The organism is Amycolatopsis sp. NPDC024027 (assembly GCF_040638975.1).
Lineage (GTDB): Bacteria > Actinomycetota > Actinomycetes > Mycobacteriales > Pseudonocardiaceae > Amycolatopsis.
In genome coordinates, this window is the sequence record NZ_JBEZYY010000015.1 from 170,892 (window position 1) to 225,973 (window position 55,082).

57 protein-coding genes (2 of these 57 cut by a window edge) are annotated in these 55,082 nt (G+C 71.7%); 31 read left to right on the top strand and 26 right to left on the bottom strand.

Annotated elements, in window-relative coordinates:
- Window positions 1-389 carry the 3' portion of a hypothetical protein gene (locus AB0F52_RS32110; RefSeq protein ID WP_360179225.1) on the top strand. It extends 88 nt beyond the left edge of the window, so the window shows 389 of its 477 coding nt (coding positions 89-477); the start codon falls outside the window, past its left edge; its stop codon occupies window positions 387-389.
- Window positions 390-396: 7 nt separating this feature from the next.
- Here AB0F52_RS32110 and AB0F52_RS32115 read toward each other — a convergent pair whose 3' ends face one another.
- The 3 genes from AB0F52_RS32115 to AB0F52_RS32125 all read right to left on the bottom strand — a co-directional run bounded on the left by AB0F52_RS32115 (window position 397) and on the right by AB0F52_RS32125 (window position 2,177).
- Window positions 397-1,134 carry a dihydrofolate reductase family protein gene (locus AB0F52_RS32115; protein WP_360179405.1) on the bottom strand — a complete coding sequence of 246 codons (738 nt, stop codon included), beginning with the start codon at window positions 1,132-1,134 and terminating at the stop codon, window positions 397-399.
- Window positions 1,131-1,700, bottom strand: coding sequence for a dihydropteroate synthase (locus AB0F52_RS32120; protein ID WP_360179227.1), 570 nt, complete (start codon window positions 1,698-1,700; stop codon window positions 1,131-1,133). The genes AB0F52_RS32115 and AB0F52_RS32120 overlap by 4 nt, the downstream gene beginning before the upstream one ends.
- A 177-nt stretch (window positions 1,701-1,877) precedes the next feature.
- The gene (locus AB0F52_RS32125; RefSeq protein ID WP_034284548.1) at window positions 1,878-2,177 is read right to left on the bottom strand and encodes a hypothetical protein; all 300 of its coding nucleotides are present in this window, start codon (window positions 2,175-2,177) and stop codon (window positions 1,878-1,880) included.
- Between the two features lie 211 nt (window positions 2,178-2,388).
- Here AB0F52_RS32125 and AB0F52_RS32130 point away from each other — a divergent pair, with 211 nt between their 5' ends.
- From AB0F52_RS32130 to AB0F52_RS32150, 5 genes are read left to right on the top strand one after another with little or no spacing between them, the layout of a single operon-like run.
- Window positions 2,389-3,297: a hypothetical protein gene (locus tag AB0F52_RS32130; protein WP_360179229.1), complete on the top strand. Its 909-nt coding sequence runs from the start codon at window positions 2,389-2,391 to the stop codon at window positions 3,295-3,297.
- Between the two features lie 33 nt (window positions 3,298-3,330).
- Window positions 3,331-4,512, top strand: coding sequence for a histidinol-phosphate transaminase (locus AB0F52_RS32135; RefSeq protein ID WP_360179231.1), 1,182 nt, complete (start codon window positions 3,331-3,333; stop codon window positions 4,510-4,512).
- A gap of 11 nt (window positions 4,513-4,523) precedes the next feature.
- Entirely contained in the window at window positions 4,524-5,450 is a 927-nt protein-coding gene (locus AB0F52_RS32140) for a phosphotransferase (protein ID WP_360179233.1), read from the top strand.
- Window positions 5,451-5,479: 29 nt separating this feature from the next.
- The gene (locus tag AB0F52_RS32145; RefSeq protein ID WP_360179235.1) at window positions 5,480-6,169 is read left to right on the top strand and encodes a TetR/AcrR family transcriptional regulator; all 690 of its coding nucleotides are present in this window, start codon (window positions 5,480-5,482) and stop codon (window positions 6,167-6,169) included.
- Window positions 6,170-6,214: 45 nt separating this feature from the next.
- Window positions 6,215-7,063, top strand: coding sequence for an LLM class F420-dependent oxidoreductase (locus AB0F52_RS32150; RefSeq protein ID WP_360179237.1), 849 nt, complete (start codon window positions 6,215-6,217; stop codon window positions 7,061-7,063).
- A gap of 40 nt (window positions 7,064-7,103) precedes the next feature.
- Here AB0F52_RS32150 and AB0F52_RS32155 read toward each other — a convergent pair whose 3' ends face one another.
- A complete protein-coding gene (locus AB0F52_RS32155) occupies window positions 7,104-7,952 on the bottom strand; it encodes a hypothetical protein (RefSeq protein WP_360179407.1) in 849 nt (282 codons plus the stop codon).
- Window positions 7,953-8,012: 60 nt separating this feature from the next.
- On the opposite strand from AB0F52_RS32155, the gene AB0F52_RS32160 reads away from it, so the two are divergent.
- Window positions 8,013-9,536 carry an AMP-binding protein gene (locus AB0F52_RS32160; RefSeq protein ID WP_360179239.1) on the top strand — a complete coding sequence of 508 codons (1,524 nt, stop codon included), beginning with the start codon at window positions 8,013-8,015 and terminating at the stop codon, window positions 9,534-9,536.
- Here AB0F52_RS32160 and AB0F52_RS32165 read toward each other — a convergent pair.
- From AB0F52_RS32165 to AB0F52_RS32195, 7 genes are all read right to left on the bottom strand, one after another.
- Window positions 9,533-10,639, bottom strand: a complete 1,107-nt coding sequence (locus AB0F52_RS32165; RefSeq protein WP_360179241.1) for an epoxide hydrolase family protein — start codon at window positions 10,637-10,639, stop codon at window positions 9,533-9,535. The two genes, AB0F52_RS32160 and AB0F52_RS32165, sit on opposite strands and share 4 nt — an antisense overlap.
- Window positions 10,640-10,646: 7 nt before the next feature.
- Complete coding sequence (locus AB0F52_RS32170) at window positions 10,647-12,977, bottom strand: molybdopterin-dependent oxidoreductase (RefSeq protein WP_360179243.1); 2,331 nt, start codon at window positions 12,975-12,977, stop codon at window positions 10,647-10,649.
- 11 nt (window positions 12,978-12,988) lie between these two features.
- Window positions 12,989-14,014, bottom strand: a complete 1,026-nt coding sequence (locus AB0F52_RS32175) for an LLM class flavin-dependent oxidoreductase (RefSeq protein WP_360179245.1) — start codon at window positions 14,012-14,014, stop codon at window positions 12,989-12,991.
- Complete coding sequence (locus tag AB0F52_RS32180) at window positions 14,011-14,502, bottom strand: SRPBCC family protein (protein ID WP_360179247.1); 492 nt, start codon at window positions 14,500-14,502, stop codon at window positions 14,011-14,013. The genes AB0F52_RS32175 and AB0F52_RS32180 overlap by 4 nt, the downstream gene beginning before the upstream one ends.
- A gap of 69 nt (window positions 14,503-14,571) precedes the next feature.
- Window positions 14,572-15,075: a helix-turn-helix domain-containing protein gene (locus AB0F52_RS32185; RefSeq protein WP_360179249.1), complete on the bottom strand. Its 504-nt coding sequence runs from the start codon at window positions 15,073-15,075 to the stop codon at window positions 14,572-14,574.
- 32 nt (window positions 15,076-15,107) lie between these two features.
- Entirely contained in the window at window positions 15,108-15,683 is a 576-nt protein-coding gene (locus AB0F52_RS32190) for a GNAT family N-acetyltransferase (protein ID WP_360179251.1), read from the bottom strand.
- Between the two features lie 10 nt (window positions 15,684-15,693).
- Window positions 15,694-16,083: a cupin domain-containing protein gene (locus tag AB0F52_RS32195; protein WP_360179253.1), complete on the bottom strand. Its 390-nt coding sequence runs from the start codon at window positions 16,081-16,083 to the stop codon at window positions 15,694-15,696.
- Window positions 16,084-16,126: 43 nt separating this feature from the next.
- On the opposite strand from AB0F52_RS32195, the gene AB0F52_RS32200 reads away from it, so the two are divergent.
- Window positions 16,127-17,092, top strand: a complete 966-nt coding sequence (locus AB0F52_RS32200) for a helix-turn-helix domain-containing protein (protein WP_360179255.1) — start codon at window positions 16,127-16,129, stop codon at window positions 17,090-17,092.
- Here AB0F52_RS32200 and AB0F52_RS32205 read toward each other — a convergent pair.
- The gene (locus tag AB0F52_RS32205) at window positions 17,049-17,666 is read right to left on the bottom strand and encodes a TetR/AcrR family transcriptional regulator (RefSeq protein WP_360179257.1); all 618 of its coding nucleotides are present in this window, start codon (window positions 17,664-17,666) and stop codon (window positions 17,049-17,051) included. The two genes, AB0F52_RS32200 and AB0F52_RS32205, sit on opposite strands and share 44 nt — an antisense overlap.
- Before the next feature lie 56 nt (window positions 17,667-17,722).
- Between AB0F52_RS32205 and AB0F52_RS32210 the strand changes: the two genes are divergently transcribed.
- The 7 genes from AB0F52_RS32210 (at window position 17,723) to AB0F52_RS32240 (ending at window position 25,489) form a co-directional block, all read left to right on the top strand.
- Complete coding sequence (locus tag AB0F52_RS32210; RefSeq protein WP_360179259.1) at window positions 17,723-18,190, top strand: GNAT family N-acetyltransferase; 468 nt, start codon at window positions 17,723-17,725, stop codon at window positions 18,188-18,190.
- A 97-nt stretch (window positions 18,191-18,287) separates the two neighbouring features.
- A complete protein-coding gene (locus tag AB0F52_RS32215; protein WP_360179261.1) occupies window positions 18,288-19,184 on the top strand; it encodes a hypothetical protein in 897 nt (298 codons plus the stop codon).
- A 232-nt stretch (window positions 19,185-19,416) separates the two neighbouring features.
- Window positions 19,417-19,746, top strand: a complete 330-nt coding sequence (locus AB0F52_RS32220; RefSeq protein ID WP_360179263.1) for a hypothetical protein — start codon at window positions 19,417-19,419, stop codon at window positions 19,744-19,746.
- 88 nt (window positions 19,747-19,834) lie between these two features.
- On the top strand, window positions 19,835-21,229 hold the full coding sequence (locus AB0F52_RS32225) for an MDR family MFS transporter (RefSeq protein WP_360179265.1): 1,395 nt from the start codon (window positions 19,835-19,837) through the stop codon (window positions 21,227-21,229).
- Window positions 21,230-21,312: 83 nt separating this feature from the next.
- Window positions 21,313-22,800, top strand: coding sequence for an alpha/beta hydrolase (locus AB0F52_RS32230; RefSeq protein ID WP_360179267.1), 1,488 nt, complete (start codon window positions 21,313-21,315; stop codon window positions 22,798-22,800).
- 169 nt (window positions 22,801-22,969) lie between these two features.
- Complete coding sequence (locus AB0F52_RS32235) at window positions 22,970-24,199, top strand: DUF222 domain-containing protein (RefSeq protein WP_360179269.1); 1,230 nt, start codon at window positions 22,970-22,972, stop codon at window positions 24,197-24,199.
- An 849-nt stretch (window positions 24,200-25,048) separates the two neighbouring features.
- A complete protein-coding gene (locus AB0F52_RS32240; RefSeq protein ID WP_360179271.1) occupies window positions 25,049-25,489 on the top strand; it encodes a GNAT family N-acetyltransferase in 441 nt (146 codons plus the stop codon).
- A gap of 2 nt (window positions 25,490-25,491) precedes the next feature.
- On the opposite strand, the gene AB0F52_RS32245 is transcribed toward AB0F52_RS32240, so the two are convergent.
- A complete protein-coding gene (locus AB0F52_RS32245) occupies window positions 25,492-26,187 on the bottom strand; it encodes a hypothetical protein (RefSeq protein ID WP_360179273.1) in 696 nt (231 codons plus the stop codon).
- Window positions 26,188-26,275: 88 nt separating this feature from the next.
- On the bottom strand, window positions 26,276-26,971 hold the full coding sequence (locus AB0F52_RS32250; RefSeq protein ID WP_360179275.1) for an SDR family oxidoreductase: 696 nt from the start codon (window positions 26,969-26,971) through the stop codon (window positions 26,276-26,278).
- Window positions 26,972-27,074: 103 nt separating this feature from the next.
- Between AB0F52_RS32250 and AB0F52_RS32255 the strand changes: the two genes are divergently transcribed.
- The 3 genes from AB0F52_RS32255 (at window position 27,075) to AB0F52_RS32265 (ending at window position 29,626) form a co-directional block, all read left to right on the top strand.
- Entirely contained in the window at window positions 27,075-27,989 is a 915-nt protein-coding gene (locus AB0F52_RS32255) for a LysR family transcriptional regulator (protein WP_360179277.1), read from the top strand.
- A gap of 195 nt (window positions 27,990-28,184) precedes the next feature.
- Window positions 28,185-29,363 (top strand): lytic murein transglycosylase, encoded by a 1,179-nt coding sequence (locus AB0F52_RS32260; protein ID WP_360179279.1) that lies wholly within the window; start codon window positions 28,185-28,187, stop codon window positions 29,361-29,363.
- Between the two features lie 5 nt (window positions 29,364-29,368).
- Entirely contained in the window at window positions 29,369-29,626 is a 258-nt protein-coding gene (locus tag AB0F52_RS32265) for a hypothetical protein (protein ID WP_360179281.1), read from the top strand.
- On the opposite strand, the gene AB0F52_RS32270 is transcribed toward AB0F52_RS32265, so the two are convergent.
- A complete protein-coding gene (locus tag AB0F52_RS32270) occupies window positions 29,623-30,393 on the bottom strand; it encodes a TetR/AcrR family transcriptional regulator C-terminal domain-containing protein (protein WP_360179283.1) in 771 nt (256 codons plus the stop codon). The genes AB0F52_RS32265 and AB0F52_RS32270 overlap by 4 nt on opposite strands.
- Window positions 30,394-30,455: 62 nt before the next feature.
- On the opposite strand from AB0F52_RS32270, the gene AB0F52_RS32275 reads away from it, so the two are divergent.
- A complete protein-coding gene (locus tag AB0F52_RS32275; RefSeq protein WP_360179285.1) occupies window positions 30,456-30,869 on the top strand; it encodes a DUF1992 domain-containing protein in 414 nt (137 codons plus the stop codon).
- Here the strand turns inward: AB0F52_RS32275 and yidC are convergent.
- A complete protein-coding gene (gene yidC, locus AB0F52_RS32280) occupies window positions 30,852-31,496 on the bottom strand; it encodes a membrane protein insertase YidC (protein ID WP_360179287.1) in 645 nt (214 codons plus the stop codon). The genes AB0F52_RS32275 and yidC overlap by 18 nt on opposite strands.
- 77 nt (window positions 31,497-31,573) lie before the next feature.
- On the bottom strand, window positions 31,574-31,840 hold the full coding sequence (locus AB0F52_RS32285; protein ID WP_360179409.1) for a DUF6412 domain-containing protein: 267 nt from the start codon (window positions 31,838-31,840) through the stop codon (window positions 31,574-31,576).
- Window positions 31,841-31,917: 77 nt separating this feature from the next.
- On the opposite strand from AB0F52_RS32285, the gene AB0F52_RS32290 reads away from it, so the two are divergent.
- The 4 genes from AB0F52_RS32290 (at window position 31,918) to AB0F52_RS32305 (ending at window position 35,132) form a co-directional block, all read left to right on the top strand.
- Window positions 31,918-33,036, top strand: a complete 1,119-nt coding sequence (locus tag AB0F52_RS32290; RefSeq protein ID WP_360179289.1) for a metallophosphoesterase — start codon at window positions 31,918-31,920, stop codon at window positions 33,034-33,036.
- Between the two features lie 84 nt (window positions 33,037-33,120).
- Window positions 33,121-33,912 carry an alpha/beta hydrolase gene (locus AB0F52_RS32295; RefSeq protein WP_360179291.1) on the top strand — a complete coding sequence of 264 codons (792 nt, stop codon included), beginning with the start codon at window positions 33,121-33,123 and terminating at the stop codon, window positions 33,910-33,912.
- Between the two features lie 25 nt (window positions 33,913-33,937).
- Window positions 33,938-34,456 (top strand): O-acetyl-ADP-ribose deacetylase, encoded by a 519-nt coding sequence (locus AB0F52_RS32300; protein ID WP_360179293.1) that lies wholly within the window; start codon window positions 33,938-33,940, stop codon window positions 34,454-34,456.
- Window positions 34,457-34,484: 28 nt separating this feature from the next.
- Window positions 34,485-35,132 (top strand): HAD family hydrolase, encoded by a 648-nt coding sequence (locus AB0F52_RS32305; RefSeq protein WP_360179295.1) that lies wholly within the window; start codon window positions 34,485-34,487, stop codon window positions 35,130-35,132.
- Here AB0F52_RS32305 and AB0F52_RS32310 read toward each other — a convergent pair.
- Window positions 35,122-35,589 carry an NUDIX domain-containing protein gene (locus AB0F52_RS32310; protein WP_360179297.1) on the bottom strand — a complete coding sequence of 156 codons (468 nt, stop codon included), beginning with the start codon at window positions 35,587-35,589 and terminating at the stop codon, window positions 35,122-35,124. The genes AB0F52_RS32305 and AB0F52_RS32310 overlap by 11 nt on opposite strands.
- Before the next feature lie 129 nt (window positions 35,590-35,718).
- On the opposite strand from AB0F52_RS32310, the gene AB0F52_RS32315 reads away from it, so the two are divergent.
- Complete coding sequence (locus tag AB0F52_RS32315) at window positions 35,719-36,150, top strand: DoxX family protein (RefSeq protein ID WP_360179299.1); 432 nt, start codon at window positions 35,719-35,721, stop codon at window positions 36,148-36,150.
- 21 nt (window positions 36,151-36,171) lie between these two features.
- Here the strand turns inward: AB0F52_RS32315 and AB0F52_RS32320 are convergent, their stop codons facing one another.
- The 5 genes from AB0F52_RS32320 to AB0F52_RS32340 all read right to left on the bottom strand — a co-directional run bounded on the left by AB0F52_RS32320 (window position 36,172) and on the right by AB0F52_RS32340 (window position 41,352).
- On the bottom strand, window positions 36,172-36,774 hold the full coding sequence (locus AB0F52_RS32320) for an ATP/GTP-binding protein (protein WP_103344348.1): 603 nt from the start codon (window positions 36,772-36,774) through the stop codon (window positions 36,172-36,174).
- The gene (locus tag AB0F52_RS32325; RefSeq protein ID WP_004561733.1) at window positions 36,755-37,126 is read right to left on the bottom strand and encodes a DUF742 domain-containing protein; all 372 of its coding nucleotides are present in this window, start codon (window positions 37,124-37,126) and stop codon (window positions 36,755-36,757) included. Before AB0F52_RS32325 ends, AB0F52_RS32320 begins: the two co-directional genes overlap by 20 nt.
- Window positions 37,123-37,542 carry a roadblock/LC7 domain-containing protein gene (locus AB0F52_RS32330; RefSeq protein ID WP_004561732.1) on the bottom strand — a complete coding sequence of 140 codons (420 nt, stop codon included), beginning with the start codon at window positions 37,540-37,542 and terminating at the stop codon, window positions 37,123-37,125. Before AB0F52_RS32330 ends, AB0F52_RS32325 begins: the two co-directional genes overlap by 4 nt.
- A complete protein-coding gene (locus AB0F52_RS32335; protein ID WP_360179301.1) occupies window positions 37,542-40,097 on the bottom strand; it encodes a nitrate- and nitrite sensing domain-containing protein in 2,556 nt (851 codons plus the stop codon). Before AB0F52_RS32335 ends, AB0F52_RS32330 begins: the two co-directional genes overlap by 1 nt.
- A 598-nt stretch (window positions 40,098-40,695) precedes the next feature.
- Window positions 40,696-41,352, bottom strand: a complete 657-nt coding sequence (locus AB0F52_RS32340; protein WP_360179303.1) for a transcriptional regulator — start codon at window positions 41,350-41,352, stop codon at window positions 40,696-40,698.
- 212 nt (window positions 41,353-41,564) lie between these two features.
- On the opposite strand from AB0F52_RS32340, the gene AB0F52_RS32345 reads away from it, so the two are divergent.
- Window positions 41,565-43,415 (top strand): AMP-binding protein, encoded by a 1,851-nt coding sequence (locus AB0F52_RS32345; RefSeq protein WP_360179305.1) that lies wholly within the window; start codon window positions 41,565-41,567, stop codon window positions 43,413-43,415.
- Here AB0F52_RS32345 and AB0F52_RS32350 read toward each other — a convergent pair.
- The gene (locus AB0F52_RS32350) at window positions 43,412-44,311 is read right to left on the bottom strand and encodes an SDR family oxidoreductase (protein WP_103344343.1); all 900 of its coding nucleotides are present in this window, start codon (window positions 44,309-44,311) and stop codon (window positions 43,412-43,414) included. The genes AB0F52_RS32345 and AB0F52_RS32350 overlap by 4 nt on opposite strands.
- A 335-nt stretch (window positions 44,312-44,646) precedes the next feature.
- Here AB0F52_RS32350 and AB0F52_RS32355 point away from each other — a divergent pair, with 335 nt between their 5' ends.
- The gene (locus AB0F52_RS32355) at window positions 44,647-45,861 is read left to right on the top strand and encodes an MFS transporter (RefSeq protein WP_360179307.1); all 1,215 of its coding nucleotides are present in this window, start codon (window positions 44,647-44,649) and stop codon (window positions 45,859-45,861) included.
- Between the two features lie 283 nt (window positions 45,862-46,144).
- Window positions 46,145-47,587 (top strand): GGDEF domain-containing protein, encoded by a 1,443-nt coding sequence (locus AB0F52_RS32360; protein WP_360179309.1) that lies wholly within the window; start codon window positions 46,145-46,147, stop codon window positions 47,585-47,587.
- On the opposite strand, the gene AB0F52_RS32365 is transcribed toward AB0F52_RS32360, so the two are convergent.
- Window positions 47,565-48,617, bottom strand: coding sequence for a hypothetical protein (locus tag AB0F52_RS32365; protein ID WP_360179311.1), 1,053 nt, complete (start codon window positions 48,615-48,617; stop codon window positions 47,565-47,567). The genes AB0F52_RS32360 and AB0F52_RS32365 overlap by 23 nt on opposite strands.
- A gap of 165 nt (window positions 48,618-48,782) precedes the next feature.
- Here AB0F52_RS32365 and AB0F52_RS32370 point away from each other — a divergent pair, with 165 nt between their 5' ends.
- The 3 genes from AB0F52_RS32370 to AB0F52_RS32380 all read left to right on the top strand — a co-directional run bounded on the left by AB0F52_RS32370 (window position 48,783) and on the right by AB0F52_RS32380 (window position 53,405).
- The gene (locus AB0F52_RS32370; RefSeq protein WP_360179312.1) at window positions 48,783-50,936 is read left to right on the top strand and encodes a phospholipase; all 2,154 of its coding nucleotides are present in this window, start codon (window positions 48,783-48,785) and stop codon (window positions 50,934-50,936) included.
- A gap of 144 nt (window positions 50,937-51,080) precedes the next feature.
- A complete protein-coding gene (locus AB0F52_RS32375; RefSeq protein WP_360179314.1) occupies window positions 51,081-52,754 on the top strand; it encodes an LCP family protein in 1,674 nt (557 codons plus the stop codon).
- 180 nt (window positions 52,755-52,934) lie between these two features.
- On the top strand, window positions 52,935-53,405 hold the full coding sequence (locus AB0F52_RS32380; RefSeq protein WP_360179316.1) for a helix-turn-helix domain-containing protein: 471 nt from the start codon (window positions 52,935-52,937) through the stop codon (window positions 53,403-53,405).
- 73 nt (window positions 53,406-53,478) lie between these two features.
- Here the strand turns inward: AB0F52_RS32380 and AB0F52_RS32385 are convergent, their stop codons facing one another.
- Window positions 53,479-54,936, bottom strand: coding sequence for an NAD(P)/FAD-dependent oxidoreductase (locus tag AB0F52_RS32385; protein WP_360179318.1), 1,458 nt, complete (start codon window positions 54,934-54,936; stop codon window positions 53,479-53,481).
- Window positions 54,937-55,049: 113 nt separating this feature from the next.
- Between AB0F52_RS32385 and AB0F52_RS32390 the strand changes: the two genes are divergently transcribed.
- Window positions 55,050-55,082 carry the 5' end (the start) of a TetR/AcrR family transcriptional regulator gene (locus AB0F52_RS32390; protein ID WP_285993936.1) on the top strand. 525 nt of this gene lie beyond the right edge of the window, so only the first 33 of its 558 coding nucleotides appear in the window; its start codon is at window positions 55,050-55,052; the stop codon falls past the right edge of the window.

Sequence of the window (55,082 nt, forward strand, 5' to 3'; positions counted from 1 at the left end):
GGATGCGGTTGCGGCGGTCCGGGATCGTGCGGGCCTCGGCGCAGGGCCGGTCCGCGGGTGAGATCGCGGTGATGTTCGCGGCGACGGAGGGGTATGTGCGCGAGGCGATCCACGCGTTCAACGAGTCCCGGGTTCGCGGCGTTGTCCCCAAAGGAGCGGCGGCCGACCGGCTAAGTTCGGGCCGGCCGCCCGGGATCAGATCTGCCGCATCGCCGCCTGCAAACCGACTGAGCTGGGCTTGCCGGTCAGACGGCAGCGACTATCCCGACCACGACGCCCAGGAGCCAGCGATCGCCGGCTACCTGCGCTGGCGCAACCGCCACCCCAAACGCCGCTTCGCCGTCAACTCCAAGCTCCGCCGCCCGGATTACCTACCCAACGTTGTTTGATGAAGCACTAGCGAAGTGCCAGGTACCTCAGCAGGACGCTGGCGCCATCGGTGAGCACCGAGGCCAGCTCCAGCTCGGCCGGATCGACCGCCGCGCCGAGAGAAGCCCGGCTCGACGTTCCCGCCACCAAGAACGGCGCCACCGTCAACCGGAACTCGTCGACCACACCCGCCTCGATCAGCGAGCCGAACAACCTCGGCCCGCCTTCGCAATCGATGCGGCCCAGCCCCTCCGACACCAACGTCGACACCACCCGCTCGGCCGACACCGCCGGCTCCCCCGCCACGAACACCCGGGCGCCGTGCGCCGCCCACGCCTCGCGCAACGCCGAAGGCGCGGCCGCGGAGGTGAACACCAGGGTCGGGACCGCCGCCCTGGTGATCACCGGGGCGTCCGGCGGCAGGGAACGGCCGGTCGTCACCACCGCCACCGGGGCGATCGGGGCCAGGCCGAACCGGCGGCGGCGTTCGGCTGTGGCGGCGTCGGGGCGCATGCCCTCGAAGCCCTCCGCCACCGCCGTCCCGGCGCCCACCAGGACGACGTCCGCGAGGTCGTTGCCGAGGCGGTAGACGATCCGGTCCGCCGGGGTCGACAGGCCACCCGACCGGCCCTCGACCGCGATCGCGCCGTCCGTGCTCGACACGAAGTTCACCGCCAGCCAACGGGGGTCCGCCGGGTAGCTGTACAGCCGCTCGAGGTCGTCCGTGGCGAGCTCGCGCGAGGACGGCCAGACCTGACGGATCACTCCCATCGGACCGCCTTCGCCGGCGGGCGGGTGCCCGCGATGCTCGCCGCCATCTCCGCCACGTGGCGCACCTGGCGGACGTGCTTGGTGCGGATGATCGCCACGCCGGCCGAGGCCGCGACCGCCGTCCGCGCCAGGCCGCCGGGCGTTCCGTCGCCGGCCACCGAAGCCAGCACGGGCACGTCTCCCGGCGGCAACGGCGTCCGGAACACCCCGATGTCCATGACAACGGACAAACCGGCCGTGGAAGGGATCGAGGGAGCGGCGTAACCCGCGCCGTACCGGGCCGCGACGTCGGCCAGGTCCGCGCGCGCCAGGATCAGGTCGGCGCCCGCTTCGCAGCAGGCCGCGGCGACCGACGGATCCGCGGTGTCCACCCCGATGACGAGGCCGGGAAAGGCCGCCCGTGCCGCCTCGACGAGGGACTCGGATCCGGGGAAGCTCACGAGATCGGCGCCGTCGGCGACGGCGTCACGGGCCTCGGGGATCGACTCGGCCGCGGCCAGCACCAGCGCGCGGTCGCTGCTCAACCGGCGGCCCCGGAAGACGAGGTCGGGGGTCTTCATCGCACTCTCCCTGCTGGACGTCTTCGCGATCATAAGCGAGGTCCGGCAGGTGAGCTTTCTTCGCCGTCAGGTGGCGGGGCTTCGTCGCCGGGCCACCCGACCTTGATTGCTGTGACATCCGGGGCTTCGCCCCGGGCCGGGGGCTCCGCCACCCGGAACCCCCCGAAGAACCTCTCCTCAGGAGGCGATGGCCTCGTTGATCGCCAGCAGCTCCTGGCAGGTGCGCGTGGCGGTGAACTCGATGACGTCGTAGCGCGCGAGCCGCCGGACCACGAACGGGTCGCTGGCGAGCACGGCGTCGAGCTTGCCGCGCAGCACCGGGCGGGTCAGGATCACGTGGTCGGCCGCGCCGTTGCCCTTTCCGGAAACCAGGAAGAGTCCCTTTGTGAATTGTTTACGCAACCACTCCGAATGATCGGGCAGCGCGTAGTCGACTTCTGTTTCGGGCGCCGTATAGGTCAGCAGTGCGATGTACATGTTTGCAGAGTAGAACGCTCTCGTCCGCACCGCATCCGCCTGGCGAGTGGCTCCGGACACGCCTTTCGTTAATATTCCGTCAAGAACCATGGAATTCCTTTACCGGCACTTTTTCGACATACTCGCCGATTGCCGTACGCCCGTCGTCGTACGTCACGGAGCCGCCGCCGGGCCGACGCGGCGACCCCACCGGGGCCGCGACACTCCGGGTATGAACGCACTGACCCGGATCTGGTCCGACGGGCGGCGAGCCGAGCGCGTCGCCTACGCCGTCGGCTCGGCGCTGTTCCTCAGCGGTGTCGCGCACGCTCTCGTGCTCATCGCCACCGGCGGCTCGTGGCTGGGCCCGCTGTCGATGCGCAAGGCCGTCACGTTCGGCCTGTCGTTCGGGCTGACGCTCGCGTCGGTCGCCTGGGCGACGTCGTTCCTCACCCTGCGCCCCCGGCTGCGCAACGTCCTGCTCGGCGCGTTCACCGCGGCGAGTGTCGCCGAAGTCGCGCTGGTCAGCATGCAGGCGTGGCGCGGGGTGCCGTCGCACTTCAACTTCGAGACGTCGTTCGACAGCTTCGTCTCGATGACCCTCGCCGCGGGCGGCGGCGTGCTCGTCCTGACCGTCATCGGCTTCACGGCCACCGCGCTCGTCGAGCCGGGCCCGGCCGCGCCGAGCCTGCGCCTGGCCGTCCGCGCCGGCCTGGCCATGCTGCTGGTCGCGCTGGCCACCGGCGCGGTGATGATCGGGCGCGGGGTCGTCGCGGCCCGCGGTGGTGACCCGCAGCTGGCCTACACCACCGCCGGCTCCCTGAAGCCGCTGCACGCGGTCGCCATGCACGCGATCCTGGTGCTGCCCGCGCTGGCCTGGATCCTGCGGTTCACCGGCCATTCCGAAGCGCACCGGCTGCGCGTCGTCCAGACGGCCGTCGCCGCCGACGCCGTGCTCACCGCCGTGATCGGCGTCGAGTCGTTCACCGGCATCGACCCCCTGGCCGCCCCGCTGCCGCTGATGCTGCTGTCCGCCCTGGCCGCCGCGGTTCTGGCGGGCACCGGGATCCACGCGTTGTCCGGCATTGAACCGGCCGTCCGATTCGTACGTGTCCTCAACGGGAAGGCAAGGGGCCGGTAAAACGGCGGACGGAGAACACGCGTGCGGCACGGTATGACCACCCATGGCCTTTTTCAGCAGAACAAGGCCCACAGCCCGTCGTTCTTCTCCGTGGCCAGGGCGATGGGGCAGCACGCGGACGACCTCGCGGACTTCTGCATCCCCTGCAACCCCTACTTCCCCACCGACGAGATGTTCGGTGAGCTCGAACGGAACCTCCGCACGATCCTCAAGTTCTACCCGAGCGACTCCGCGGCGATCACCGCGCAGCTGGCGAGCGTGCTGCGGCTCAACCCGTCGACGATCTCGCTGGCCAACGGCTCCACCGAGCTGATCACCTGGATCGACCAGCTGCTGATCGATTCCAGCATCGCGGTGCCGATCCCGACGTTCGGCCGCTGGACCGACCAGCCGATGGAAACCGGCAAGCGCGTCGACATGTTCCTGCTCAAGGAAGCGGACAACTTCGAGCTGCGGGTGGACGAGTACATCGACTTCATCAAGCGCCGCGGCTCCCGGGTGGCGGTGCTGTGCAACCCGAACAACCCCGACGGCGGGTACCTGCCGCGCCGCGAGGTGATCCGATTCATGGACGCCCTCGAAGACCTCGACCTGGTGGTGATCGACGAGTCCTTCATCGACTTCGTCGAGGTCGAGCGGAACCCATCCGTGGCCGCCGAAGCCGTCGTCCGGCCGAACGTGATCGTGCTGAAGAGCCTCGGCAAGAACTTCGGGCTGCACGGGATCCGGTTCGGCTACCAGGTCTCGAACCCCGCGCTGACCCGCAAGCTGTCGGCCGCGCTGCCGAAGTGGAACCTGAACTCGCTCGCCGAGACCGTGATCTTCATGCTCGCCGACCACCGCGCCGAGTACGAGGACAGCCTCAAGAAGCTCGCGCTCGACCGGTTCATGATGCATTCGCAGCTCGGGCAGTTCGCGGAACTGACCGTGTTTCCGTCGCAGGCGAACTTCCTGCTCGTCAAGCTGCCCGCATCGGTCGACGGCGCCGAGCTGTGCGACTACCTCCTCGCCGAGCACCACCTGCTGGTGCGCCAGTGCGGCAACAAGATCGGCATGACCAGCCAGTTCATGCGCTTCGGGGTGCGGCCGGACACCGAGGTCGAGCGGCTGGTCGAAGGACTGCGCGGCGTGGAGCGGCTCGGCGGCGGGCGGCACACGACGCCGGCCATCGAGCTGGTCTCGCACTCCCGCGAGCCGGAACGGTCGATCAGCTGAACACCTGGGCGATGGCCGACTTCCAGGCGAACACCCGGCCGTTCGCCGAGCTCGACCGCGCCGGCCGGACGCGCCGTCTGCGCCGGCTCGCCGAAGCGGCGTTGACCGCCTACGCCGTGCCCGTGGCTCGCCTGACCCCGCTGGCCCACGGGCAGAACACGGCGTTCCGCGTCGACGGCGCGGACGGCCACCGGTACGTGCTGCGGGTGCAGCGGCCGGACGGCCCCGGTGTCGCGCAGGTCCGGGCCGAGATGGCCTGGCTGGCCAAGCTGCGCCGCGAAACCGACCTCGTCGTCCCGCAGCCGGTGCCGACGCGCGCGCGGGACCTGGTCACCGTGGTCGCCGACCCGGCCGTGCCCGAGCCCCGCACCTGCGTGCTCTGCCACTGGGTCGAGGGCCGGTTCCTCGACGAGCGGCTCAGCGCGCCGCAGCTGTACGCGGTGGGCGAGTTCACCGCCCGGCTGCACCTGCACGGCGCGCGGATGAACGGTCTCGACCGCCGCCGCGTCGACGACCTGACGGAGTTCGGGCGCACGCAGGTGGACGGCTTCTCCCCGGCGGTCGTCGAGCGGGCCGTCGCGGCGGCCGGCGGCGACGAACGGATCCGCAGAGCGGTGGCGCGCGTCCGCGCGGTGCGGACCGAGCTGGGCTTCGGCTCCGACGTCTTCGGCCTGGTGCACGGCGACCTCCACCAGGACAACTACCTGCTGCACCGCGGCCGGGTGCACGCGATCGACTTCGACGACTGCGGGTACGGGCACTACGCCTACGACCTCGCCGTCGCCTGCGCCGCCCTCGCGCACCTGCCGCACCGCGAAGAGCTGAAGGAGGCGCTCCTGGACGGCTACCGGTCGGTCCGCCCGGCCGCGGCCACGACCGACCCGGACGTGCTGGCCGCCTTCGCCGGGCTCCGGCGGGTCCAGCAGCGGCTGCGCTGATCGCTACAAACCGGCGTTACAATTGCTACATGGCCGGACGATCGAGCAACGCCACCAGCACCCGCGACCGCCTGCTCATGGCCGCCGGCCAGCTCCTGCACGAGGCCGGCGACGGGCCGGTCTCGACGCGGGCGATCTGCGAGCGCGCCGGCGTGCAGGCCCCCACGCTGTACCACCACTTCGGCAGCAAGCAGGGCCTGCTCGACGCGGTCGTCAACTACGGCTTCACCCAGTACGTCCAGCCTCCGGAGCCCGGCGGGGATCCGGTGGAGCGGATCCGGGCGGGCTGGGACCGGCACGTCGAGTACGGCCTGGAGCACCCCGCGTTCTACGTGCTGCTCTACGGCCAGATCGAGCCGGGCGTGCCGTGCAACCTCACGTCGAGCGCCGAAGCGATGCTGCTGGAACTCTTCACGCCGCTGGCGCGCGACGGCCGCCTGCGCGTCGAGGCGGCGGAGGCCGCGCGGCAGTTCGCGGCGGCCAACAGCGGCGTCACGCTCAGCCTCATCGCCCAGCCCGAAGACCGCCGCGACCTGACGATGTCCGCGCAGGTCAGGGAGGCGGTACTGGCCGGCCTGCTCGCCGAGCGGCCCGCCGAAGGTTCGTCCGTGAGCGCCCTGGCTGTCGCTTTGTCGACCGCCATCGAGGGCGACGCGGGCGCCTTGACCGCCACCGAGCGCCTGATGCTGCGGGAGTGGCTGCACCGGCTCGCCGCCTGACGGTGCCGGCTGACAGCGGTCGCTACATTTGCTACATTGCTCGGTATGACAAATGTATCAAGCAGGTTCGGCGTGTTCCTGGCCCCGCACCGCGACGACGTGACCCGCAAGGAACAGGCGATCGCGGCGGACGGGCTGGGGTACGGCGCGGTGTGGCTGGGCACCGGCCGCAACTCGGTCGGCGACCTCGCGCTCGTCGAGCAGATCCTGGCCGCCACCGAGCGGATCACCGTGGCGACGGCGATCGTCAACATGTGGGTCGACGAGCCGGAGACGCTCGCCGCGTCCTACCACCGGCTCGCGGACCGCTACGGAAAGCGCTTGCTGCTCGGGGTCGGCGTCGGCCACCCCGAGTCGGTCACCGAATACCGCAGCCCGTACGCCAAGATGGTCGACTACCTCGACCGGCTCGACGCGGCCGGTGTCCCGGCCGAGGCCCGGGTGCTCGCCGCGCTCGGCGACCGCGTGCTGAAGCTGGCCGCCGAGCGCAGCGCGGGCGCGCACCCGTACCTCGTGCCGGTCACGCACACCCGGCACGCGCGGGCGATCCTGGGCGCGGGCAAGCTGCTGGCGCCGGAGCACAAGGTGGTCGTGGACGACGACCCGGTGGCCGCGCGCGCCATCGGGCGGCCGTACGTCCGGACCCCGTACCTGGGCTTGCGCAACTACGTGAACAACCTGCTGCGCCACGGGTACACCGAGGCCGACGTCGCCGGCGGCGGCAGCGACCGCCTGATCGACGACCTCGTCCTGCACGGCACGCCGGAGACCGTCGCCAAGGGGCTGCTGTCCCATGTGGACGCCGGTGCCGACCACGTGGCGGTGCAGGTGCTCGGCGCGTCCCCCGAGGCGGAGCTGGCGAACCAGCGGCGGCTCGCGGAAGTGCTGCTCTGATCAGCCGGGCAGGCCGGGCGCACTCGCACGCCGGCACGGCTCAGCGGGCGGCGTCAGCGGCTTTCCGCGCGGCGGCGGCGGCCTCGTCGGCTTCGTCGAAGGCCGCTTTCGCCGTCTCGAACTCCGCCGTCGCCCGGCCGGCGCGTTCCTCGGCTTCGGCCAGGCGCTCACGTAGGTCGTCGACGCGGGCCGTGGCCTGCTCGGCCGCGCGCTCGGTGCGGACCAGGTCGCGCTCGGCCACCGCGCGTTCCTTGTCACGCTCGGCGGCTTCCTTGCGCAGGCGCTCGCGTTCGGCGCGGACCCGCTTCCGCTCCTCTTCCTCTTCGCGCTGTTGACGCTCTTCGCGCCGGTGGTCCCGTTTCGGCCGGGCCGGTTCGGCCTTGTCCACCAGCTTCTCCGAGCGCTTCCCGGTGACGGGCGGGACGCTCGCGGCGAGGCTGAACCACTGGTCGGTGTCCTGGTGCGCGACCGACGTCAGCCGGCCGGCCAGCGCCAGCGCGGCGGTGTCCGGCTCGGCCGCGACGGCCTCCAGGGTCGCCTCCACCTCGCGGGTCACCGTGTCGCTCATCGACGGCAGCTCGTGGAGGATCCGCCGCACCAGCTCGCCGCGGCGCCGGGTCAGCGCGCGCAGCTCGTCGCCGGCCAGGCGCGTGTGCGCGTCCCGCAGTTCGGCGCCGAGCTCGGCCAGCTCGCGGAGCTGAGCGGAGTCGTCCCCGGCCAGGCCGTTGACGATCGCCGCGGCCGTGGTCGGCTTGCGAAGCTGCTGGATCCGCTTCGCGAGCTCGGCATCTCCCTCGGCCTTCGCCGCCTTCACCGCCGCGTTGCGCGCGCTGACGAACTCCGCGAGGTCGCCCCCGTAGAGTTCGCCGGCCACCGTGTCGAAGTCCATCGTGGTCCAGCGAACCACATCGGACTGGTGCGGGCACCCAGGAAGAGTCATCATCGGGGGATGTTCTTCGATCTGGGTGTCCGGGACTTCCTCGACCGCGCGGAAACGGTGTACCCGGACCGCGTCGCGGTGGTCGACGAGCCGGACCAGCCCGCGCCGAGCTGGGGTTCGCTCACCTACCGCGAGGTGGCGCGCCGGGCCCGCGCGCAAGCCGCCAACCTCGACGCGCTGGGCGTGCCGGCCGGCGGGCGCGTGGCGATGGTGTCGCACAACGCCGCGCGGCTGCTGGTGTCGTTCTTCGGCGTGTCCGGCTGGGGCCGGGTCCTGGTGCCGGTGAACTTCCGGCTGGCGCCCGCCGAGGTCAAGTACATAGTGGAGCACTCCGGGGCGGAGGTGCTGATCGTCGACCCGGAGCTGGCGCACCTGCTGGACACGGTGACGGCGAAGCACGTGTTCGTCATCGGCCGCGACGACGACGCCATCTGGGGTGGCGACGGGACGCCCCGGCCCTGGGCCGGCGACGAGACGGCCACCGCCACCATCAACTACACGTCGGGGACGACCGCCCGGCCGAAGGGCGTGCAGCTCACCCACCGCAACATCTGGCTGAACGCCGCCGTCTTCGGCCTGCACACGACGTTGAGCGACCACGACGTCCTGCTGCACACCCTGCCGATGTTCCACTGCAACGGCTGGGGGATGCCGTACGCGGTGACCGGCCTCGGCGGGCGGCACATCGTGCTGCGGAAGGTCGACGGCACCGAAATCCTGCGGCGTATCGACGAGCACGGCGTGACGATCCTCTGTGCGGCACCCGCGGTGGTCACGGCGGCGTTGGACGGCGCCGCGACCTGGACGGGCGAGATCCCCGGCCGCGACCGCGTCCGGATCGTCGTCGCCGGCGCACCGCCGCCGACGCGCACGATCGAGCGGGTCCGGGCGGAGCTGGGCTGGGAGTTCATCCAGATCTACGGGCTCACCGAGACCGCACCGCTGCTGACGGTCAACCGGATGCGCAGCGAGTGGGCGGATCTCGACCCGCACGAGCAGGCCCGGCTGCTGGGCCGCGCGGGAACACCGGCGCTGGGCGTCCGGATCGCCGTGGACACCGACGGCGAGGTGCTCGCCCAGTCGAACCACAACCTCGACGGCTACTGGGAGAACCCGGAGGAGACGGCCCGCGTCCAGGAGGGCGGCTGGTTCCACACGGGCGACGGCGGCGCGTTCGAGGACGGCTACCTGACGATCGCGGACCGCAAGAAGGACGTGATCATCTCGGGCGGCGAGAACGTGTCGTCGATCGAGGTCGAGGACGCGCTGAACTCGCACCCGGCGATCCGCGAGGCCGCGGTGATCGGCATCCCGGACCGGAAGTGGGGCGAGCTGGTGACGGCGCTGGTCGTGGTCGACGGGGACGTCACGGCCGAGGAGCTGATCCAGCACTGCCGCGGGTACCTGGCGGGGTACAAGTGCCCGAAGCGGATCGAGTTCCTGGCGGAGCTGCCCCGGACGGCGACGGGCAAGATCCAGAAGTTCAAGCTCCGGGAGCCGTTCTGGCAGGGTCAGTCGCGGCAGGTCAACTAGCGGACCAGCCGGAAGAACGTCCGCACCTCCTCGGCGAACAGCTCAGGCTGCTCGTACGCCGCGAAGTGGCCGCCCCGGTCGAGCTCGTTCCAGTGCCGGATGTCGGTGTACCTCCGAGCCGCCCAGCGGCGCGACGGCCTCGGCATCTCCGCCGGGAAGATCGAACAGCCCGTCGGCACGTCCACCGTGTCGTCCGTCGCCTCCGAGAACCACTTCTGCACCTTGCGGATGCTTTCCCAGTACAGCCGGGCCGACGACGCCGCCGTGCCGGTGAGCCAGTACAGCGTGATGTCGTCCAGCAGCTCGTCGCGGGTGAACGGGAAGCCGTCGGACCAGGCGTGGAACTTTTCCACCAGCCAGCCGCACAGTCCCACCGGGGAGTCGAGGAGGCTGTAGCCGATCGTCTGCGGACGGGTCGACTGCAGCACCGAATACCCGTCTTCCCAGCGCTGCGCGTGCTCCAACGCCGCCAGCGCGGCCCGCTCGGACGCCGTCAGATCGTCGAACGTCCCCGGGTCCGGTGCCGCGATCGGCGGGTTCAGGTGGATGCCCGCCAGGTGCGCCGCGTCCTGCTGGGCCAGCGACGTCGTGATCGACGTCCCCCAGTCGCCACCCTGTGCGCCGTATCGCGAGTAGCCGAGCCGGGCCATCAGCGAAGCCCACGCCGCCGCGATCCGCTCGATGCCCCAGCCCGCCGACGACGGCTTGTCGCTGAAGCCGTAGCCCGGCAGCGACGGGATCACCAGGTGGAACTCCTCGGACAGCGGCTCGATCACCTTGGTGAACTCGACGAACGAGCCGGGCCAGCCGTGCGTGAGGATCAGCGGCAGCGCGGCCGGGTCCGGTGAGCGCACGTGCAGGAAGTGGACGCCGAGCCCGTCGATTTCGGTGCGGTACTGCGGAAACCGGTTCAGCCGCGCTTCCGTGCGACGCCAGTCGTACGCCTCCGCCCAGTACTCGCACAGCGGGCGCAGGTACCCCAGCGGCGTCCCCTGGCTCCAGTCGTCCCCGGGTCCGGCCTCGGGCCAGCGCGTCCGCCGCAGCCGTGCGCGCAGGTCGTCGAGGTCGGCCTCGGGGACCTCGATCCGGAACGGCGTGATCACGCCGGCACTATAAACCGGCGAACCGTCCGGCCCGGCCGCTCGCGAGGGTTTCGCGGACGCGCGCGCTGTCCGCCTCCGCCCGCGCCCGCTCCTCTTCGGTCGCGGGTTCCAGGCGCGCCGGGACGTCCTTGTGGTGCGGCGTGCCCGCGATCGGGTCGCGGTCCAGCGCGTCCGTCAGGAGGTTGATCCGCGGGCCGCCGACCACCCGGCGGCCGTCGGCGTCCGGGTGGGCCATCCCGTAGCCGTGCGGCAACGCGAGCTGGCCCGGCCGCATCGCGGGGTCGGCCTCGGCGCGGACGACCACCCGGCCCGCCGGCGTCACGACGGCCACCCAGTCGCCCGGGGAAGCGCCGATCGACGCCAGTTCTTCGGGACGCGCGCGCAGGGCGCCGTCCGGATCCGTGCGGCGCCAGCGCGGGTCACGCAGGATCTGGTTCGCGTTGTGCACCCGCCGCTGCCCGTTGACCAGCGAAAACGGGAACGCCGGGTCGGGCCGTTCGGCGGCCGGGTCCAGCGCGGCCAGCCAGTCCAGCAGCTCCGGTACCGCCAGCCGGATCCGCGGGCGGCGCAGCAGGCTCCACACTTCGTCCTGCTCGTGCGCCGAAAACGGCGTCGGACCGGCCAAGACCCGCTCGAAGAGCTCCTCCCCGAGCCGCGGACCGGTGGCCGAGCTGCCCAGCGCGCGCTGCACCGGCACGGTCATCGTCTTCGCCGCGCGGTGGCAGCCCGCCCAGAGCGGCGCGATCGACGCCGCGCCGTCGGGCAGCGATGCGCCCAGGGTGCGGTAGAGCAGCACCGGCAGGATCGCCGCGCGCTCCGGCATCGCCTGGACCAGCGCGCCGATCCCCGCCTGCAGCTCGGAACGCGGCCCGGCGGCCAGTTCGGCGAGCACGCCGGACGGCGGCAGCACGCCGAGCGCGTCGAAGAGCCGCGCGTAGATTTCGGCTTCGACGAGCGTGCCCGGCAGCGGATCCAGCAACGGCCGTCGCAGCTGGAAGTAGTTCGTCGGCCACTCGAAGGTGAAGAGCGTGAACTCCCACTTCTCGTGCTGGGACGCCGCGGGCAGCACGTAGTCCGCCAGCGCGGCCGTCTCGGTGTAGGCGACGTCGACGACCACGGACAGCTCCGCGGCCTCCAGGGCGCGCTCGACGTCCCGCGTCCCGGCGAAGGTGTTGGCCGGGTTCGACGACTCCACCCACACCGCGCGGACGTGGTTCGGGTGGTCGGCGAGCACCTCCTCGGCGAGGGTGTTCGCCGGCAGCAGCCCGCCGATGTACTCGAAGCCGGTGATCTCGGAGCGCTGTCCGGTCGCCGCGCCCCACAGCGGCAGCAGCCACGAGTGCAGGTTGTTCGTGCCGCGCCGGCCGAAGTGCCCGGTGAGCAGGTACAGCAGCTTCTCGAGGTAGCTGTTGAGCGTCGAGTGCCGGCCCTGCTGGATGCCCAGCTCGACGCGCACGGTCATCGCCTTGGCCGCGCACATCAGGTCGACGGCCCGCTCGACGTCCACACGGGACACTTCGGCGTGCGCGATCCACGCGTCCACCGGCACTTTCGCCAGCACGGCGGCGACCTCGTCGAACCCTTCGGTCCGCTCCGCGAGGAACCGCTCGTCGGCGGCACCCCGTTCGAGCAGCAGCGCCAGGATCGCGCCCAGCAGGTAGGCGTCGGTGCCGGGGCGCAGCGGGAGGTGCAGATCGGCCATCTCCGCGGTCTCAGTGCGCCGCGGATCGAGCACGATCATCCGCCGGCCGGGGTCGTTCTTGAGCGTGTTGAGCGCCTGCCGGGCGTTGCTGAACCCGTGCGCCTGCCAGGGGTTGCAGCCGAGCACGACGAGCAGGTCGCAGTGCTCGACGTCCTCGGCGGTGTGCACGAGGGCCGAGCCGAACAGCTGCCCGTTGACCCAGAAGTCGCCGGTCTTCTCCTGCGACAGCGCGTTGAAGTGCCGCGTCGAGTTCATCCACTTCAGCAGCGACGTGCCGTACGCGCCGCCGGAGTGGTTGCCCTGGCCACCGCCGCCGACGTAGGCGAACGAGCCGGGCCGCCCGGCCGCGGTGTCGGCGTCCCGGATCGCGTGCAGCTTGGCCGCGATCTCGGTGAGCGCGGTGTCCCAGCCGATCGGCTCGTGCGTGCCGTCGGGACGGCGGCGCAGCGGCGTCGTCAGGCGGTCTTCGTGGTCGCCGTAGAAGGTCAGGCGCTGCGCCTTCTGGCAGAGGTAACCACCCGAGCGCGGGTGCGCCTTGTCGCCGCGGACGCGGGTGATCTTCCGGCCGTCGAGCTGCACCTCCAGCCCGCAGTTGAGGTAGCAGAGGCTGCACGCGGTGCGCTGCCACTCGCCCATGGCGGTCCCCTTCACAGCAGGTCGAGCGCGCGACCCAGCGTCGTCAACCGCGCTTCGAGCGTTTCGCCGGCCGGGTAGAGCCGGACGGTGTCGATGCCGGCGTCACGCCAGACGCGCAAACGTTTCCGCACCATCTCTTCGGTGCCGATCAACGTCGTGCCGAGCACCATTTCGTCGGTGACGAGCGCGGCGGCGCCGTCGCGGTCCCCGGCCTGCCAGCGCTCGCGCACCTCGGCGGCGACGTCCGCCCAGCCCTGGCGGCTGTAGGCGTTGTTGTAGAAGTTCGTGCTGGCCGAGCCCATCCCGCCGAGGCTGAAGGCCAGTTCCTTCTTGCGGCTGCCGACCAAAGCGCGCAGTTCGGCTTCGTTGTCCGCGAACGCGACTTCGGCGCCTTGGCAGACGTCGATGTCCTTACGCTGCCTGCCCGCCTTCGCGAGCCCGGCGTCGAGGTGGTCGAAGTAGGCGTCGGCGCCTTCGGGCACGAAGCTGGTCCCGAGCCAGCCGTCCGCGACCTCGCCGGTGAGCTCCAGGAGCTTCGGCGACAGCGTCGCCAGGTAGATCGGGATGTCCGGGTTCGGCGCGGTGGACAGCCGCATCGGGCGGGCTTCACCGGGCAGCGGGATCTCGAAGGCGTTGCCGGAGAACGAAATCTTCTCCCCCGCGAAAGCTTGCCGGATGATCTCGACGGTCTCGCGCATCCGCGTCAGCGGCTTCGCGAACGGGACGCCGTGCAGCCCTTCGACCACCTGCGGCCCGGACGGGCCGAGGCCGAGCGCGAACCGGCCGCCGGAGAGGTCGGCGAGGGTGAGCGCGGCCTGCGCGATCGCGACCGGCGTTCGCGTGCCCAGCTGGATGATGCCCGAGCCCAGCCGGATCCGGTCGGTGCGGGCGGCGAGGTAGCCGAGCGCCGACGGCGCGTCCGAGCCCCAGGCTTCGGCCACCCAGCAGACGTCGAGGCCGAGTTTCTCCGCTTCCAGCACGAAGTCCAGCGTGGTGCGGGTGTCCGTGGAGAACTCGACGGTGGTCGCGGTCCTCATCGGTTTTCGATCCGGGCCTTGATCGCGGCGAGGTTGGCCCGCATCGCCGTCTCGAACTCCCGCATGCGGACGAAGACGATCTTCTGTTCCTTCTCCGGCATCCGGTCGATCGCGAACGACAGCCCGGACCGGCCGGGCCCCATCCGCATCCACTGGCTCAGGCGCGTGCCGCCGTTGTCCGGCTCGAGGGTGAACTTCCAGACGGCGCTGGGCTCGTCGGGATCCTGCACGGCCCAGGCGAAGACGCGCGGCGCTTCGCACTCCACGACGTACGAGGTCGTCTCCCACTCGCCGAACGCGTCGTGCTTGCTGCGGCCGAGGAACTTGCGGCCTTCCTCGCACCACTCGACGGACTGGAGTTCCGCGCTCGTCTCGGGCATCAGCGAGATGTCCGAGACGACCGGCCAGACGTCCTCGGGGGCGGCGTCGATCCAGGTCGAGACCTCGGCCGTCGGCAGGTCGGCGTACCGCGCACCCGTCCACTCCATCGTGGTCGCACTCCCTTTCCCAAGGCTGCTGACCACGATAGTTGCGTAGATAGACCTACCCTGTCAACGTCACTCTTGCCGGGCGAACCGCTCCTCGACGTCCGGGCGCTGCGCCAGCCGCGGCGGGAAGCCGGGGCCGCGGCGCATCCGCGTGTCGTCCGGGGTCATCGGTTCGCGGCAGTCGGCGCAGACGATTTCGGCGTGCGTGCCGTGCCCGCAGGCGAGGTGGTGCACGGTGATCGGCGGACCGGCCTCGCTCGCGAGCCACTTGTCGCCCCAGCGAGTCATCGCGAGCAGCACGGGGTAGAAGTCGCGACCCTTTTCGGTGAGCACGTAGTCGTAGCGCACCGGCTCGGTCTGGTACGGCACCTTTTCCAGCAGGCCCTCGTCGACCAGCCGCTTGAGCCGGTCGGCGAGGGTGTTGCGCGCGATGCCGAGAGCCTGCTGGAACTCGTCGAAGCGGCGCACGCCGTAGAAGGCGTCCCGCAGCACCAGCGGGGTCCACCAGTCGCCGAGCAGATCCATGGTGCGCGCGATCGAGCACGGCCACTGCGCGAACGATGTCCGTTTCATGCGGCCGAGAGTACGCCGTTCCGGAAAAAGACTCAGCAGGTCAGCCGCATGACGACCCGCCGCGCGGTCGGGCGGCTGACCTCGGTGAAACCGGCGTCGGCGAAGATCCCGCGACTGCCGACGAACAGTTCGCCGGGCCAGGCGAGCTGCTGCCCCGGCTCGACGAGCATCGGGTAGCCCTCGACCGCCCGGGCGCCTCGTTCACGGGCGAAGTCCGCCGCCGCCTTCGCCAGGGCCGCACTCACCCCTTGACGCCGGAAGCCCTTGCGCGTGACGAAGCAGGTGACCGCCCAGACGCCGTCGTCCGCCTTGTCCTCGTCGCGACCGGCCCAGACCAGCCGGCTGCCGAGAAGGCGGCGGTAAGCCGTGCGGGGTTCGACCGCGCACCAGCCGGCGGGCTCGCCGTCGAGGTAGGCGACGAGCCCGGTCGCGTGGTCGGCGGTTTGATCGCGGAGCCGCTCGGCGCGTTCTTCGGCGGTACCCGACCGCCACTCGGCGGGCGTGTCCTTGAAGTACTGGCACCGGCAGCGCGCGGGATCGCCGCGGTCGCCGAAGATCGCCTGCAGGTCCGCCCAGGACGCCTGATCGACGGGTACGACAGTCACCATGTTCCCGACGTTAGACCAGGTGACCCGTCGTGACGTCGACGTGGCCGGGGACCTCGTCGTGCACGTCGCCGACCGAGAGCGTCCCCGCCGGCTCGACGAGCAGCACACTCGCCCCCGCCTTCGACGACGGCTTGTGGAACGTCCCCTTCGGGACCACGAAGACCTGCCCGCGGCCGAGCGTGACCACCCGTTCCGCGGGGTCACGCAGGCCGATCTCGATCTCGCCGTCGAGGACGAGGAAGAACTCGTCGGTGTTCTCGTGGACGTGCCAGACGTGCTCGCCGTCGAACCGCGCGAGGCGGATGTCGTAGTCGTTGACGCGGGTGACGATGCGCGGGCTCCAAGCGGCGTCGAAGCTCGCGAGGACTTCGTTGAGGTCGATCGGGTTCATGCCGACCATCCTCGGCCTGGCTCCGGCGGCCGGGGAGTGCTAGGAATCGCACATGCCGCAAGAATTCTCGCACCGGGTCGTCGCGATCGTCACCGAAGAGTCGAACCCGTTCGAGATGGGCGTGGCGACCGAGCTGTTCGGCCTTCGCCGCCCCGAACTCGACCGGCCCTGGTACGACTTCACGCTCTGCGCGGCGACGCCGGACGTCCGGATGAACCTCGGCATGTTCACCCTGTCCGGCGTCGCCGGTCTCGAGGCGGCCGACACGGCGGACACCCTGATCGTCCCGGCCCGCCCGAACACCGGCGTCCCGACGGACCCGGCGATCATCGCGGCGACCCGCCGGGCGGCCGGCCGCGGCGCCCGCCTGGTGAGCTTCTGCACGGGAGCGTTCGCCCTCGCCGAGGCCGGCGTGCTGGACGGCAAGCGGGCGACCACCCACTGGCAGTGGGCGGCTTCGCTGGCCGCGAAGTTCCCGCGGGTGCGGTGGGAACCGGACGTGCTGTTCATCGACGAGGGCAACGTCCTGACGGCGGCGGGCAGCGCGGCCTCGCTCGACCTGGGTCTCCACATCATCCAGCGCGACCACGGCGCCGAAGTCGTCAACGCGGTGAGCCGCCGCCTGGTGTTCACCGGCCACCGCGACGGCGGCCAGCGGCAGTTCATCGCGCGCCCGGTGCCCGCGGTGCCGGACACCTCGCTGGCCCCGGTCCTGGCGTGGGCCCTCGAGCGGCTGGACACGCCGTTGACGATCACGGACCTGGCCACGCGCGCGGCGACCAGCCCGGCGACGCTGCACCGCAAGTTCCGCGCCGAGCTGGGCACGACACCACTGGCGTGGCTGACGACGGAACGGGTGACGTTGGCGTGCCGCTTGATCGAGCGCGGCGAGCTGCGGTTGGACCGAGTGGCGGCGTTGAGCGGCTTCGGAACGGCGGCCAACCTGCGGGCGCAGTTACGGCGTCACACGGGTCTCAGCCCGAGTGCTTACCGCCGCCGCTTCGGCCCGGCGGCGTGATCGCCGCGAGCGCCTCGGCCAGCGCGTCCCGCTGCAGCCGCGCCGGGTAGGTCTTCGGGTCGGCCGCGGCCAGGACGTTCATCCCCTCCACCAACGCCACCAGGCTCTTCGTCGTCAGCTCGAGCCGCTCGTCCGTCCACTCCGGACGGCAGGCCGCCACCAGCCGGTGGACGCGGGCCAGGAACGAACGGTTCGCCGCCCGGTGGCGCTCGGCCAGGTCGTCGTCGGCCAGGGCCGCCGCCAGGAAGCCCACCCAGACCCGGGATTCCTCGTGGTGGCCGTGCGGGAGGTCCACCGCCTGGCCCAGCACCGCCGCGAGCGCGCCCGACGCGTCCGCGGCCGCCGCTTCGGCCGCGTCCGCGCGGACCGCCGTGCGGGCGTACAGCAGGTCACGTGCGTGCAGCAGCAACGCTTTCTTCGTCGGGAACGCGTGCATCACCAGGCCGGTGGTGCAGCCGGCGCGCTCGGCGACCGCGCGCAGGGTCAGCCCCGGCAGGCCGTCGGCGGCGAGCACCTCCCAGGTCGCGTTCGACAGCAGCTCTCGCTGCGCCTGGACGTCACGCTGCTTCGGCATGACCCGGAAGCGTAACAGGTGCTACGGTAACGTCTGTTACGGGAAGGGAGTGCGCCTTGACGATCCACCGCACGCTGACGATCACCCCGGTGACCTGGGGCGATCCCGACGCCGTCCGCCTGCGCGAAGCCCAGCGGACCGAACTCGACGCCCGCTACGGCACCGACGACCACGAGCCCGGCGCGGTCCCCACCGCCGAAACCGTCGCCGTGTTCCTGCTCGCGCGGGACGCCGGCGGCACCGCTGTGGGCTGCGGCGGACTGCGGCTGCTCGGCCCCGGGTCGGGCGAGGTCAAGCGCATGTACGTCGAGCCGGCGGCCCGCGGCACCGGCGTCGCGGCCGCCTTGCTGCGCGCCCTCGAAGACCACGCGCGAGGCCTGGGGATCACCCGGCTGCTGCTGGAGACCGGCACCGGTCAGCCGGACGCGATCCGGTTCTACCAGCGCGAAGGCTACGAACCGATCGAGGCGTACGGGCCGTACCGTGGCGAAGCGCTCTCGCGCTGCTTCGCCCGCGATCTGTGATCGGTTTTCCGATGACCGGCCCAGGCTGAGCTATTGGCGACCGGGTGGGCTCCGGGCCTACGGTCGAAGGACCGTCCCTCCACGAACCGGAGTTCCCTTGCGCACTAAGCAGATCGGCGTCGCGCTGGCCGCGGCCGCCGTCCTCGCCGTTCCGGCCGCACCCGCCCAAGCGGCGTCCAGGATCATCCCGCTCGACCTCTCCGCCGGGCAGCAGCCCGAGAACATCGCCTTGGAGCCCGACGGCTCCGCCGACCTCACTTTCGCCTACACCGGCGAAATCGGCCGGGTCACGCCCGGCGGCCGGATCGGCGTCATCGCCCGCATCCCGGTCCCCGCCGACGGCGATGTCCCGGTGGTGCACCGGAAACTGTTCCTCGGCGGCATCGTCCGCGCCCCCGGCGGCGACCTGTACGTGGCCGTTTCGACCGGCACGGCGGCCACCGGCCTCTACCGCGTGCGCCCCGGGGCCGCGCCGGTGCAGGTGGCCGCCCTGCCGCCGGCCGGGTTCCAGAACGGCGTCGCGCGCGACCCCGCCAGCGGTGACATCTTCGTCGCCGACTCGTTCGGCTCGGTCGTCCGGCGCGTCTCCCCGCACACCGGCCGGGTCACCGACTGGGCCAGCGGCGAACTGCTCGCCCCACTCGGCGGCTTCGGCGCGAACGGCGTGAAAGTCCACGACGGCGCGCTCTGGGTGTCCAACCTGGATCGCGGCACGCTGGTCCGATTCCCGCTCAGCGGAGCGCCCGGCCGGGTCGTCGCCTCGGGTCTCGGGCCGGTCGACGACTTCGCCTTCCACGGCGAGGACGTCGTCGCGGCCGTCAACCAGGAGAACCGGGTCATCACCATCGGCCACGACGGGGTCCGGACCATTTTGTCCATTTCGGATGGCTTGGCCAACCCGACGTCGGTGGCCGTCCGCGGTGACACGCTGTACGTGGCCGACAGCGCGTACTTCGGCGGCTCACCCAACCTGCTGCGCACCCGGCTGAAATGACCGTGCATCCGCACGCCGATTGTGCACGCGCTTTCCGTGATCTCCGGGAAACGGTTGCTGGGAACCAAATCCACCGGTAAGTTGGCGGACCCCCGGTGTTCGGTCATCGGCCACCGGGGTTCGCGCTGCTCGGCGGAGCGGGGAGGCCACCACCGAGAGAGCGCTTTCCGGCGGCAGGGGTCGCCGCCGGGTGCAGGAGGGAAGCGGTGCCTTGGTGTTGCGGGGAACGGTCATGGCCGAGCGCGTGACCGAGCCGTACGTGGTCGGCCTGGAAGCCATCGCGGGTGAGCTGCTGCGCGGCAAGTGGTGTGTCTACCTGCACGAATGGCTCGGGGACGAGCTCGATTTGCCGAGCTGGCAGGCCGAGGTGGCCACCCACGCCGAGCACGCCGGCGTCGAGGTGTGCTTCGTCGAGATCCCGCGCAAGGACATGACACTGGTGGCGAACGTGCGCGCCCTGCCCAGCTTCGAGCAGGTCACCGAGTCCGTGTCCGCCCTCGAGCACTACCGGGGACTCGGCGCGGGCAGCCGGAGCGTGGTTTTCCGCCGATCAGCCCAGTGACACGAGCGGGATCGCCGCGCCCGATCCGCCGGCCCGGCCGCCGGGCAAGGTTGACTTCAACCTTCCTGGAGCTTTTACCGTCGGCACCATGACCGCTCTCCGCACCGCCCCGCCGCCGATCCCGCGCACCGTCTGGATCGCGTCCGGCGTGATGGCCCTCGGCGGCTTCCTGGGCAACATGGACGCCTCGATCGTCGCGGTCGGGCTCGAATCGATGCGGGACAGCCTCGGCGTCGCGCTCGTCGAGATCCAGTGGGTCGCGACGGCGTACCTGCTGGGCCTTTCGGCCGCGCTCCCGCTCACGCCGTGGCTCGGGCACAAGTTCGGCGCCGGACGGCTGTGGCTCGGCGCGCTGGCCGCGTTCCTGCTCACGTCGGTGGCGTGCGCCCTCGCCCCGGACGCGGGCACGCTGATCGCCCTCCGGGCCGTGCAGGGCATGGCCGCCGGCGTCATGGTCACCGCCGGGCAGACCGTGATCGGGCTGGCCGTCGGCCCGGAACGGCTGGGCCGGACCATGGGCACGCTGGCGCTCGTGGTCGGGCTCGCACCGGTCGTCGGGCCGAGCGTCGGCGGCTTCCTGCTCGCGCACTTCTCGTGGCCGGTGCTGTTCTGGCTGAACCTCCCGATCGGGCTGCTCGCGTTCGGCCTGGCGCTGCGGTACGTGCCGCGCGGCGACCGGCAGCAGCCACCGCCGATGGACTGGCGCGGCCTCGCCCTGGTGTCGCTCGGCCTGCCGCTGCTGGTCTACGCGCTCACCGAACTCGCGACCCCCAGCTCGCTCGACATCGCTCTCGCGGCCATCGGCGCCGCCGCCATGAGCGTGTTCACCTGGTGGTCGCTGCGCACCACCCACCCGGTGCTGCGGCTGCGGCTCGCCGCGCGGCCGGTGCTGGGCTCCGCGCTCGCGTCCGTGCTGCTCGGCGGCGCCGGGATGTTCAGCGCCGTCCTGCTGCTGCCGCTGTGGTTCCAGCTCCGGCTCGGCGCCGGGACCGCCGAGTCGGGCGTCCTGCTCGCGCCGATGGGCCTGGCCACGACGGTGTCCGTGGTCGTGGCCGGGCGGCTGACCGACCGCTACGGCGGCGGGACCGTCGCGCTCACCGGGTCACTGGTGGTGCTGGCGAGCACGGTGCCGATGCCCTGGCTCGGCCCGGAGACGCCGACGTGGCTCATCCAGGCCCTGCTCGTGGTCCGCGGCGCCGGGCTCGGGCTTTCCATCCTCCCCGCGTCGACGGCGGCGTACGCGTCGGTCGCCGCCGCCGAGCTCGGCCACGCCACCGCGCTGGTCAACATCGTGCTGCGCGTGGGCGGCGCACTCGGCGGCGCGCTGTGCGTGATCGTGCTGTCCGGAGGCCTGAGCGCCGGCCCGGCGACCGGGTTCGGCTGGGCCTTCGGCGTGCTGGCGGCGCTGTGCGTGCTCGGCGCGCTGGCCACCGCCTGGCTCCGGCGGGCCGAGCGATCGTCCACAGTAGACGCAAAGGCGTGATTCACCTGGGAAGCTGGCGGGATCACCGGATCGGTGATTTGCTGGAGTGGGTCGAGCACTGTCGGTGAGGGGGAGGGCGCGCGATGGCGGGGGTAGGCAAGCGGCTGGTGACGGCCGCAGCGGTGACGGCGGTGTTGGGGAGCCTGCTGGCGGCAACGCCCGCTTCGGCCGCGGAATCCGTCGACTGGCAGCCGTGCGCCGACGCGCCCGGCGTCGACTGCGGCACGGTGACCGTGCCGGTGGACTGGGCACACCCGGACCGCGGCACCACGTCCGTCGCGCTCGCCCGGCGCAAAGCCACCGACCCCCAGGCCCGGATCGGCTCGGTCCTGATGGACCCGGGCGGCCCCGGCGGATCGGGCACCGAGGAGGTCAAGTACGGCTGGTCGCTCTCGCCCGAGATCACCCGGCGCTTCGACACCGTGGGGTTCGACCCGCGCGGCGTCGGCGCCAGCACCCGGATCTCGTGCGGGCTCGAGGAACTGATCGCCGACCACCCGCGCGTGCCGCACAACCAGGCCGAGTTCGACCAGCTCGCGGAGTACAACCGGAAGCTCGGCGAGAGCTGCAACCGCATCTCCGGCCCGCTGGGGCAGTTCGGCGACACGAAGAGCGTCGCGCGGGACATGGACGCCATCCGCGTCGCGCTCGGTGAGCCGAAACTGACTTATTACGGCGTTTCCTACGGCACGCTGATGGGCCAGCAGTACGCGGAGCTGTTCCCGGACAAGGTCCGCGCGCTCGTGCTGGACAGCAACATGGACCACTCGCAGTTCACCGCGGCCGAATTCCTGCTCAGCGAAACGCGCTCGGTGCAGGCGGAGTTCGGCGAGTTCGCCGCCTGGTGCGACCGGACGCCGAGCTGTGCGCTGCACGGCCGCGACGTCTCCAAGCTCACCCGCGACCTGCAGGACAAGGCCGCGCGCGGGGAGCTCAAGGACCCGCAGACCGGAGAGGTGCTCGAGCCGCTGGACCTCGCGTCGGTCTTCCAGGGCAACTTCTACACCCCGAGCTGGGACAGGCTCGCGACGGTGCTCAAGGCGCTGGCGGACGGCACCGCACCGGCCGCATCGGCCCGGCTGCGCGACGACATCCCGATCAACTACGTCTTCCAGAGCGTGTTCTGCGACGACTGGCGCATGCCCGTGCACAACTTCGCGGAGCTGGAGACCTACCGCCGGGTGGCCGAGGCGTTCGCCCCGGACATCAAGGTCAACTCCCTCGGCTGGCGGGCGGTCACCGGCTGCATCGGCTGGCCGAACCGCACCAGCAACCCGCAGCACCCGCTGCAGGTGCACGGCGCACCCCCGTTGCTGGTGCTGAGCAGCCGGTACGACCCGGCGACACCGTACGCGTGGTCGCAGGCGGTGGCCCGCCAGACGGGCAACACGCTGCTGACCTACGACGGCTGGGGCCACGGCGCGTACTCCAAGAACAGCACGTGCGTGACGAAGGCGACCGACGACTACCTGATCACCGGAAAGCTGCCGGCGCCGGGAACCCACTGCGCCGCGGTCGAGCCAACGGCAACGGCTCTGGTCGCCCAACGGCCATCGACGATCGGCTTCTGAGACTCTGCGGCTTCGCCGTGGCGTGGGGAATCGGCGCTCCTCGTGGCGCCGATTCCCCACGCTTCGGTTTCCCTGCCGGACTTTCCGCTGTTCCAGGGCCCGGACATGGGCCCACCCTTACACCCTTTCGTGTGATGAACTCATGTTCGATGCTCGGTAATCTTGAGCTATGTCCGACAACGCGACTCTCTCCTCCGACGCGGTGGCCATCGCCGACCGCATCGGTGAGCTGCTCGCGTGCATGCGCTCCGCCGAAGCCGAACTTGGTGCCCTGCTGGTGGAAATCGAACAGCGTGGGGTGATGGAGCTGTTCGGCTACCGCTCCGTCGCTCGGCTGTTGGAGCATCTCGGCGATGTTCCCAAGCAGGCTGGTGAACGGATGATGAAACGCGCTCGGGCTCTCAATCCGGGCCGGAATCTCGACGGCAGCCCGATTCCTGCGCTCGCGCCCGCGACGGGTGTTGCCGCGCTGGCGGGGCGGATGAGCACCCCGATGATCGATGTGATCACCGAAGTGCTCACCCAAGTCCCGCCCGAGCATCAGACGAGCGTCGAAGTCGACCTTCTGACTTTCGCCGCCGATGCCGGACACAGACAGGTCGCGGCCCTCGGCGCTCGCATCCTCGCTCACCTGAACCCTGACGGCGCCGAACCTGACGACACCGAACCCGCCAACCCGACCCGGGAACTGTTCTTGCGGCGCAAGCGAACCGGGGTCTGGGAGTTGAACGGCAGGTTCGACGACGAGACCGGCACCCGCACCAGCGCCCTACTCGATACGCTCGCCGAACGCCGCACCAGCGACGACGGCCCCGACCACCGCACCCTGCCTCAGCGTTACGGCGATGCCTTCTCCGACGCGGTCGACCTCGCCCTCAACTCCCCAGACCTACCCATGCAAGCCGGAGAACGAGCCCACGTCATGGTCGCGGTATCGCTAGCCGACCTCAAGACCGGCGTGGGTACGGCCACCCTCGGCGACAGCGGTTCGATGTCCGCCGCCGAAGCCCGCGTGCTTGCCTGCGACAGCATGCTCATCCCCGCCGTCCTCGGCGACAAGAGCGAACCCCTCAACCTCGGTCGCCTCCGCCGCCTGATCTCCGCTGGGCTGCGCCGGGCCCTGTACCTGCGCGACCGAGGTTGCGCCTTCCCCGGCTGCCATCGGCCGCCACGGCATTGCCAGGGCCACCACATCCGCCACTGGGCCGACGGCGGACCCACCGACCTCACCAACCTCGTCCTGATGTGCGCCCACCACCACCGACTCCTGCACCGCTCCGACTGGGAAGTCCACATCGCCCCCGACGGCCTCCCCGAATTCCTCCCACCGGTATTCATCGACCGGCGCCGAAAACCCAGACGCAACAACATCCACGAACCACTCCCATGCGCAGCCTGAGCCAACCGGACACGGGAAAGGCCCGCAGCCACCCGGCTACGGGCCCACACCCACGCCCACCGCGAAGAGGGTCCGCGCCCAAAGGCACCGCCAGCGGTTCCACCGCACACCCCGCGAACGAAGGATGTGCACGCCCCGTACCCACCGCGAAAGGTCCGCGCCCCACAGTTCCGCCTCTGGCAGCGGCTCCATCGCGCACTTCGCAGGCGAAGCGTGCACGCCTCACGCCGACCGCGAAAAGGTCCATGCCCAGCAAGTTCCGCCAACGGACCCGCCGCCCAGCCCGCACCTGAAGGGCGCACACCTGCACCCAGCCGACCGACCGTCCATCCGGCAACCAAGGCCAGGCCAGGCCAGGCCCGCACCCGTCGGCGCAGCCGTCACCAGCCCCAGCACACTCCGCCGGGAAACCAGCGACCTACCGGAGTCCCTCCAGCCAACCATCGTCGAAGCCCACTCACGTGACCAGCCGAAAGTCCACCAACAGCAGCGAAACCCGCCGCGGCTACCTCGGCCTGCGCCGCAAAAGAGCGGTCACCGCTGCCAGCGCTCGGGCCCTCGGAGACGGGGCCTGCACCGCCGCCTCGGGGCCGGTTCGGCGGCGCATTCGGTAGGCCAGCTCCAGTACTTCGAGATCTTCGGGGCGGCGGCGGCCGCGGACATCCGGCCGCAGCATCAGCTCCCCCACCGAGACGCGTCTGCCACTGGCACGGTGCGCCGTGCGCGCCATCGAGAACCTCCGCTGCTTTTGCCGACCCGGGCTCCGAGATTCTATGAATTTGATTCGGGTTCGTCACCTTACTCGTGAGTTGTGTCCGGTGCGTGTCCGCCGCGCGTTAGCCTCGGACCATGATCACCATCGGGGGCCTGACCGAAAATGACCGCGCTGCCTGGGAAAACCTGTTCGCCGGCTACCACACGTTCTACGGCAGGACCCTCGCGCCGGAACTCGTGGACCGGGCGTGGCGCGAGTTCGCCCGCGGGGAACGGATGCACGCCCTCGGCGCGTGGGCCGACGGCGAACTCGTCGGCATCGTCCACTTCCTCACGCACGCCAGCACCACCTCCGCCGACGTCTGCTACCTGCAGGATCTCTTCACCGATGTCCGCGCCCGCGGACGCGGGGCCGGGCGCGCCCTCATCGAGGCCGCTGCCGGATGGGCGCGAGCGCGGGGGTGCGCTCGCCTCTACTGGCACACCCAAACGTCGAACACGACCGCCCGGCGGCTCTATGACCAGGTCGCGCTCGACAAGGGCTTCATGCAGTACCAGATTCCGCTCGGCACCTGACCTCAGCGGCGGTGACGGCCCCCGCCGCCGCATCCCTGGTGGTGCTCGCCGAAGGAGAAGCCGGCCGGGCGGCGGCCGGCCCACATCGACGGCCAGTCCGGGGTTCCCGGGCGGCCTCGCGACCAGAGCGGGATGTCCGGGGTCTCGTGGCGCACCGGCGCCGCCTGCTCCGGCGGGTTCGGTTTCGCCTTCACCGGCGCCTTGACCTTGTCGACGATCTTCACCGCCCGGGCCAAAGTTCCGCGGTGGCCCGCCGGGCTGACGGAATTCGATTCAGGATCGACGTCTGCCGGGGAAATTCCGGCCGGTGTGGGCGGTGGCGTTACGGATTCCGGAGCCACCGGAGCCGCGGGCGGCGGCGCGTGTTTGGCCGGCGGCACGACGACGTCCGCCGGCAGCGGGACCAGCGCCACCGCCGGGGGTTCCAAGCCGACCGGCGGCCAGGCCGCACCCAGGTCGCGCGAGGACGGCATCGACACCGCCGCGCTGACCCCGCCCGTCAGCGCCAGCGCCCCCGCGACCACGGACAACATCCGCACCCGCGTCAGCGAACGCAAGACCTGCGGCTGCTCCCGGTGACGCGCCACCCGCGGCAGCACCACGGTGTCCTCGTCGCGGTAACGATCAAGGGGTGCGTCGGACCGGACCAGCAGCTCGGCGACGGTGACCACCTCTCGGCGCGGAGCCCTACGTGCCATCAAACCCTCCACCTGGGCCGTCCGAACGGGCGGCAACGCGTCCGGACGGCCGATCATAGGAACGCTTCAAGTCCGTGTAAAGGCTCGCTCACCCGAGCCGGCCGCCACCGTCCACATGCAGCACCGAACCCGTGACGAACGGGTTCGCCAAGAGGTGCAGCGTGGCGGCCGAAACGTCCGCGGGCCGGCCCACCCGGCGGGCCGGATTCGCGTCCGCGGTCCGGCGGAAGAACTCCGCCTTCGCCTCGCCGAGCCGGTCCCACGCACCCGAGTCGACGATGCCCGGGGAAATCGCGTTGACCCGGACCGGCGCGAGAGCCACGGCGAGCGCTTCGGCGAGGAACGCGACCGCGCCGTTCGTGGTCGCCATGACCGTCCTCTCCGGCGCCGGGCGCCAGGCGGCGACGCCGGAGAACAACACCATGGCCCCGCCTTCGCGGAATCGCGGCGCGAAGTGCTTGGCGAGCATCAGGGGACCGACCACTTTGGCGTCGAAGGCCCGCGCGACGGCAGCCCGCTCCAGCGTCGTGACCGGGCCGTTCGCCGGCGCCGCGGCGAGCGAGACCACGAAGTCCACTTCGCCTACTTCTTCGGCAAGCGCTTTCAACGACGATTCCTCGCCGAGATCCGCGGACGCGGCCCGGACACCCGGCTCCACCAGCGCCGCTGGCTGGCGGCCGGCCCAGATCACTTCCGCGCCGGCCGCGCCCGCGTCCACCGCGATCCGCCGGGCGATCCCCGAGCCGCCGCCCACGATGACCAGCCGCTTTCCCTCGAACGACATTTCCGTGCTCCTTTCGTCTCGCACACGGCGTTCAGCGCCGGGCGCCCCCGGAACAATCCCGTCGCCCTCCGAAGGTTTTCGATAACTGCGATAGAATTCGCGAATGCCTACGCTGCGCGCGCTCGAGTGCCTGGTCGCGGTCCTGGACGCGGGCTCGATCACCGAGGCGGCCGCCCGGCTGCACCTGTCGCAGCCCGCACTGTCCCACCAGATCGGCGCGCTCGAACGGGAACTGGGGACGCCGGTGCTGGAGCGGCTGCCCCGCGGGGTCCGCCCCACCGCCGCCGGGCGGGCGGTGCTCGCGGACGCGCGGGCGGCGCTGGCCGCCGCCGAACGGGTGGTCCGGACCGGCCGCGCGGTGGCCGCCGGCGGCGAAGGCACCCTGCGTGTCGCGTGCGCGGAAAGCATGACCGCCGGACTGCTCGCCCCCGTCCTGCGCGCCTGGCACCGCCACCGGCCGGAAGTGCTGGTCACGCTGACCGAGACCACGAGCGCGGACGCGCTGGCCGAAGCACTGGAAACGGGCGAAGCGGACATCGCGGTCGGACCGCGGCCGAGCCGCTGGACCGGGTCCGCCGAGGTGGTGGGGCGCGAGGAGATCGTCGTGGCGCTGGCCGCGGACCACCCGCTCGCTGCCCGGGCGGGCGTCCCGATGACCGCCCTCGCGGGCATTCCGGTGGTGCACTACCACCGGGACAATGGTCTCGGAGGCTGGCTCGACCAGGAGGCGGCGCGGAGCGGGACGGTGCTGGACGCGGTGATGCGGACGAAACAGGCGGCGACGGCGGCTCAGCTCGCCGCGGCGGGGCTCGGGGTGGCACTGGTCCCGACCACCGCACTGACCCGGAACTTCCCGGGAGCACTGCGGCGGCTGAAGCCCCCGCTGCACCGGGACGTCGTCACGTTCACCGCGACGCCGTCGGATCCGCTCGTCCGGCGTTTTACCGCGGACGTGACGCACCGCGGGCTCACCGTGCCGGGTGTCCTGTCGGACAAACTGTCCGCAGCGCCCCGTTAAGTCCTGGTGAATCTGACAGATTTCCTACGAAGGTTTTGTGCCATCCAGACGAACTTCTCCATCCGGGGCCGATTTGGCTGTGGCATTCGCCAAAGTTTGGTTCCATCGGATAGCTTGCTCCTACCGGTCAGTACCGGTGGGTGAGGCCGATCGGGTGAGGCGATCAGCGACAGATCGAGGGAAGCGGGGACGACCATGCCCAAGCACCGGCCACGTCGAACGAGCGCGCGTTCGGTCCGCCGGGCCGCTGCCGCGCTCGCGGGTGGGGCGCTCGTCGTGCTGCCGACGCTGACCACCGGCCTGCCCGCGCCCGTCGTGGTGGCCAACGCCGGGGACAGGCTGCCCGACCAGGCCGTCGCCGCTCCGCCGCAGCAGCAGCCGAACATCGTCATGCCGCCGATCGCGGTCGACGGCAGCCTGCCCCAGCCGCCGCTGCCCGAACCGCTGGTGGTGCCCGGTGGGCGGGCCGGCTCCGCCGGCATCTCCGGATCGCTCGGCATCCCGGGGAGCATGCTCAAGGCGTACAAGAACGCCGCGGACATCCTCGCCAAGGAACAGCCGAACTGCCACCTCGACTGGGCGCTGATCGCCAGCATCGGCCGGATCGAGTCCAACCACGCCCGCGGCGGGTACGTCAACGCCAACGGCGACACGCTGGAGCCGATCCTCGGCCCGGTGCTCAACGGCGCGGGCGCGTTCGCCGCGATCGCGGACACCGACGGCGGCAAGTACGACGGCGACACCGTGTGGGACCGCGCGGTCGGTCCGACGCAGTTCATCCCGTCGACGTGGCGCGGCTACGCCTCCGACGGCAACGGCGACGGCGTGTCGAACCCGAACAACATCTACGACGAGGCGCTGGCCACCGCGCGCTACCTGTGCTCGGGCGGCCTCGACCTCTCCACCGACGCGGGCCAGCGGATCGCCGTGCGCCGCTACAACAACTCGCAGTCCTATGTGGACACCGTGCTGGCCTGGGCCGCGGCCTACCGCGGTGGGGTGGCCCAACTGCCCGACAGCCAGGTGCCGATCGGCGTGCCGAACGCGCCGGACGCCGCCGCGGCCGGGTTCCCGGTCGGCGTCCCGGCGCCGCCCGCGCCGCCGGTCGACACCCCGCTGACGGAGACCCCGCCGGCCACCACGCCGACGACGCCGACCTCGCCGGATCCGGCCACCCCGACCACGCCGACGTCCCCGGCGCCGACCACGCCGACGTCTTCGGACCCGGTCACGCTGCCCTCGACGGACCCGACCACGCCGCCGCCGGCGACCACCAGCACCACCACCCCGCCGCCGTCGTCGACGGCCGCCGCCACCCCGGCCGACTCGACGGACGCCCCCACTTCGACCACCTCGACCAGTTCGGCCGGGTGAACCCGATGGAGCCGTTCCTGGTGCACATCCGCTGCGACACCGACGGCTACACCCATGCCGTCACCGAAGAGGAGTTCGCGGCGGGCCGGCACGAGGGGCGGTTCCGGGCGGTGTGCGGGCACGTCGTGCTGGCGGCGCCGATGATCGAAGAACCCGGCCGGTTCGACCCGGTCTGCCGGGACGTCCTGCGAGCCGGGACAGCGCAACCGGCTTCGGTGCCCCAGCAGGAGCGACGCCGGCTGCGGTGGCGCAGCCGGCGCTAGTCCACCAGGGCCTGGATGCCGTCGAGCATCCGGTTCAGGCCGAACTCGTACGCTGTGTCGCCCTGCGCCTTGGCGCTCTGGTCGAAGCCCCCGCCGAGCCAGATGCGGTTCATCGCGGGGTGCGCGTCGACGATGAAGTAGTTCTCCCAGAACGATGACCGCTGGTGCCACCACGCCTCGGTCGACTGGCCGGTGCTGCGCTCCAGCCGGGTGTTCTCCGCGTCGAGCGCGGCGTTCGCGTCGACGTACGTGCCGATCCCGTTGGCCGCCGCGACGGCCTGCCGCGGCGGCAGCCCGAGCGCGTCCATGATCGACAGCAGGTACTCCTGGCCCGCCAGTTGGCCGGGGCCCAGCGGCGGCCGGACGCGCGAGACCTCGCACAGCCACGGGTGGTCGTGGTAGACCTGCCGGGTCCGGTCGGCGTAGAGCGCCACCTGCTCGCGCCAGTCCCCGCGGCGCGGCTCGCCCGGCCCGGGCAGCCGCCGCCCGACGAGCACGTCGTCGACCATCAGGTCCACCAGCTCCGCCTTGCCGGGCACGTAGGTGTAGAGCGTCATCGTCCCGGCGCCGAGCTCCTTGGCGACGCGGTGCATCGACGCGGCGGCGAGCCCGTCGGCGTCCGCGACCGCGATCGCGGCGGCGACGATCCGCTCGATCGTCAGCGTCGGGCGGCGGCCCCTGGTCGGTTCGGCACCGCCGCCACGGGTGCGCCAGAGCAGCGCGAGCGTCCGGTCGACGTCCTCGGCGCCACTGCGTTCGACGGTCATGCGGTCCCCTCGCTCGTCATCCGGACATTACCCTGGAGAGTGGACGGAGGGGGTGCGAGGAGATGAGCAGGCGCAAACCACCGAAGGTGTCCTTCCGCTGGTGGGTCGACCGGCAGATCGCCGAAGCGCGCGAGCGCGGCGAGTTCGACGACCTGCCCGGCACCGGCCGGCCGCTGCCCAAGCCCACCGGCAACGACGCCGTGACCGACTGGGTGCTCCGCGAAGTCCGGAAGGGCGGCCACGACACGACGGTGCTGCTGCCGCCGTCGCTCGCGCTCAAGCGCGAAGTCCAGGACCTGCCGGGGAAGCTCGCCGTCGAGCGCACCGAACGGCGGGTGCGGGAGCTCGTCGAGGACCTCAACGACCGGATCCGCCAGGCATACCTCAACCACCTCTCCGGCCCCCCGCTCACGGTGGCGCTGGTGGACGTCGAAGAGGCGGTCGAGGACTGGCGGCGCTCACGAGCCGCGTCGTAGCAACGCCCGTTCCGCCGCGCTCCACGCCGTGGTGGTGAGCAGGTAGATCCCGGCGGCCTGCGGCACGACGAGCGCGGCGAGCACGGTGCCGTAGGGCAGCAGCCGCAGCAGCTTCCCGCCCGGGGCGTCGACGGTGGCCGGCTGACGGCGCACCGAGAACCAAGCGACCACGGCGAGCCCGGCCGCGATCACGAACACGAGCGGGCTGCCGGCCAGGCCGTGCGCGCCCAGCGGTGTGCCGAGCAGGGTCGCGCCGAGCAGCGAGTTGGGTTCGCCGCCGATCGTGGCCGTGGTGAACAGCCGGTACATGACCGTGAAGAACGGCAGCTGCAGCAGCATCGGCAGGCAGCCGACGAACAGGGACGTCCCGGACTCCTGCTGCAGCTTCGTCATCTCCGCGGCCAGCTTTTCCCGGTCGCGGCCGTGCTTTTCCCGCAGGGCCTGGATCTCCGGCAGCAGGGTGGTTCGCGCTCGTTCGCCGCGGGCGGCCGACCGGGCGAGCGGGTGCAGCAGCAGCCGCACGCCGAGGGTGAACACGACGATCGCCAGCGCCGTCGAGAGGGGGCCGGTGAGCAGGTGGATCAGGTGGTACGCGCCTTCGACGGGCACGTCGAGAAAGCCGAACATGGGCAGCACTCCGCTTGAGCAAGAAGGCATGAGTGGACGGGGTGAGGGTGAGCGGAATGGCTGCGCTGAGGTGGTTCCTACGCAGCCGTGCTGCGGAAACCGGGTGCTCGTGGGCGGCTTCGGCCCGGCCGGCTCGGGTCGCGGAGCCGGATCGACTCGGCACGCCGGGCCCGGCGGCGCAACGCCGTGACGCGGCTGCGCACCGGCGCCGACCACAGCGCGAGCTCGGCGCGGTGCGTGCTGCCGACCAGCAGGACGACCAAGAGGCTCGCGGCCGCGAGGGAGGCGAAGGCGACCAGCGCGGTCGGGCTGGCCAACGCGGGGAACGCCAGCTCGAGCAACATGTGCACGGCGTCCCCCCTTCCTTCCCCCTCCAGAGTAGCGAAAACGCTAACAGCCCGATGGGCTGTAACCTGGTTCGATGAGAGGCCGATTGGTCGTGCCGGTCCTGGCGCTGCTTCTGCTGTTCACCGTCCCGTGGTGGACGCTGGTGCTGGCGCCGGACTGGGGTACCGCGGGCACGATCGCCGGGACGGCGGTGTTCGTGCTGGGCCTGGTGGCGATGCCGGTCGCCATGGTCCGCGGCCACGGGCGCCGCCAGCGCGACGGCGCCGCCCGCCTCGGCGACACGCTGCTCGCGGTGATCTGGGTGCTGTTCAGCTGGTCGATCCTGAGCCTCGTGCTGCGGGTCGCGCTGCTGGGCGTCGACGACCCGGCGCGGTCGCGGATCGTCGCGGGCGCGACCGCGCTGATCGCCGCCGGGCTGCTCGTGCACGGCCACCGCGTCGCCATGCGCGTGCCGCCGGTGAAGGCGGTCGACGTCGCCATCCCGCGGCTCGGGCCGGGGCTCGACGGCCTGCGCGTCGCGGTGCTGACCGACACCCACTTCGGGCCGATCGACCGGACGAAGTGGTCGGAGGAGGTCGTCGCGGCGGTCAACGCGCTCGAGGCGGACGTCGTCTGCCACGCCGGCGACCTCGCCGACGGCGCGGTGGCCAAGCGCCGCAAGCAGGTCGACCCGCTCGGCGGCGTCGAAGCCGGGCTCGGGCGGTTCTACATCACCGGCAACCACGAGTACTTCGGCGAGGCCCAGGCGTGGCTCGACCACATGGCCGGGCTCGGCTGGGACACCCTGCACAACCGCGCGACCCTGCTCGAGCGCGGCGGCGACCGGATCCTCTTCGCCGGCATCGACGACCCGACCGGCACGGCGTCCGGGCTGCCCGGCCACGGTCCCGACCTGGCCGCGGCGCTGGCCGACCGGCCCGCCGACGTCCCGGTGGTGCTCCTGGCGCACCAGCCGAAGCAGGTCCGGCAGGCCCGCGAGGCCGGGGTCGACCTGCAGATCTCCGGCCACACGCACGGCGGGCAGATCTGGCCGTTCCACCTCCTGGTGCGGTTCGACCAGCCGACGCTGTCCGGCCTGAGCCGGCACGGCGGGACGCAGCTGTACAACAGCCGCGGCACGGGCTTCTGGGGCCCGCCGTTCCGGATCTTCGCGCCCAGCGAGATCACGCTCCTGACCCTGCGTTCGGCCTGACGCCTCCCCCTTCGGCGGTCTCCGGAGCCCACCGACAACTTTTTTTGTCTTGACAGATTGAAGCGTCGGAGTCACGCTGTCCGCATGACGACGACCACCTCTGCCGACGGCACGAAGCTCGCCTACACCCGCGCCGGGTCCGGCCCCGCGCTCGTCCTCGTGGACGGCGCGATGTGCTACCGCGGCTCGTCCCCCAACGACGCGCTGGCGAAGGAACTGGCCGCGCACTTCACCGTGTACACCTACGACCGCCGCGGCCGGGGCGAAAGCGGCGACACCGGGCCGTACGCGGTCGAACGCGAGGTCGAGGACGTCGCGACGCTCGTCAAAGAGGCGGGCGGCGAGGCGTTCCTGTTCGGCATTTCCTCCGGCGCCGCCCTGGCCCTCGAAGCGGCGCGCAGCCTCCCGGTCCCGAAGCTGGCGGTGTACGAGCCACCGTTCATCGTCGACGCCACCCGCCCCCGCGTCCCGGCCGACTACGTGACCCGGCTCGACCAGGCGCTGCGAGAAGGCAAGCGCGGCAAGGCGGTCAAGATGTTCATGACCGAAGGCGTCGGCCTGAGCGGCGCGACGGTGGCGATAATGCGGATCATGCCGTTCTGGGCGAAGCTCAAGAGAGTCGCCCACACGATCCCGTACGACACGGCGCTGGTGATCGGCCACCAGGCGGGCGAGCCCCTCCCGGCGGCCTGGCCGGAGGTGACGGTCCCGGCACTGGCGATCGACGGAGGCCGCAGCCCGGACTGGATGCGCAACGGCGTGGCGTCGCTGGCGAAGGTGCTGCCGTCGGCGGAGTACCGGACCCTGCCGGACCAGACGCACATCGTGAAGGCGCCGGCGCTGGCCCCGGTGCTGACGGAGTTCTTCCTGGCTTAGGAGATCGTCCGGCAGGATCGAACCCATGCGAATCCGGATCCTCGACGCCGACATCACCACCCTCGAGGTCGACGTCGTCGTCAACGCCGCCAACTCCTCGCTGCTCGGCGGTGGCGGGGTCGACGGCGCCATCCACCGCAAGGGCGGCCCCGAAATCCTGGCCGCGTGCCGGGAGCTGCGGGCCGGGCACTACGGCAAGGGCCTCAAGACCGGGCAGGCCGTCGCCACCACCGCCGGCAACCTGCCCGCGAAGTGGGTCGTGCACACCGTCGGCCCGGTGTGGTCGGCCGCCGAAGACCGCTCCGGGCTCCTCGCCGACTGCCACCGCAACGCCCTGCGGGTGGCGCGCGCCCTCGGCGCCCGGACCGTCGCGTTCCCCGCCATCTCCACCGGCATCTACCGCTGGCCCCTCGAGTCGGCCGCGGAAATCGCGCTCACCACCGTCTCCGCCGCCGAACCCGGCCCCATCACTGAGGTCGTCTTCGCCCTGCGCGGCGAAGCGGCCATGGCGGCCTTTCGGGCTCGTCACAACTCCCTTGCCTGAACGATCACCGAGCGGGCAGGGTGCAGGCGTGCCCACTCGCGCCCTGGTCTTCGACTTCGACGGCACGCTCGCCGACACCGAATCCGCCGTCCTGCAGTCCTGGCAGGCCGTCTTCCGGGAACACGGCACCGAACTGCCGCTGGATGCCTGGTACGCCGTCATCGGCACCCAGCGCACCACACCCGCCATGTTCGCCCTGCTCGCCGAGCACGCGCCCGGGATCGACCCGGAAGCGCTGCGGCCGCGGACCCGGGCGCACGTCCTCCGGCTGCTCGAGGACCTCGGCCCGCGCGAAGGCGTGCTCGACTACCTCGAAACCGCGCGCGTGAACGGCATCAAGCTGGCCGTCGCCTCCAGTTCGTCCGGGGCGTGGGTGAACCCGCACCTCGAACGGCTCGGCATCGATCGCTACTTCGACGCCGTCCTCACCGGGGACCTGCACAAAGCCAAGCCCGATCCCGACCTCTACCTCGCGGCCCTCGACGCACTCGGAACCGCCGCCGGGGAGGCGATCGCCTTCGAGGACACCCCGCACGGTGTCACCTCCGCCAAGGCCGCCGGGCTGACCTGCGTCGCCGTGCCGAACGCGATCACCCGGAACCTCGACTTCGGGCAGGCGGACGTCGTGCTGCCATCGTTCACCGCCAAGCCGCTCGAGGCGCTGCTCAGCCGCTGACCAGCGCCAGCAGCCGGTCGAGGAAGGGCAGCTGGCCCTTCACCAGCTTCTCCCGGGCGTCCCGCAGCGAGAACCAGGCCACCCGGTCCACCTCGGGGAACTCCTGCTGACGGCCCGAGCGCGGCGGCCACTCCATCGCGAACGTCCCGGGCACCACCGCGGCCGGATCGAGGTCGGCTTCGACCGCCCACGCCGTGACGACCTTGCCGCCCGACTGCTTCACCACGCCCAGCTCGACGTACTCGCCGTCGGGCGCGGGCAGCCCCAGTTCCTCCTCGAACTCCCGCCGGGCCGCCTTCTCGGGGGACTCGTCCGGGTCGAGCTCGCCCTTGGGCAGCGACCACGCGGCCGCGTCCTTCTTCGCCCAGAACGGCCCGCCCATGTGCCCGAGCAGCACTTCGAGGTCTTCGCCGCGGCCGCGGTAGAGCAGGAGCCCGGCACTCTGTTTGCCCGCCATGGAGACAGTCTCCCGGAACTCTTCCAAGATTTTTCCGCGAGGGTGTCGAAACCCGCCGGGGCCCGATCGACGCGTAGGCAGAAGGCAGCGTAGCCAGAAAACAAGGAAACCCAGGGAAGGAACCCCACCATGACCGCCACCATCGCCCGCGAAACCCGCACCACCACCCCGGCCAAGACCCAGGTCACCGGCCTCGTGATCGGCGCGAGCCGGATCGTGATCTCGTTCCTGTTCGGCTTCCACGGCCTGCAGGGGTTCGGGCTCTTCGGCGGCATCGACGGCCAGGGCGGCGGCGTCCCGTTCGGCTCGTTCCCCGGCTGGTGGGGCAGCGTTTTCGAACTCGTGGGCGCCGCGCTGCTGCTCGTCGGGCTGGCGAGCAGGCCGGCCGCGATCCTGCTCTCCGGTGTGATGGCCTACGCCTACTTCACCGTGCACGCCCCGATGGGCCTGCTGCCGCTGCAGAACATGGGTGAGCCCGCCGCGGTGTACTCGTGGATCTTCCTGCTGTTCGCCGCGATCGGCCCCGGCCGCCTCGCGCTCGACAACCTCATCAAGCGCTGAGGGGCACCGGGCGCGGTCCGGTCAGTAGCCGCCCTGGGCGGCCGCGAGGTCGGACCGCGCCATCACGTGTTCCATCAGGCTGGTCAGCACCTGCTTCGTCGAATCACGCTCGCGGGCGTCGCACAGCAGCAGGGGGACGTCCATGCCGACGTCGAGCGCCTGCCGGACCTCCTCGGTGCCGTAGCGGTACGCGCCGTCGAAGCAGTTCACGCCGACGACGAACGGCAGGTTGCGGCGCTCGAAGAAGTCCACCGCGGCGAAGCAGCTGTCGAGCCGCCGCGTGTCGGCCAGCACGACGGCGCCGAGCGCGCCCTCGGCCAGCTCGTCCCACATGAACCAGAACCGGTCCTGCCCCGGCGTGCCGAACAGGTAGAGGATCAGGTCGGGGTTGATCGTGATGCGGCCGAAGTCGAGCGCGACCGTCGTGGTGGTCTTCTGCTCGACGCCCGACAGGTCGTCGACACCCTCGGACGCGGTGGTGATGACCTCCTCGGTCCGCAGTGGCGGCACTTCGCTCACCGAACCGACCATCGTGGTCTTGCCGACCCCGAACCCGCCGGCGATGAGTACCTTGACCGCGGTCGCGGTCAGGTTCCGCCGGGGGTCAGAGTTTCCGGATGCCATCAAGAACCGCCTGCAATACGTGTCGGTTGGGGGTTTCCTGGACCGGTGCCGCGGTACGGAACAGCACCAGGTTCTGTTCGATGAGGTCGCTCAGCATCACCTTCACCACGGGCAGCGGGAGATCGACCCGGGCGGCCACCTCGGCCACCGAGACCGGCCGCTGGCACAGCGCGATGATGCGCGCGTACTCCGGTTCGAGCATGCCCGCTTCGTGCGCGGTGCGCAGGGCGACCACGAGCGTGATGAGGTCGAGCCCGAGCGTGTCCGACCGGGTGCGGCCGCCCGTGACCGCATAGGACCGGACCAGGGGGCCGGCCTCGTCGTCGAACCAGGCTTCGTGCCGTGCGCTCATGGCGACGTGGGCTGAACGCCGGCGCCGGTCCGCGGGGCCGAGGTGAGGACCTGGCCGACCCGCTTCACCATCAGGTTCATCTCGTACGCGACCAGCCCCATGTCCGCGTCTTCGCGGGCCAGCAGGGCGAGGCAGGCGCCCCGACCGGCCGCCGTCACGAACAGGAACGCGTGGTCCATCTCGACCATCGTCTGGCGGACGTTGCCGCCGCCGAAGTGCCGCCCGGTGCCGCGGGCCAGGCTCTGGAACGCCGAAGCCACCGCGGACAGGTGTTCGGCGTCCTCCTCGGAAAGGTTGCCCGACCTCCCGATGAGCAGGCCGTCCGAGGACAGCACCACCGCCCGGTCCGCCCCGGCGACCCGCTTGACGAGGTCGTCCAGCAGCCAGTCGAGCTCGTGGGCGCCTGAGTTGACCATTACTCGCGCTCTCCGTACCTGTCGTCGTTCTCGGGAAACTCTTCGTCTCGGGCCCGCCGGGTGCCCTGCTGGAAGGCGGAGAGCCTGCTGCGGGCCACCTCCGGGGAATCCAGCCGGACCTCTTCGCGTTCCGCGGTCGCCGGCTTATCTTCCCGCAGCTGCGGGACGAGGCTCTGCTGGCGTCGCCGCTGCGGCAGCGGCGGGCGGCCGGGCGCCTCCGGGCGGCGCGGCTGCTGCGGGCGGCTTTCGGGCGTCGCCGCGGCCCGCGGCTCCTGCGGCGGCCACACCGGCTGCTGCGCGGACGGCCGCGCCGGGCGCGAGGACCGGGCGGGCGGGGCGGGCGGCCGGACCGCGGCCACGGGCTGGGCCTGGGTCGGCTGGCTCACCGGCTCCGACACGGACCCGGCCGGGACCGGCGTCGGTGCGGACGGCGGCTGGGCCGGGGCCGGCGGCGGGACGGTCACCGGCGGGGCCGCCATCGGCGGCACGGGCGTGGGCGGCTGGGTCACGGCCGCGGGAGCCGTCGGGGGCGCCGGCGGGGCGGCGGGCGGCTCGGTGCGGTGCCGGGGCGGGCGGCGGACCGGCCGCTTGAGCGGCGCGACCTCGTCGTTGGCCGTCGTCTCGGGCTCGGCCAGGTTGGGGACGAGCTCCGGCTTCGGCGGGGTGATCGGCTGTTCCGGCTCGATCTCGGCGAGCGGGGCGAGCAGGTCGGTGCGCACCAGGACGATGGCCCGGGTGCCGCCGTAGGCCGACTCCCGCAGGTGCACCTGGATGCCGTGCCGCGCGGCCAGCCGCGCGACCACGAACAGGCCGAGGCGGGGCTCGTCCGACAGCGCCATGATCCCGAAGTCCGGCGGGTCGGCCAGCATCGTGTTGATCTCTTCGGTCTGGTCCGGCTCGAGCCCGAGGCCCTGGTCCTCGACCTCGATCACGACGCCCTTGCCGACCACGTTGCCGCGGATCTCGACCCGGGACTGCGGCGGCGAGAACGCCGTCGCGTTGTCGATCAGCTCGGCGAGCAGGTGCACGAGGTCGCCGACGACCGGGCCGCGGACGGCGATCTGCGGCAGCACCGCCGCCTTGACCCTGGCGAAGTCCTCCGTCTCGGCGGACGCGCCGCGGACCAGCTCGGCGAGCCCGACCGGGTTGCGCCACTGACGGCCCGGCTGCCCGCCGCCGAGGATGATCAGGTTCTCGGCGTTGCGGCGGGCGCGGGTGGAGAGGTGGTCGAGCTGGAACAGGGTGTCCAGCTGCTCCGGGTCCTCCTGCTTGCGCTCGGCCTGGTCGAGCACCTTGAGCTGGCGGTGCACGATGACCTGGCTGCGGTGGGCGATGTTGAGGAACACCGTCTTGGTGCCCTCCCTGGTCTTCGCCTCGTCGATGGCGGCCGCGATGGCGGTCTGCTGCGCCTTGTTGAAGGCGTCGGCGACCTGGCCGATCTCGTCGGTGCCGTGGTCGAGGAAGTGACCGCCCTCTTCGAGGTCGACGGGCTCACCCGCCCGAACCCGGGCCACCAGCTCGGGCAGCCGGACCTCGGCCGCGTCGAGGGTGTCCTCGCGCAGCCGGTGCAGGCGGCCGATGAGCCGGTTCGACAGCCGGACGGCGACGAACACCACGAAGACCGCGAACAGGACCGCGATCACGCCGGCGATCAGCGACTCGGTGAACGTCGAGTCCGCGTCGTTGATCGCGGCCTGGCTCGCGTTGGAGCTCTGGAGGATGAAGATGCCCATCAGCGCGGCGCCGACCTGGCGGGCGGCGGTGCGCCACTGGTCCTGCGGCACCGGCAGCTTCGACAGGTCACCGCGCAGGAACGTGGTCTCGACCTGGTTCACGATCTGCCACGGCTGGCTGGCCAGCAGCTCGTCGTACTTGGCCTTGACCTCGGGGATCAGCTTCGGCGCCGAGGCGTCGAGCTGGGCGTGGTAGGCACCGACCTGACCGACGTAGGTCCGGAAGTCGTCGTTGCTCAGCCCGCCCGCGGCCAGCCCGGCGGCGGCGAGCGCGTCACTGCGCTGCATCGCGTCGGCCGCGGTGAACAGCGGGATGGCGGTCAGCCGGTCGAAGGCGTTCTGGGCGCCGCGCGCGTTCTGCGCGAGCCCGGCCACGCCGTCGGTGAACTGGTCGATCATCTTGTTGTAGTAGACGAAGGCCTGGTTGATCTGCATCTGGCCGCCGTCGATCGCCTGCCGGTTCTGCGGCAGCTGCTGGTACAGCCCGAAGAACGTGGTGATGTTCTTCAGCACGCTCGGCGGGGTGTCGTCGTAGTCGGCGAAGCTGTCCTTGAGGTACTGGATCGTCTTCGCGGCGTTCTCGTCCGTCTTCGGCCGGACGGCCGCCAGCACGGCACGCTGGTTGCTCTGGCCCGCGAGCAAGCTCAGCGTGGCCTGGCGCTCCTGCTGCAGGGAGGCGAGGAAGGGGATCGACGGGGCCTCCGAGCCCCGGATGCGGTTCGTGTAGTCCCGGCCGGTGACCGCGTCGTAGATGAGGTAGCCCGCGAGGGCCACACCGACCAGCAACAGCGCGATACTGGGGACGAGCGCGATCGTGAGCACGCGCTTCCGAATCGAGGATCCCCGGTTGCGTCGAAGAGAAATCTGCTTCACCTGGGTCCGTTTTCCTTCCGGCAGTACATGGTTTCGGGTCGCCCGAGGCGTTCGACACCCGGATTCCGACCAGCCGGATCAACATCACCGTGGTCTGCTTCGCCCGCGACGACGTTAGGCAGCCCTCCAGGGCGCGTCAAGTCCGTGGCGAGAACGTGATCTTGGAACGGTGACCCGTCAACACTCGCTGCCTGCGCTTGGAAAGTCCACCACCGTAAGTCGTGACCTTCGTCGCAGGGCGACTTTCGTTCCCCGTACGGATGTGAGCACTGGGAGCGCTCCCGATCCCCGCCGCGCGTCCCGGCCGGCCCCTCTACGTACGACAGCACCGAATCGTTCGGTGACAAACATCACGGACCGGCACTCGCACCTCCGCGCACCGCCTTCGTCCGGAGTGGACAGCCCCGGAAACGCGAAATGCGCAGGATTGGCGAAACGCAGCCACGGATTCGCCGGATACCGAGCGAGAATTCCCGGTATTCCGCATCCGCGGTCGGTTGATCACGCTGCGGTGGCCCGGTACCGGTTCCGCGGCCGCGGCGGGCGCTCAGCCCGGGAACTCGTCGGCCAGCGTGTTCCAGAAGAGCAGCTCGTAGCTCTGGAACAGCCGCGCGCAGCGGTGCGCTTCGCGTTCGTCGAGCCGGCGGGCGTCGAGGCCGGCCTGGATCGCGGCGAGCGCTTGTTCTTCTATTTCCGGGACGTCCGCAGCGAAGAAGTCGAAGAACGCGCACTGCTCGCCGGTGAAGCCGTAGTGCTCCCGCATGCCGGCGGCGACGTCCCGGCAGTACCGGCCGAAGGCGGCGAAGTTGGCGAAGATCCCGGCCGCGGTCGCCGACGACTCGCCGTTCAGCGCGAGCCAGGCGACGTAGGCCGGGTAGACCTGGCAGCCGGCGCGGGGCAGTTCCCGCCCGTGGTCCGGACCAGTCGCCGCGAGCAACGCGTCGAGCATCCCGTTCGCCTGCTGCTCGCCCGGCGCGAGCCCGCCGAAGAAGGTGCGCGCGTTCGGTTCGTCGGCCCGGGCGGCCAGCGCGTGGAAGCTCCGCCAGTCGCTGAGCGTGATCAGCTTCTCCTCGGCGGCGAGCGCGGCGAACACGGCACGCGGGGCCCGGCCCGCGGCGATCAGCGGCACGAGCCGGTTGTCGCCGTCGCGCGGCGCGAGTTCCGCCTGGATCTCTTCGAGCAGCTTGCGCGCCGACCGCGTCATCGGTTCCCCCTGGAATCCGCCGTCCCTCGTGGAAGCAGTCACTCCATTGAAGCGCGGTCAAGGCGCGGACGCCCGTGTACACAGTGGACAGTGGTGGAGACCTGACCGCTATGTCCGGTTCGACGGCGACGCTTGACGTGGCCGCGATTCTCTATCCCCCTGCGCCGGGAGCCCCTACAGTGTGGCCATCCGGAGTACCGAGGAGGCCAGCGTTGACCACCCCGTCCGTCGCCGAGCAGACCGAAGGCCAGACGATCCCGCGGCTGCTGCACCGCAACGCGGTCGAGTACCCGGACCTGCCGGCGATCACCTCGCTCGACATCGAAGGACAGCCGACTTTGACGTGGGCGGAGTTCCGCACCGCGATCGCCGAGGTCTCCCGCGGGCTGGCCGGACTCGGGCTCGCCGCCGGTGACCGCATGCTGATCATGGCGCCCGGCTGCCCGGACCACATCGTCGCCGACCTCGCCGCGACGCACCTGTCCGCCATCCCCTGCACCGCCTACGCCACGCTCAGCCCGGACCAGATCCGGTTCGTCGCGCGGCACAGCGCGGCCCCGGTCGTGGTGCTCGGCGGGGAGAGCGAGCTGGCGCGCTGGCGGCCGGTGCTCGACGACCTGCCGGCACTGCGGCACGTCGTCGTCATGGACGAGACCGCGATCCCCGGCGGTGACGACCGGTTCGTTTCCCTCGCCGATCTGCGCGCCCGGGGCCGGGAAGCGCTTGCCGCCGACCCCGACGTCTTCGAACGGTCCTGGCAGGAGATCAAGCCGGACGACCCGCTGTCCATGATCTACACCTCCGGCACCACCGGTGACCCGAAGGGTGTCGTCCTTTCGCACCGCAACGCGATCCACCAGGCGTACGCGGTCACCGAGCTGCACCACCCGCCGATGCACGCGACGAACATCGCGTACCTGCCGCTGGCGCACATCGCCGAGCGCGAGCTGTCGATCTACCTGCCGATCGTCTGGGCGGGACACGTGCACACCCTCGCCGACCCGACGGGCGTCGTCGGCGCGCTCGGCAAGGTGCACCCGCAGAGCTTCTTCGGCGTCCCGCGCGTGTGGGAAAAGATGGTCGCCGGGCTCAAGAACATGCTCGGCGGCGTCCCGGAGGACAGGCGCACCGCGCTGCTGCAGGCGAACGAGCTGCTGCAGCAGGGCTACAAGCTGCGCAGCGCCGGGCAGCCGGTGCCCGCGGACCTGGCCGAGAAGATCCGGCAGGCCGACGAAGCCGCACTGGCGCCGGTGCGCGCCCTGCTCGGGCTCGACAAGGTGCTCGTCGCCTCCAGCGGCGCGGCCGCCATCCCGGTGGAGATCATCTACTTCCTGGCCGGGCTCGGCATCGAGATCTGCGAGGTCTGGGGCCTGTCCGAGACGACGGGCGCGGCGACGTCCAACTCCGCGGAGGCGTTCCGCGCGGGAACCGTCGGCAAGGCGGTCGAAGGCGTCGAGGTGAAGGTCGCCGAGGACGGCGAGCTGCTGGTGCGCGGGCCGATCGTCTTCCTGGGGTACCTCCAGGAAGACGGGACGATCCAGGACGCCACCGACGCGGACGGCTGGTACGCCACCGGCGACATCGGCACGATCGACGAAGACGGCTTCGTGACGATCACCGACCGCAAGAAGGAACTGATCATCACCTCGAGCGGCAAGAACATCGCGCCGACCCGCGTCGAGGGCCTGCTCAAGGAACACCCGCTGATCGGCCAGGCCGTCGCGATCGGCGACGACCGCCCGTACGTGACGGCGCTGATCGTGCTCGACGACGAGATCGCCCCCGGCTGGGCCGCGGCGAACGGCGTCGAAGCCGCCCCGGAGGACCTCGCGGACCACCCGGCCGTGCGGGCCGAGCTGGAGCGCGCGGTCGAGTCGGCCAACAGCAGGCTCGCGCGGATCGAGCAGATCAAGCGCTACCACGTGCTCCCGAAGGCGTGGACGCCCGAATCCGGCGAGCTGACCCCGACGCTCAAGCTCAAGCGCCGGGTCATCAACGACCGGTATTCGGCCGACATCGAGGCTCTCTACGCGGCGGTGCGCGAGCCCGCGGCGGGCGCCTAAGCGGTCCGGGGCGAGGTCGTCTCCGTCCACTTGCGCAGCCGCGGCGGGACGCGCTTCTCCAGGCCGTAGTTCTCCAGGTGGGCGGAGAAGACCTCGTCGAACGCCTTCTGCACGGTCTCGGTGTCCCACACCGGGCGCTCGAGGATCGGCTGCTTGAGGAACGGCTGGCCCATGACGTGCAGCTGCGGGCCGTTGCACCGGATCATCTGCCCGGTGATGCCGTCCGAACCCTCGCCGAGCAGGAACAGCACGACCGGCGCGATCCGCGACGGCGTGCGGTCCGGCGGGCAGGCGCGCAGGGAGCGTTCGGACTTCCACACCATCCGGGTGTGCGCGAGCGGGCAGACGGCGTTGACGCGGATCCCGACGTCCTCGAGGTCGAGGGCCCAGGAGTAGGTCAGGGACGCGACCGCGCCCTTGCTCGCCGCGTACACGCCGAGCTTGCGCTGACCGAGCGAAGCACCCGAGGAGATGTTGACGATCGAACCGCCGGTGCCCGCGTCGACCATCGCCTTGATCGCGGCCAGGCCGGTGTTCACCACGCCGAGGACGTTGACCGCGACGAGCTCCCGCGCCTGCTCGGCGTCGTCCTCCCAGGGCAGCGCCTCGTAGTTCAGCCCCGCGTTGTTGACCAGCCCGTCGATCCCGCCGAACTCCTTGACGCACAGGTCGACGATCTCCTGCGCCTCCCCCGCCTCGGCCACGCTGTGCCCGCTCGCGACGGCGCGGCCGCCGTGCGCCCGGATGGTGTCCGCCGTCCGCTCCGCCAGCTCGGCGTCGACGTCGTTGACCACCACTGCCCCGCCCGCGCGCGCGATGTGCACCGCGAACGCTTCGCCCAGGCCCCGGCCGGCGCCGGTGACCACGACCGCCTTGCCCTCCATCAACCCGTCCATCGCTTCTCCCCGATCTGCAGCGCCGGCGGCGCGCGGTCCGTCCACCCCGGCCGGCTCACTGTCCAGTCTTGGCCCATTCGGTCCAACGCGGCATCGGCGCGACGACGAGCGGCCGCCGCCTTGCGCCGAGCGAGTCCGGTTCGATCAGCCGGACGTACCGGTGGGCCGGTCACAAGGGGGTGACTGGCTCGCATTCAGGGGACATCGGCGCGTAACCGGCGGCATACTGTGGGTGCTTCCCGGTGGTAGGCCGTGACTCCCCCGGACGGCGTCGTCACCGGAGAGGCACAATGCGACGGTCCAGGTTCACTCGATCGGGGGACGGTGGTGACGAGGTGACAACGCGCGCGACACCCCGGCTCCGGGCCGTCCTGGCCAGCCGCGAGTTCCGCGCGCTGTGGTTCGCCGAGACGCAGTCGATGCTCGGCGACCAGCTGACCATCGTCGCGCTGGCCATCCTGACCTTCGACCGGACCGGGTCGCCGCTGCTGTCGGCCGTCGTCTACTCCCTGACGTTCCTGCCCGCGCTCGCCGGCGGGCTCGGCCTGTCCCAGCTCGCCGACCGGTTCCCCCGGCGCGCGGTGCTGGTGACCGGCTCGTTCGCCCAGGCCGTCCTGATCGGGCTGATGGCGCTGCCCGGGATGCCGATGGGCTGGCTGTTCGCGCTGTTCGTCCTCGCGAGGCTGGCGAACGCGCCCGGCAACGCCGCGCAGAACGCGCTCGGCCGCGAGGTCTTCGCCGACGACGACGTCTACCTGCAGAGCCAGGACCTGCGCGGGATCACGAACAACACCGCGATGCTGGCCGGCCTCGCCGTCGGCGGGCTGCTGGTGACCACGATCGGTACCTCGTGGGCGCTGGCGATCGACGCGCTGACGTTCCTGGTGGCCGCCGTCGCCGTGCGGCTGCTGGTGCTGCGCCGGCCCGCCGCGGGCGACGGTGGTGCCCCGTGGTTCGGCGCCGTCCGGCAGGTTTTCGGCGACGAACGGCTGCGGGTGCTGCTCTACCTGTCCTGGCTCGTCGGCCTGGCGGTGATCCCGGAGGGCCTCGCGGCGCCGCTCGCCGCGCAGCTGGGCGCGGGCGACCAGGCCGTCGGCTGGCTGCTGGCCGCCGATCCGCTGGGCTTCGTCGCCGGGACGTTCCTGCTGTCGCGGTTCGTCACGACCGAGCACCGCCGCAAGCTGCTCGGGGTGCTCGCCGCGCTGCCGCTGGCCGCGCTGGCGGCGTTCGCGCTGCGGCCGAACCTGGCGTTCGCCCTGATCCTGCTCGCGCTGGCCGGCGCGACGGGCGCGTACGTCATCACGGTGTCGGCCACGTTCATCACGTGGGTGCCGAACGACATCCGGGGCAGCGCGGGTGGCCTGTACCGGACCGGGCTGCGGGTCGCGCAGGGCGTGGGTGTCGGCGTGGGTGGGCTGGTCGCGCAGGCGCTGGGTTCCGCGCACACGACCATCGCGCTGGCGGGCGCGGTGGGACTGCTGCTGGCCGTGCCGGTGGCGTTCGCCTGGCGCCGGGTGGGCGGGGCGGAACCGCAACCGTGGCCGTCGTGAGCGCCAGGTGCCACCTCCGGGTACGGCCAAGATCATGAATGGCATTCGCGGACGTCACGGGTGACAATTCGAGGGCGGTTCAGAAGTCGCGGTTGCTCATGGGGCCACCTCCATGCGGGGAGAGTCTCGCAGAACCGTTTGCGCCGCGTTCCCGGCAGTTACTCCGGGGCCTTGGCCGATCCGTTGCTGTGGGATGGTACCCGGTTACGGAATGCGTGAACACTCTGCCAGGTACCGATGAGATTACTCAAGGCCGGGACTAGGCTGGAAAGGAGGTGACCAATTGCATCCAGGACCGGACGGGGACCCGGCCGCGCCGGGCGAACCGGGCGGCGACCAGGCGGCACGGGCGGCCGTGTCCCGAAACCACGGCACCGCGGAACCGGACGTGACCACAGGTACGCCCGCGACCACGACCAGTGGCGCGGCGGCGACCGCCCGGGTCCGCCACGCGTACTGGCCGGGCAACTGGGCGCTCTGGCGCCGCCGTCCGGTGCAGGTCGCCTTCATGCTGGCGGCCGAGGCCGTCGCGGTGGCCGTTCTCGCCGTGTCGTTCGCCCGCTCGCCGATTCCGTCCGGAAACGACTGGATCAATTTCGCGATTCTCGCCGCGGGTGCCACCGTCCACATTCAACTGACCCAGCGCCAGGAAGAACGGCGACGTAACCGGACCAAAACGGTACTGATCGACCTCACCGCGGTGTGGACGTTTTCCGCCGCGATGATACTGCCGGTACCGCTCATCCTTTTCGTCATTGCCGTCATCCGGCTGCAGCACTGGTTCATCGCGCGGCGACCGGCCCACAACTTCATATTTTCGTCCATCACGCACGGCCTCGCCGGCGCACTCGCCCACCTCACCTACACCGCACTCGGGCCGCACCTGCTCGGCCGGCCGGGGTGGGGTGACTTCCTCCGCGAGTCCGGCACCATCGTCGTCACCGGAGCCATCTACGAAGCGATCCAGATCGCGTACGTGGGCGGGGTCCTGCTGCTCGGATCCCCCGCCGGGCGCACGGTTCGTAACGTGCTGGGCAGCCCGGCCGACAACATGCTCGAAGCGATCACCATCGGCCTCGGCGCGGTGACCGCGATCCTGCTCGCCGCCGTCCCGCCGATGGTGGCGGTGATGGCCGTGGTCACCGTGGTCTTCAATCGCCTCGCGGAACTCGATCAGCTCCAGAACGACGTCCGGACGGACCCGAAAACGGGCATTCTCAACATGCGTGGCTGGTCGGAGGCGGCGGAACGGGCTCTTGAACGGACCGCTCGATCGGGTGATCAACTGGCGCTGCTGATGGTCGATCTGGACCACTTCAAGTGGATTAACGACACCTATGGACATCCGGCGGGCGACGATGTGTTGCGCACCGTTGCGCAAACGCTCGACGACGTGACCAGACCGAGCGACTTGGTCGGCCGTTTCGGCGGCGAGGAATTCCTCGTTCTGCTGCCGGACATCGGCGAAGAGGCGACGTGGGACGCCGCCGAGCGCATCCGCATCGCGATCGCCAAGCTGCACATGGTGACCACGGACAAGCGCGGCGACCCGGCGACCATCGCCGACCGCACGACGTCGATCGGCGTGGCCCGCCACCCCCGCCACGGGGACACCCTCGAGCGCCTCCTCCAGTCCGCCGACGCGGCGGTCTACCTGGCGAAGGAGAACGGCCGCGACCAGGTCTGCTTCGCCCCGGACACGGTCACGCCCCCAGCCGGACGGTGAGTTCGAGCTTGACGAGCACCTCGGCGCAGGTCCCGGCCGAGGCCGGGGCCAGCCGCACCCGCTCACCGCGGTAGCCGGCCGACTCGAGCCGCAGGACGCCCGCGCCGGGCGCGGGACGGGGGTGGCACCAGTGCCGGACGGTCCCGGTGCCGGCGTGGTCCCTGGCCAGCAGGAGGTACTCGTGGCCGAGGTCGTCGGCGACCCGGTCCAGGCCGTTCCACCACAGGGCGCGGAGGGTGAGGCCGTCGCCGTCGCGGAGGAGCTCGACGGGGGGATCGGCGTGGACGTCGACCCGGAAGCCGCGGTCGGTGACGCGGACCGAGCGGACGTGGAGGAAGGCGCTGCCGCCGGCCGGGGCGGAAGGAGGCGGTGAGCCGCGGTCACCCGGATCGGGCGTGCCTCCCCCACCGGCGCCCAGCGGCGGGCCGGCCGCGTCACCCGCACCGCCGCTCGGCGGCACGCCGACCGGCCCGGAGGCCGACGGCGGTGCACCCGCACCACCGTCCGGCCAGGGCAGCAGCACCTCACGGCCGCCCGTCCCGGCCTCCGCGCGCGGCAACAGCGCCGCCACCGCCAGCTCCGCCGCCAGCCGTCCGTCCTCTTCCCCGGGACGCTCCCGGGCCCCGCGCAGCTCTCCCGCCAGGATCCGGTACCCGAGCACGTCCGCCCAGGCCAGTGCCGCCGTCCGCAAGCCCGGCTCGGTGTGCAGCCGGTCGAGCAGCGGCCGCGCCTGCCGGACCTTGCCGAAAATGGCCGCCCGCACCAGGCGAGCTGCCTCCCGGCCACCTTCGTCCGCCGCGAAGAAGCCGGTCATCGCCCGGTCCAGCGCCCGCAGCTGAGCGGTCAGCACCGCCCGGGCGACCGGCCCGGGGTGGGCGCGGGCCAGCTCCGGCGGCGCGCAGTCGCGCAGCGCACCGGCCAGCACCCGCAGCTCCGGCGTGCGCGGTTCGCGCAGCCGGGCGCCGGGGGCGAGCCGGCGCAGTGCGCGCACGGTGTTCTCCGCGGGCACGGCGAGCTCGGTCGAGCGCACTGCTGCCTCCTGGTCGCCGCGCCCCCTGTCCCCAGTCTCACCAGGACGCACCCGCCGCGGTAGGGAAGAACGGGCAGCCGTCCGGGCAGCCTGCGGGAAACCGCCGGGGCAACCCTGCGGTTATCCCCATGTCGGCCGCCGAGCGGGGCTGGCACCCTTGAACCCATGCCGGCACCGACCGATTCGCCACGCACCCGCCGACCCTGGTCGACGTCCGGGTGGCTGCTGCTGGTCCTGCTGGTCGTCTTCGCGTTCGGGCTGATCGCCTCGCGCCCGCCAGCCCCGCCGGACCAGGGCCCGCCCACCGGTGACGTGCTGGCCGCGCAGAACGCCGTCGAGGCGCTGGTCCACCCCGGTCCGCACCCCGACGCGCTCGCCCGGCTGCCGAAGGACTTCACCGCGCTCAGCGGCGTCACCCCGGCCGCGCTGCCGGCCCGCGACGGCACGGTCCGCGCCGTGCACGTCGACGGCGGCTGCTCGACGCCGTGGGGCGACGACAACACGAAGTGGGATTACGCGGTGCCGTGCAAGGCCCACGACCTCGGCTACGACCTGCTCCGGTACGCCGACCGCAAGGGCCACCCGCTCGGCCCCGAGGTCCGGGAGGCCCTGGACGACCGCCTGTCCTACGACATGCACCACGCCTGCGACCTCAACCCGATGAACTCGGCGCTCACCTGCCGGGTCGTCGCCTCGTTCTACTCGGCCGGGCTGGTCGTCAACTCGTGGCACCAGCGCTGGGGCCCGCCGGTCGGCGACCCGATCGGCCCGATGGTCGCCGGGGTGCTGGTGATCGCCTGCCTGCTGGTCTTCCGGTTGCGCGGCTGGCTGCGGGCGCGCCGCGTGCCGCGGGCTCCCGTGTCCGCCGCCGCACCCGCGGAGGTCAGCCGGTGGGCCCTGCTCGGCGCCGGCGGGGTCGTCGTCCTGCTGCTCGGCGAGTCCATGACGGCGCTCGCCCACTGGGCCGGGGCGGCCGAGACGGCGCTGTGGCCGCTCACCTGGCTCGCCCAGCTCGCCCCGCTGATCTACTTCGCCGGCGGCCACGCCAACGCGGCCGGCTGGCGCGCCGAGCAGCAAGCCGGCGGCGGCTACCGCCACTACCTGGCCGAACGCGCGAGCCCGCTGCTGCGCCCGGCGTTGATCTTCGCGGTCGTCGCGCTGCTGACGCCGCTCGCGCTCGAACTGCTCGGCAGCCCGGCGGGGACAACGGCGACGGTGATGCGGATCGCGCTGCACCCGCTCTGGCTGCTCGGCGTCTACCTGCTGACGATCGTGTGCGCACCCCCGCTGCTGGCCCTGCACCGCCGGGCGCCGGTGCCCGCGGCCGCCGGGCTGCTCGCCCTGGTCGCCGGCGGCGAACTGGCCGCGAGCTGGTCCGGTTCGCCGCCGCCGCGCTACGCGGCGACGTTCGCCATCGCCCTGCTCGCCCAGCAGCTCGCCTTCGCGCACGCCGACGGCGTCCGCCCGGCGCGCCGGCTGCTCGCCGCGGCCGCCGCGGCCGGGGTCGCGGGCCTCGCCGGGGTGAGCGTCCTGCGGGACGGGCCGCCCGTCCTGCTCGGCAGCCCGGGCGCGCCCGCCGCGTTCTCCGCCCCGCCGTGGGGCGTGCTGCTGCTCGGCCTCGTCCAGCTGGGCGTCCTCGGGCTGCTGGCCCGCCCGCTCGCCCGGCTCGGCGACCGGCCGGGCGTCGCCCGCGCCTGCCGGCTGGTCCTGCGCGCGCCGATGAGCCTCTACCTGGCGTTCCTCGCCGCGATGCTGCTGCTGGTCGCCGTCGTGTACCTGCCCGGCCGGATCGCCGACGGGGTCAGCTGGCTGATCCGCCCGCGCACGCTGGTCGCGGTCGGGCTGCTCGCGGTGCCCGCCACGCTGGTCTTCTGGTGGTTCGAACGGCACACCCACGGCGTCCGGGAGCCGCGCGCGGCCGACCACCCCGGCCGCCGGACGGCGGTGCTCACCCGGGCCGCGGCCGGGCTCGGGATCGGCTACGCGACGCTGGGCGTGTTCGGTTTCGCGCTGACCCGCTTCGGCGGGGTCGCCGCCGACGCCGACCTGCTCGGCCTGCGGCTCGACCCGATCCAGAGCCTGGTGCACCTGCTGCTCGGGGTCTTCCTGCTGCACACGATCCGGATCGGGGCCGGCGCGGCGACCGGCACGTGGCTGGCCACGGCGCTGGCCTGCGCGCCGTCGCTGCTGTTCGCCGCCGACGGCAGCACGCCCGGCTTCCTCGGTGTCACGCTCCATGCGGTGACGGCCGCATTTGCCCTGCTGGCGGCGGCGGGGACGCTCATCCCGGTTCGACCGCCGGCGAACGTGACGTCCTGACCAGGCGAAACCATCGAACGTGCGGGAAACTGGGTGGCGCGGAGCACATTCGCAGGGGGATGTGTAACGCTACGGCAACCCGGGGGAGGCACCATGCGTCCATCCCTGAGCACCACCCGATCGATGGAGTGAGGAGTCGCGCGCGTGGATCACCCGCCTCGGAACGGGCAAGGCGGCCGTCGCCCCGCCCGGCCCTGGCAGGACGAGCCAGGCCGCGACGACGCACGGCGTGCCAACCCGGCGCGCCGCCCGGCACCGCGTCGCGAGCCGGCGGATGCCCGCCGTGCCGCTCCGCCGGCGTCCCGCCGTCCGCAGCCGCGCCCGGCCGCGCGCGCCGGCCGCAACTCCTTCCGCGGCGCGAAGATCGCGCTGACCGTCGTCTCGCTGCTGGTGATGGGCCTGACCGGGTACGCCTGGGCGGCCATGCAGGGCCTGGTCAACGGGCTCAACTACACGAACGTGATCAGCGACGGCGGCGGTGGCGAAAAGCCCGCCGACGGCGCCCGCGACATCCTGCTGGTCGGCCTCGACAGCCGCACCGACGCCCAGGGCAACCCGCTGCCGCGCGAGGTGCTCGACGAGCTGCGCGCCGGCGACGCCGACGGCGAGCTCAACACCGACTCGCTGATCTTCGTGCACATCCCCAACGACGGCAGCAAGGCCGTCGCGATCTCGCTGCCGCGGGACACCTACGTCGACATCCCCGGCGGCTACGGCAAGCACAAGATCAACTCGGCGTACGCGCGGGCGATGCTGACGGCCCGCAAGGACCTGCAGAAGAAGGGCGTCACCGACCCGAAGGAGCTCGACGTCCAGGCCAACCAGGCCGGGGCTCGCGAGCTGATCGACACCGTCCAGAACCTCACCGGGTCGACCATCGACAACTACGCCGCGGTGAACCTCCTCGGCTTCAGTGAGATCACCAAGGCCGTCGGCGGCGTCGACGTCTGCTTGAACAACAACGTCAAGGACGATTACTCCGGCGCGAACTTCACCAAGGGCCAGCACACGATCTCCGGCGTCGAAGCCCTCGAGTTCGTCCGGCAGCGCCACGGCCTGCCGAACGGCGACCTCGACCGCGTCGTGCGCCAGCAGGTGTTCATGGCCGGCATGGCGCGCAAGGTGCTCTCGGCCGGCACGCTGACCAACCCCGGCAAGCTCAACGATCTGATCGAGGCGATCAAGAAGTCGGTCGTGCTCAGCCAGCACTGGGACATCTTCGGGTTCGCCCAGCAGATGAAGGGCCTGACCGGCGGCCAGCTCGAGTTCCGCACCATCCCGGTGAAGAACATCGACTACAAGACCCCCGAAGACGGCTCGGCCATCCAGGTCGACCCCGCCGCGGTGAAGCAGTTCGTGCAGGGGCTGGCCGGGCCGCAGCCGGGCGAGCCGGCCCCGCCCGGCCAGCAGGCCGACCCGGCCAACAAGGCGACCACGGTCGACGTCCGGAACGCTTCCGGGCGCACCGGCCTCGCGGCGGGCGTCGCCAAGACCCTCGAAGGCAAGGGCTTCACGTCCGGCGAAACGTCCAACGCGACCTCGCGCAAGACCACCGTGATCTGGGTGCCGAAGGGCGGCAAGGACAAGGGCCAGGCCGTCGCGTCCGCCTTGGGCGGCTCGCCGACGATCCAAGAGGACAAGAGCGTGGCGGCCGGCCACGTGACGGTGTTCCTCGGCGCCGACTACCAGGGCACGACCTCCGACGCGAACTCGGGCGCCGGTGCGCCGGGAGCGACGTCGCAGGCCGCCACACCCCCGCCGGCCGGCGCCGACGAGGAAAAGCCGATCACCGCCGAGGGCGTTCCCTGCGTGAACTGAGCCGGTGAGCGAGCCGCCGTTAACCCATTCGGCCTAACTCGCGCAATCGGTATCAAAGACATGCCCGAAATCGCGTAAGGGCCGGGCGCCAGCGCACTTACATACACGTGAGGGTGCACCTGCACGGGAATCATCACGCCCGTGCGGGTGCCGTGGGAGCGCACGGCAGGGGACATTGATGTGCTGATCGACGCTGAGGAGTACCAGCGGATCCTCGGAGACGAGCTCCGCAAGCTCCGGCGCAGCCGAGGGTGGACGCGCAAGGAGCTGAACCAGCACTTGCAGAGCGAGATCTCGCTGCAGACGCTGGCCACCTACGAGCTGGGCACCAGACAGTGCTCCGTCGTGCGCCTGGTCGAGCTGTGCGTCGCGATGGACGAACTGCCCCAGGACCTGCTGGCCAAGGTGCACCGCCGGGTGTTCCTGGACGAGCCCGGGCGGGTCCGCGTCGACCTGCGCAAGGTCGTCGCCGACGCCCCGCCCGACCTGTGGCCGCTGCGCCGCTGGGCCGAGGACCGCCTGCGGCAGGCCGGCGAGCAGGGTGGCGGCGAGATCGCCCTCGACCTGCCCGCGCTCGAGCGGATGGCCGAGCTGTGCCGGATGCCGACCGTCGACCTGATCGCCCACCTCCGCCGCTACACCTCCCGCTGATCCCCAGCGCAGTGAATGACTCATTCCTGTCGTTGGATGACAGGAATGAGTCATTCACTGCGTCTGGGCCGGGTCAGCCGACCTGGAAGTCCTCGCGCCGCACCTTCCGCGTGTCGAGCCAGTACCGCCAGGTGAAGCCGGGCCAGATCGTCCGGTTGACGCCCTTCGCGTCCAGGTACCAGCTCTTGCAGCCGCCGCGGGTCCAGATGCCCTTCGCGAGCTTGCGCTGGATCCGCGCGTTGAACCGCTCCTGGACTTCGGGCTTCGGCTCGATCGCCCGGCCCTCGGCCAGCCGCAGCGCTTCGGCGATGTAGGAAATCTGCGCCTCGATCATGAACACGACGGAGTTGTGCCCGAGGCCGGTGTTGGGGCCGAGCAGGAAGAACAGGTTCGGGAACCCCGCGACGGTGATCCCGAGGTGCGTCCGCATCCCCTCGGTCGCCCACTCCTTGCCGAGGTTGCGCCCGTTGCGGCCGACGATCTCCAGGTCGTCGAAGGCGTCGGTGACGTGGAAGCCGGTGCCGTAGATGATGACGTCGGCTTCGTGCTCGACACCCGCGGCGTCGACGATGCTGTGCTCGCGGACCTCCCGCACGCCCTCGGTGACGACGTCGACGTTGTCGCGCGCCAGTGCCGGGTAGTAGTCGTTGGAGACGAGCACTCGCTTGCAGCCCATCGTGTAGTCCGGGGTCACCTTGCGCCGCAGCCGCGGGTCCTCGATCGCGCGGTCGATGTGGCGCTTGGCGATCCCCTGCCCGAGCTTCATCACCCACGACTGGCCGTTGAAGCCGATCGCCCGCGCTTCGAGCAACCAGTAGAGCAGGGTGCGGTAGGCGCGCTGGGCCGGCGGGAACGCCTTGAACAGCGCGCGCGTCCGGCCGGACATCTCGTGGTCGGCCTTCGGCATGATCCACGGCGGCGTCCGCTGGAACAACGTCAGCTCCGCCACCGCGGGCGCGATCTCCGGCACGAACTGGACCGCGCTGGCGCCGGTGCCGATGACCGCGACCTTCTTTCCCGCGAGGTCGACGTCGTGCCGCCACCGCGCGGAGTGGTAGGCGGGACCCGCGAACTTCTCGATCCCGGGCAGCTCCGGGATCATCGGCAGGTGGAGCGCGCCGACCCCGGCGACCAGCGCGGTGCCGATGAACTCGTCGCCGCCCCTCGTGGCGACGTGCCACCGGTTCTCCTCGGTGTCCCAGCGGGCGCCGGTCATCTCCTGGCCGAACCGGACGAACCGCCGCAGGTCGTGCTTGTCGGCGACCTCGCGCAGGTAGCGCCAGATCTCCGGCTGCGGCGAGTAGGCCCGCGACCAGCCCGGGTTCTGCTCGAAGGAGAACGAGTACATGTGCGACGGGATGTCGCAGGCGCAGCCCGGGTAGCTGTTGTCGCGCCAGGTGCCGCCGACGTCGTGGGCCTTTTCGAGGATGACGAAGTCCTCCCGGCCCTCTTCGAGCAGCTGGATCGCCATGCCGAGACCGGAGAACCCGGTCCCGACGATGACGACCCCGGTCTCCGTGCGGTTGCCCATGACGCCTCCGAGTTCCTGTTACTCGCCGTCCATCTTACTGAGAGTAGGTTACCAGCGGTAGAGTGTTACCCGTGACCACCGCGAAGCGCAAGCGCATGCCACGGGCCGACCGGATGCGGCAGATGATCGAGGTCGCCGAGCAGGTC

Coding starts and splice junctions, on each gene's coding strand:
- AB0F52_RS32205 (WP_360179257.1), bottom strand. CDS start 17,666: ATGCCGAAGCAGCGTGACGTCCAGGCGCAGCGAGAGCTGCTGTCGAAC.
- AB0F52_RS32240 (WP_360179271.1), top strand. CDS start 25,049: ATGATCACCATCGGGGGCCTGACCGAAAATGACCGCGCTGCCTGGGAA.
- AB0F52_RS32255 (WP_360179277.1), top strand. CDS start 27,075: ATGCCTACGCTGCGCGCGCTCGAGTGCCTGGTCGCGGTCCTGGACGCG.
- yidC (WP_360179287.1), bottom strand. CDS start 31,496: ATGTTCGGCTTTCTCGACGTGCCCGTCGAAGGCGCGTACCACCTGATC.
- AB0F52_RS32330 (WP_004561732.1), bottom strand. CDS start 37,542: ATGGTCAACTCAGGCGCCCACGAGCTCGACTGGCTGCTGGACGACCTC.
- AB0F52_RS32130 (WP_360179229.1), top strand. CDS start 2,389: ATGAACGCACTGACCCGGATCTGGTCCGACGGGCGGCGAGCCGAGCGC.
- AB0F52_RS32260 (WP_360179279.1), top strand. CDS start 28,185: ATGCCCAAGCACCGGCCACGTCGAACGAGCGCGCGTTCGGTCCGCCGG.
- AB0F52_RS32180 (WP_360179247.1), bottom strand. CDS start 14,502: ATGGAGTGGACGGGTGCGCGGTACGCCGACCTGCCGACGGCCGAGGTC.
- AB0F52_RS32295 (WP_360179291.1), top strand. CDS start 33,121: ATGACGACGACCACCTCTGCCGACGGCACGAAGCTCGCCTACACCCGC.
- AB0F52_RS32340 (WP_360179303.1), bottom strand. CDS start 41,352: ATGACGCGGTCGGCGCGCAAGCTGCTCGAAGAGATCCAGGCGGAACTC.
- AB0F52_RS32190 (WP_360179251.1), bottom strand. CDS start 15,683: ATGGTGACTGTCGTACCCGTCGATCAGGCGTCCTGGGCGGACCTGCAG.
- AB0F52_RS32270 (WP_360179283.1), bottom strand. CDS start 30,393: ATGACCGTCGAACGCAGTGGCGCCGAGGACGTCGACCGGACGCTCGCG.
- AB0F52_RS32350 (WP_103344343.1), bottom strand. CDS start 44,311: ATGGACGGGTTGATGGAGGGCAAGGCGGTCGTGGTCACCGGCGCCGGC.
- AB0F52_RS32195 (WP_360179253.1), bottom strand. CDS start 16,083: ATGGTCGGCATGAACCCGATCGACCTCAACGAAGTCCTCGCGAGCTTC.
- AB0F52_RS32285 (WP_360179409.1), bottom strand. CDS start 31,840: ATGTTGCTCGAGCTGGCGTTCCCCGCGTTGGCCAGCCCGACCGCGCTG.
- AB0F52_RS32315 (WP_360179299.1), top strand. CDS start 35,719: ATGACCGCCACCATCGCCCGCGAAACCCGCACCACCACCCCGGCCAAG.
- AB0F52_RS32385 (WP_360179318.1), bottom strand. CDS start 54,936: ATGGGCAACCGCACGGAGACCGGGGTCGTCATCGTCGGGACCGGGTTC.
- AB0F52_RS32235 (WP_360179269.1), top strand. CDS start 22,970: ATGTCCGACAACGCGACTCTCTCCTCCGACGCGGTGGCCATCGCCGAC.
- AB0F52_RS32310 (WP_360179297.1), bottom strand. CDS start 35,589: ATGGCGGGCAAACAGAGTGCCGGGCTCCTGCTCTACCGCGGCCGCGGC.
- AB0F52_RS32230 (WP_360179267.1), top strand. CDS start 21,313: ATGGCGGGGGTAGGCAAGCGGCTGGTGACGGCCGCAGCGGTGACGGCG.
- AB0F52_RS32140 (WP_360179233.1), top strand. CDS start 4,524: ATGGCCGACTTCCAGGCGAACACCCGGCCGTTCGCCGAGCTCGACCGC.
- AB0F52_RS32245 (WP_360179273.1), bottom strand. CDS start 26,187: ATGGCACGTAGGGCTCCGCGCCGAGAGGTGGTCACCGTCGCCGAGCTG.
- AB0F52_RS32155 (WP_360179407.1), bottom strand. CDS start 7,952: ATGGACTTCGACACGGTGGCCGGCGAACTCTACGGGGGCGACCTCGCG.
- AB0F52_RS32135 (WP_360179231.1), top strand. CDS start 3,331: ATGACCACCCATGGCCTTTTTCAGCAGAACAAGGCCCACAGCCCGTCG.
- AB0F52_RS32175 (WP_360179245.1), bottom strand. CDS start 14,014: ATGAGGACCGCGACCACCGTCGAGTTCTCCACGGACACCCGCACCACG.
- AB0F52_RS32200 (WP_360179255.1), top strand. CDS start 16,127: ATGCCGCAAGAATTCTCGCACCGGGTCGTCGCGATCGTCACCGAAGAG.
- AB0F52_RS32275 (WP_360179285.1), top strand. CDS start 30,456: ATGAGCAGGCGCAAACCACCGAAGGTGTCCTTCCGCTGGTGGGTCGAC.
- AB0F52_RS32125 (WP_034284548.1), bottom strand. CDS start 2,177: ATGTACATCGCACTGCTGACCTATACGGCGCCCGAAACAGAAGTCGAC.
- AB0F52_RS32290 (WP_360179289.1), top strand. CDS start 31,918: ATGAGAGGCCGATTGGTCGTGCCGGTCCTGGCGCTGCTTCTGCTGTTC.
- AB0F52_RS32160 (WP_360179239.1), top strand. CDS start 8,013: ATGTTCTTCGATCTGGGTGTCCGGGACTTCCTCGACCGCGCGGAAACG.
- AB0F52_RS32120 (WP_360179227.1), bottom strand. CDS start 1,700: ATGAAGACCCCCGACCTCGTCTTCCGGGGCCGCCGGTTGAGCAGCGAC.
- AB0F52_RS32150 (WP_360179237.1), top strand. CDS start 6,215: ATGACAAATGTATCAAGCAGGTTCGGCGTGTTCCTGGCCCCGCACCGC.
- AB0F52_RS32320 (WP_103344348.1), bottom strand. CDS start 36,774: ATGGCATCCGGAAACTCTGACCCCCGGCGGAACCTGACCGCGACCGCG.
- AB0F52_RS32185 (WP_360179249.1), bottom strand. CDS start 15,075: ATGAAACGGACATCGTTCGCGCAGTGGCCGTGCTCGATCGCGCGCACC.
- AB0F52_RS32265 (WP_360179281.1), top strand. CDS start 29,369: ATGGAGCCGTTCCTGGTGCACATCCGCTGCGACACCGACGGCTACACC.
- AB0F52_RS32250 (WP_360179275.1), bottom strand. CDS start 26,971: ATGTCGTTCGAGGGAAAGCGGCTGGTCATCGTGGGCGGCGGCTCGGGG.
- AB0F52_RS32170 (WP_360179243.1), bottom strand. CDS start 12,977: ATGGGCGAGTGGCAGCGCACCGCGTGCAGCCTCTGCTACCTCAACTGC.
- AB0F52_RS32145 (WP_360179235.1), top strand. CDS start 5,480: ATGGCCGGACGATCGAGCAACGCCACCAGCACCCGCGACCGCCTGCTC.
- AB0F52_RS32300 (WP_360179293.1), top strand. CDS start 33,938: ATGCGAATCCGGATCCTCGACGCCGACATCACCACCCTCGAGGTCGAC.
- AB0F52_RS32370 (WP_360179312.1), top strand. CDS start 48,783: ATGCCGGCACCGACCGATTCGCCACGCACCCGCCGACCCTGGTCGACG.
- AB0F52_RS32220 (WP_360179263.1), top strand. CDS start 19,417: ATGGCCGAGCGCGTGACCGAGCCGTACGTGGTCGGCCTGGAAGCCATC.
- AB0F52_RS32325 (WP_004561733.1), bottom strand. CDS start 37,126: ATGAGCGCACGGCACGAAGCCTGGTTCGACGACGAGGCCGGCCCCCTG.
- AB0F52_RS32225 (WP_360179265.1), top strand. CDS start 19,835: ATGACCGCTCTCCGCACCGCCCCGCCGCCGATCCCGCGCACCGTCTGG.